This is a genomic window from Rhodococcus sp. NPDC056960, assembly GCF_042674125.1.
Lineage (GTDB): Bacteria > Actinomycetota > Actinomycetes > Mycobacteriales > Mycobacteriaceae > Rhodococcus_F.
Genome location: NZ_JBHURF010000007.1, coordinates 287762 through 345432, shown reverse-complemented (window position 1 = coordinate 345432; position 57671 = coordinate 287762). Strand labels below are relative to the sequence as shown.

Below are 57671 nucleotides of genomic sequence, written 5' to 3'. Positions count from 1 at the left end.
CGTCGTCACCTTCGATCACCTGCGACGGCCCGCCGCCCTCGACAGCGCCGAGTTCGACCGGCGGCTTGGTGTACGAGTGGGTGTGGTCACCGTGGTCGATGGTCCACGATCCGCCGTCCACCACATGCACGGTGCCGCCGGCACCGTCGACGGCGAACGCGTAGCGGTCCTTCACCGTCGTGATGCGCGCCGGGGTGTCGAACTGGAACGAATGGAGCGTCTCCGCGGTCGCGAGGTCGAGCACGTCCACGCGGCCAGAGTCGGCGTCGGACACGACGAGTCGGGGTTCGGGACCCTCGACCTCGGTCGACCCCGCCTCGGCGGCGAGATCGCTACCCGGTTGGCTCCGGCCGCCGGGGGAGGCGGCCTCCTCGTCCGGGGACGCGCAGGCGCCGAGGGTCAGTGCGGCGACCGCGGCTATCGCTGCGCGGGTGAGGGTCGCGTGCGTCATTCGTGTTCTCCATCTATCGAACGGGTACGGGAGTGGGCAGAACGGCTGGTCGGAGGCATCGCGCCGCCGACCGGGCCGCGGCCGCGGCGAAGAACTGGAGCACGGCGAGTCCGGCGATCGTCGCGCCCGCGGCGGTGTCGGCGTTCCACGACACGATCAGCCCCACGAAGGTGGCGGACCAGCCGAGGAGCACGGCGACGGCCATCGTGGCGCCGATCGACTTGCCGAACAGTGCGGCGGTGGCGGACGGCGCGACGAGGAGTCCGAACACGAGCAGGGTGCCGACGATGCGGAACGACGCGACCACCGCGAGGACCACCAGTGCGAGCAGGACGAGATGCGCCCATCGAGGCCGCAGTCCCAGGGTGTGGGCCTTCCGTTCGTCGAACACGAGGGCGACGAACGGGCGGTACGCGAGCACCGACAGGATCCCGGCGACGGCGGCCGCGAGCGCGAGCCAGATCAGGTCGCCCCGGGTCGCCGACAGGACGTCACCGAACAGGAAGGCAGTGAGATCGACCGCGAACGACCTTGCGCGCGAGACGATCACGACACCGAGTGCGAGCATGCCGACGAACAGCAGGCCGATTCCGGTGTCCTCGGACAGCCGCGAGTGCTTCGATACCCAGGCGACGCCGAGGATCATGACGACCGCACTCGCGGCCGCGCCGACGAGGAGATTTGCGCCCGCGAGATACGCGACGGCCACCCCGGGGAGCATGCCGTGTGAGATGGCCTCGCTCATGAAGGCCATGCCGCGCAAGACGACCCAGGTGCCCACGAGTCCGCAGAGCACGGACACCAGCATGCCCGCGAACAGCGCGCGCCGGACGAAGGACACCATCAGGGGATCGAGTAACCACTGCACCCTGCTAATCTAACGATAATGATTGTCGTAAGCGAAATCGCGGTCCGGTATGGCTCGACCCCGGCGTTGAACGATGTGAGTGTGCGCCTCACACGAGGCACCGTCACGGCCGTCGTGGGTCACAACGGTTCGGGGAAGTCGACGCTCCTGCAGTGCCTGGCCGGCATCGTGCGTCCGACGTCGGGACGAATCGACGGCACGAACCGGTTGTCCACGGCGTATGTCCCGCAACGTAATGCGGTGAGCGATCAGCTACCGCTGACCGTGCGGGAGGTGGCGGCCATGGGAGCGTGGCACCGACGCGGAGTGTGGCGGCGGCTGACTCCCGGCGATCGCGACGCCGTGGACGGGGCGTTGACCCGACTCGGTCTCGCCGACCTCGGCGGCCGGCGGATCGGCGCTCTGTCGGGTGGGCAGCGCCAGCGCGCCCTGCTCGCGCAGGCGCTCGTGCAACGCGGCGACCTGCTGCTGCTCGACGAGCCGACCACCGGTCTCGACGCGGAGGCCCGCGCCGTGATCGGCGACGTCGTCGACGAAGAGGCGGCGCGGGGTGCGACCGTCGTCGTGGCCACGCACGACACCGCCGACGCCGCCCGCGCCGACCAGATGCTGACCCTGTCGTCGGGGGTGGTGCTCAGCCCACTTCGACGATGATGGCAGGCGTCACGCCTGCTCGGCTGCCCTCTCGAGTTCGGCGACGTCGAGTTTGCGCATCTTCAGCATCGCCTGCATGGCACGCTGCGCCTTGTCGTTGTCCGGGTCGCGCATGAGTTCGTACAGCCGCTCCGGAACCACCTGCCAGGACACCCCGAAACGGTCCTTGACCCAACCGCATTGGCTTTCCTCGCCGCCGTCGGTGAAGGCGTCCCAGTACCGGTCCACTTCTTCTTGGTCAGCACACAGGATCTCGAAGGAGATGGCCTCGTCGAACGTGAACTGCGGGCCGCCGTTGAGCGCGATGAACGGTTGTCCGTTGATCTCGAAGGACACGGTCAGCACCTGCCCCTCCGGGCCGGGAGTGTTCGGACCGTAGTGGGTGACCTCCGTGATCCGCGAGTCCGGGAACAGGGACGTGTAGAACTTCGCGGCCTCTTCCCCTTGGGTGTCGAACCAGAGACAGGGGGTGATGGGTTTCATGGCGCATTCCTCTCGCAGGTCCTCGTCGATTCATCGTCGCCGATATAGACCGCTTGCACGCCCGAAACTCATCGCACCGCTGTCGGGAGTTCAGTGCACCGTCCGGGTGGACGAGATGGCGATCGCTCCGAACAGTCCGACCAGGGCGAATGCATAGAATCCCCACGGGACCGCGTAGCCCGCGCCCAGCAGGACGCCGCCGAGGATGGGGCCGCAGATCGCGCCGACCCGGCCCACCCCGGCCGACCAGCCGAGGGCGGTCGCACGGATCTGCGGCGGGTGGTTGGCGCTGGTGAACGCGTAGACGAGAACCTGTGCGCTGAACACGAAGCAACCGGCGAGGAACACCAGGGCATAAATGCCGAACGACACCTTGACGCTGAGCAGGGCGAGGAACACCGCAGCGCCCGCGAACCAGATGATGGCCGCCGTGCGTGGACCGATCTTGTTGGCGACGCCGCCCGCGATCAGCAGTCCGACCACCGCGCCGGCGTTGAGGATCAGCAGGAACGTCAGCGACGCGCCGAGGTCGTAGCCCGCCTCCCGCATGATCGTCGGCAGCCACGTGTTGAGGCCGTAGACGAGCAGAAGTCCCATGAACGAGGTGACCCAGATGGCGATGCTGTTGCGCAGGAACGGGCGTGAGAAGAGGGCGCGCACCGGGTTGGCCGCGGTCGCGACCTTTGCGTCTTCGGTGGGCGCGGGTTCCAGTTCCAGGCCGTACTGCTTCGCGACGGCCTCGGCCTCGGCGCGCTTGCCGTGTGCCAGCAGGTACGAGGGGGACTCGGGGAGGTAGCGCAGCATCAGCGGAATCAGCACCACGGCGGGCAGGGCTCCGACGACGAACATCGAGCGCCAGCCGAACGGTTCGATGAGGACGATCGCCAGCGCCGCAGTCGCAACGGCACCTACGTGATATCCGGTCATCAGCAGTGTCGACGCGGAGCCGCCGCCCTGCTTCTTCGAGAATTCGTTGACCAGGGCGAGTGCGGTCGGCAGCGCGCCGCCGAGACCGACACCGGCGAGGAAGCGGAACAGCCCGAAGAGGAACGGGTTGGGCGCGACCGCGCAGAGGAGCGTGAGGATCGAGAACGCGGCCACCGCGTACAGCAGGGCGCGCCGGCGTCCGATGACGTCGGTGAGCGTGCCGATGACCAGCGCGCCGATGGTCATGCCGACCAGGCCGAACGTCGAGATGAACGTGATCGCACCCGTCGACAGATTCCAGTCGCTGTACTCGCGGAGCGAGGGGATGACGGCGCCGAGGACGACCAGGTCGAAACCGTCGAGCAGCACTGCCACCCAGCAGAGGGGCGCGACCCAGAGGGCGGTGGAGGCGCGGGCGGCGCTTCGTTGGGAAGTGGTCATGATGTCCTCGACTGGAGCGGTGTTCGCGATACGAACCCTGGTTCTATAGGCGCACTCATTGTGTGGCGCGTCATAGTTGCCTGTCAAACATGGCTGCTCCACAGGTCGGCGGTTCGCCGACCCTGGGCGTGCGCCCAAAGTCGTCTCGGGTTGGTCAAGAACTGGTAAACCCCGTGTGGATAATCGACCGGGTACCGAGTCGATGAGCCAGGACGGACTGTGAGAACCAACCCTCAGGTGGCTACGAGCCGTCCGCGCCACGCTGCCGCACCGCCGTCCACGGCGAGCGGCTACCGGTACGACCTCGACGGGCTGCGTGGAATCGCGATCGCGCTGGTGGTCGCCTATCACGTGTGGTTCGGGCGGGTGTCCGGTGGCGTCGACATCTTCCTGGTGCTCTCCGGGTTCTTCTTCACCGGCATGCTCGTGCGCCGCGTGGGTGCGGACTCGGGTCCGTCGGTTCCGGCCGTCCTTCGGCGCACCGCCCGCCGGCTGCTGCCCGCACTGGTGGTGGTGTCGGCCGTGACCGCGGTCGTAACCGTGATCCAGCGGCCGTTCACGCAGTGGTCGGGGATCGCGGACCAACTCCTCGCGTCGCTGCTGTACGTGCAGAACTGGCAACTGGCCCGGACGGCAGCCGACTACGCCGCCGCCGACGCGTCGGTCAGCCCGCTGCAGCACCTGTGGTCGATGTCCGTGCAGGGGCAGTTCTATGTGCTCGCCCTGGTGGTCGTGGCGGGTGTGGCCGGGATGTGCCGCCGCCGAATCGGTCTCGTGCGACCCCTGCTCGGCGGCATGCTCGCGGCGGGGTTCCTGGCGTCGTTCGGCTACGCCGCGGCGCTGTCCCAGGACCGGCAGTCGTGGGCGTATTTCGACACGTTCGCGCGACTGTGGGAACTGCTCGCCGGTGCACTGCTCGCGCTGGTCGTGCACCAGGTCGCGCTGCCCCGCGGGTGGCGGGTGGTCCTCGCGGTGTCGGGCTTCGCGGTGGTCCTGGGGTGCGGGTTCCTGATCGACGGCGCCGCCCTGTTTCCCGGGCCGGCGGCCCTGATCCCGGTCGGCGCGGCGGTGGCGCTGATCCTCGCCGGCGCCGGCCCGTCCGACCAGCCGGGGATCGTGACGATGCTGGCGTCCCGGCCGTTCGTCGAACTCGGTGGACTGGCCTATTCGCTGTACCTGTGGCACTGGCCGATCCTCATCTTCTACCTCACGTGGCGGGAACGACCCGCGGTCGGAGCGCTCGGCGGGCTCGCGGTCATCCTGGTGTCGCTGGTGCTGGCGTGGCTCACCCAGCGGCTGATCGAAGCGCGGTTCCAGGGCGGGGCCCGTCCGGGACGCGTGCTCACCGCGATGGTCGCGCTGCTCGGCGTCGCCGTCGTCGGCTCCGCATCCGGGTGGCACGCGTACCTCGTCCGCAACCCGGAGACGACCGCCCGGGTCGGCGACCTCGACCCCTGGCTGTACCCGGGCGCGGCGTCGCTGACGGACGGTGCGTTCGCACCGCGTACCGACATGCGGCCCACCCTGCTCGAGGCGTCGGGAGATCTGCCGCAGCCGACCCCCGACGGGTGCATCTCCGACCTGAGCACCCGCGACGTCGTCACCTGCGTGTACGGCGACCCGTCCGCCGACCGGACGATCGCCGTCGTGGGCAGTTCCCATGCCGAGCACTGGGTGCCCGCGCTCGACCGCATCGGGCAGCAGCGCGGCATCCGCGTCGAGACGTACCTCAAGATGGGGTGCCCGCTCACCGTCGCGGACGTCCCGCTGCTCGCCGGCGAGCCGTATCCCGACTGCGGCGACTGGTCCCGCGACGTCCTGGATCGGCTGCGTGATTACCGCCCGGACTGGGTGTTCTCGACGTCGTCGCGACCCAACGAGGAGGGCGCCGGGGACGTCACTCCCGACGACTACGTGGGCCTGTGGGAGCGGCTCGCCGATTTCGGGCTGCCGTTCCTCGGCATCCGCGACACCCCGTGGCTGCACCACGACGGCGTCCCGTATTCGGCCGTCGACTGCCTCGCCGACGGCGGCGACGCCGACAGTTGCGGACTGCCGCGCGACGACGTCCTCGCCCCGGACAATCCCACCGTCGAGGCGGCCCGCGACCTGCCGTCGGTGTACCCGCTCGACCTCACGGACGCCGTGTGCGATGTGGCGATCTGCCGTGCGGTGCAAGGGAACATCCTCGTCTACCACGATTCGCATCATCTCTCGGCGACGTACGTGCGCAGCCTCGCCCCGGAACTCGACCGGCAGATCGGCATGGCCACCCGCTGGTGGTGACCGGGATACTGGCGGCATGCCCGAAGACGACCGCAGCATGCTGGGACGCGCCTTCCTGGTGCTGGGATCGTTCACGTCGGAGCGGCCACGACTGTCGCAGTCGGAGCTGAGCCGCCGCACCGGACTGCCGCTGCCCACCGTCCATCGGCTGTGCCGTCAACTGGTCGGCAACGGCGCGCTCGAACGCGTCGACGACGGGCATTACGAGATCGGGGTGCGGCTGTGGGAGTTGGGTGCGCTCGCGCCCCGCGCCCACGGACTGCGGCAGGTGGCGTTGCCGTACCTCGAGGACCTCTACGAGGCGACGCGCGAGAACGTCCAACTCGTGGTTCGGGAGGATCTGGAGGCGCTCTACCTCGAGCGGTTGTCGGCGCGCGGTGCCGTGACCGTCGTTGGCCGGGCCGGTGGCCGGCTGCCGCTGCATGCGTCGAGCGGCGGACTCGTGCTGTTGGCGTTCGGCGGCAAGGCACTGCTCGACGACGTCCTCGCGGCGGGTCTCGAGCGCTTCACCCCGTCCACCATCACCACCGAGCATCGCCTGCGCAGCACCCTCGACGACATCCGCCGGACCGGCTGGGTCACATGCCGTGAACACCTCAACATCGGAACCCTCGCAGTGGCCGCGCCGGTGTCGCGGTCGACGGGTGAGGTGGTGGCGGCGGTGTCCGTCGTCGTCCCGGCCGAGAAGGATCCCGCGCCCCTGATCCCGGCGGTGCGGGCGGCGGCGCGGGGCATCTCCCGAGGCGTCGCGTAGCTCGTCTTTCACTCAGTGAAAGTAGGGGTGTTGCGGGCCGCTCCTTCGCAGCACAGTGACTGGTATCACGAACTACGCGAGGAGTCTGCTCATGAACACACAGGTCGGGATCGTCGGCGGGGGTCCCGCAGGACTGATGCTCTCCCATCTCCTGCACCTGAAGGGCATCGATTCCGTGGTGCTCGAAAGCCGCACCCGCGAGGAGGTGGAGGGCACCATCCGCGCCGGCGTGCTGGAGCAGAACACCGTCGACCTCATGGTCGACACCGGACTCGGCGACCGCGTCAAGCGTGAGGGGCTCACCCATCACGGCATCGAACTGCGCTTCGGCGGCCGCGGCCACCGCATCGACTTCGACGAACTGACGAACGGCCGCGCCGTCACCGTCTACCCGCAGCACGAAGTCCTCAAGGACCTCATCGCCCGGCGCCTCGAGGACGGCGGCGACATCCGCTTCGGCGTCTCCGACGTGCAGGTCCTCGGCCACACGTCCGACACCCCGAAGATCACGTACGTCGACGCCGACGGAAACGAGCAGACACTCACCTGCGCGCTCGTCGCCGGCTGCGACGGGTCGCGCACGTCCACCCGCGGACTGATTCCCGAGACCACCGTGCGCACCGACCACTTCCGCCAGTACCCGTTCGCCTGGTTCGGGATCCTCGCCGAGGCTCCGCCGTCGTCCGAGGAACTGATCTACGCCAACCACCCCCGCGGTTTCGCCCTCATCAGCACCCGCACCCCGGACGTCCAGCGGCACTACCTGCAGGTCGACCCCGACGACTCCGTCGACAACTGGTCCGACGACCGCATCTGGTCGGAACTGCACGCCCGCGTCGACGGCGAAGGGGCGGAGATCAAGGACGGCAAGATCTTCCAGAAGTCGATCCTCCAGTTCCGCAGTTTCGTGTGCGAACCCATGCAGCACGGCAACCTCTTCCTCGCCGGCGACGCCGCCCACACCGTGCCGCCCACCGGCGCGAAGGGCATGAACCTGGCGATCGCCGACGTGTACTTCCTGTCCGAGGCGATGGGCGAATTCTTCGCCACCCGCAGCCGCGCCGGGCTCGAGGGCTACACCGACAGCGTCCTCCCGCGCGTGTGGCGGACCCAGCACTTCTCCTGGTGGATGTCCTCGATGCTGCACCGCCTCCCCGACGACACCGGATTCGGCCACAAGCGGCAGGTCGCCGAACTCGACATGGTCACCCGCTCCGTCGCCGGCCGCACCCTCATCGCCGAGAACTATGTCGGGACCCCTTTGCGCTGACGCGCCCGTGAGTACTTATTAACGTCCGGCGGTTAATAAGTACTCACGGGGGGCGGAGCCCCATGCCCCTGGGCGATCAGGGTGCGCACGGTCCGGAGCTCTTTCGGACGGCCGACGGCGACGGCCCCGACCGGGACGTCCCCGCGCACCGCGATCGCCGTGAAATCGCGATCCGCGATCGAACCGCGGACCACGTAGTCGTCGTCGAAACGGGTCGCGCCGGCGAACTGCACGTTGTGGCCGTATTGGATGGACCATCCCCACGGGACGTCCGTGAACGGCTGGGGTGTCCCGAGGATCGACCGTGCGGCGGCAATTCCCTGCGCCTGAGCGGCGTTCCAGTGTTCGGACCGATATCTGTCGCCGCCGGTAGCGGGGATGTTGGCCGCGTCTCCGGCCGCATAGACGCCGTCCGCGGAGGTGCGAAACTGCTCGTCGACGGTGATGCCGTCGTGGACGCGCAGTCCCGCCGCGGCAGCGAGCGTCACCTCGGGGACGGTGCCCACCGAGACGAGGACGGTGCCGGCGCTCCAGGAGCGACCGTCGTCCGCGGTGGCGCGCGCGGAGCCGTCGCGCACGTCGAGCGACGACAGTGCGACATCCGTGCAGACGTCGACGCCGTTCTCGCGGTGCAGCGCGGCGACCATCGACGAGACTGCCGGGGGCACAATTCGACCGAGAAGCGACGGGTCTCGTTCGAGAACGGTCACGTCGGCTCCGAGCGACCGCGCGGTGGCAGCGACCTCGCATCCGATCAGACCTCCACCGATCACGAGCAGGGAACCGGTGCGTCGAATCGACTCGCGAAGGGACTCGGCATCGCGCATCGACCGCAGAGTGAACACCTGCGCGCCGGAGACGCCGTCGAGTCGGCGGGCCCGCCCACCCGTCGCGAGCAGCAGAGCACTGTAGTGCAGCGTCTCCCCGGACGAGAGCGTCAGGCGCCGTGCTCGGGTGTCGAGCCCGACGGCCGTTGCACCGGTGATCAATTCGATGTCGTTGTTCGCCCAGAACGAGTCGGGCTTCAGCGCGTTCTTCTCCGCGGTCGTGGCACCCGACAAGAGATCCTTCGACACCGCCGGGCGCCGATACGGTGGTGACGGCTCGTCTCCGATCACGACGACGCGCCCTCGGAAACCGTCCGCACGGAGCGTCTGCGCGGCGCTCGCCCCTGCGATCCCGGACCCGACGATGACCACCGTCGACAGTTCCGTCGAGTGATGCAGCACTGCGCTCACGCCCGGCTGACCTCGACCATGTCGAAGTCGGCCTTCGCGGCCCCGCAGTCGGGGCACGACCAGTCGTCGGGAATGTCGTCCCACCGGGTGCCCGGTTCGATGCCGTCCTCCGGCCAGCCCTCGGCCTCGTCGTACTCGAATCCGCATTGGACACAACGGTAAAGCTTGAAATCGGTACCCATGTCACGCCACCTTCGTCTCGAAATCGATCTTTTCGCGGACCCCGCAGTCGGGGCACGGCCAGTCTTCGGGCACGTCGGCCCACGGGGTGCCGGCGGGGAATCCCTCACGCGGTGCGCCGGACGCCTCGTCGTAGACGTAGTCGCAGACCGGACACTGGTAGGCGGCCATCACCGAACTCCGCCGTCGTACTTGGCGAGCACCTTGTCGCGCTTGCCGGGGTGGATGTTCACGCGGGTGATGTCGCCGTCGTAGTGGGCGAGCACGCGGTGATCCATCACCTTGCGCCAGAGCGGCGGGAAGTACGCGAGCGTGATCATGCTGGCGTAGCCGCTGGGCAGGTTGGGGGCGCCGTCCATGCTGCGGAGCGTCTGGTAACGCCGCGTCGGATTCGCGTGATGGTCGCTGTGGCGCTGCAGGTGGTACAGGAAGATGTTGGTCACGATGTGGTCGGAGTTCCAGCTGTGTGCGGGAGCGCAGCGTTCGTAGCGACCGCCGGCGGTCTTCTGACGCATCAGACCGTAGTGCTCGAGGTAGTTGACCGTCTCCAGGAGTGAGAAACCGTAAACGGCCTGGATGATCAGGAACGGAATGACCACCGGCCCGAACACTGCGACGAGTGCGCCGAACAGCACCACCGACATGAGCCAGGCATTGAGCACGTCGTTGTGAATGCTCCACGTGCTCTTGCCGAGTCGCTGCATCCGAGTCCTCTCGAGCTCCCACGAGGACTTCAGGCTTCCCCACACGCTGCGGGGGAGGAACGCCCAGAAGGTTTCTCCGAAACGTGAACTCGCCGGGTCCTCGGGTGTCGCGACCCGGACGTGGTGGCCTCGGTTGTGCTCGATGTAGAAGTGGCCGTAGAAGGTCTGCGCGAGAGTGATCTTGGCGAGCCAGCGTTCGAGGTCGGTCTTCTTGTGACCCATCTCGTGTGCGGTGTTGATGCCGATACCACCCATGACAGCGACGCTGAACGCCACGCCGACTTTCGACACCACTCCGAGGCCGCCGTCGATGCCGAGCCAGGAGAGATCGTCCGCCGACCAGAGGTAGCACGCGAAGACCAGGCTTGCCAGCTGGAAGGGGATGAACACATAGGTGCAGTACCGGTAGTACTTATCGTTCTCGAGCTGTTCCATCACCTCTTCGGGCGGGTTCTGACCGTCGGGTCCGAAGAATCTGTCGAGAGTAGGGAGCACGATGAACAGCAGCAGCGCGCCGATCCACCACCACACCGGGGCCACCGCCGACCAGCCGATTTGGTTGAAGACCCACACCAGTCCCGCGGCGAGGAACAGTGCGGTCGGGGGTATCAATCCCATCAGCCACAGGTAGCGCTTGCGGTCGCGCCAGGCTTCCGGTGGTGCTTCCTCTGTCGTCCTGCCGATATCCGACGTCGTCACGGTCCGAACCTCCTCGTCCAATAGCTGTCGCGGTATGAACCAGCTCACCCTCATTTTGGACAGTACACGTTCTATGATCCAAGGTCTATACAAAATTGCAGATTTGTAAATCAGCGCTTGCACGTCGAGTGCTTCGCTGCCGATACGAAGGTCTGGCGGTCGTCTACTCCGGCGTGCGCGAACGCGCCGCGAACGTTGCGGTCGTAATGACGGCGAAGGCCACGACGTCGAGAACGCTCGGGCGCTCCGCACCCGTGAGTACTTATTAACCGCCCGTGGTTAACAAGTACTCACAGGTGGAGCACTAGAACCTGTTACATTCGGGGCAGGGGTACTACTTCTGGAACACGGAGCGAACTCATGAGCTATCGCGTCGTCGAATGGTCCACCGGTACGGTCGGGCGTCATGCCATCGCAGGCATCGACGCCCGCGACGACCTCGAACTCGTCGGAGTGTGGGTGTCGAGCCCGGAGAAGGTCGGGAAGGATGCCGGTGAACTGGCCGGCCTCGGCCGGGACCTCGGGGTGACAGCGACCGACGACAAGGCGGCACTCCTCGCCCTGAAGCCAGACTGCATCGTGCACACCGCGATGACGGACGACCGCATCTTCGACGCGATCGAGGACCTGATCTCATTCCTCGAGGCCGGCATCAACGTCGTGTCGTCGGGTCCGGTTCTGTTGCAGTACCCGATCGGTGTGGTCCCGGACGAGCTCGTCGACCGCATTCGCTCTGCCGGTGAGCAGGGCGGGGCGAGCCTTCATGTGAACGGCATCGACCCCGGATTCGCGAACGACGTTCTGCCGCTGGCCATGACGAGTCTGTCGCAGCGGATCGACGAGGTGCGCTGCTTCGAGATCGCCGACTACTCCACCTATTACCAACCGGTGGTGATGAGTGAGATCTTCGGTTTCGGCAAACCCGTCGAGGAGACGCCGATGCTGTTCCAGCCGGGTGTGCTGTCGCTGGCGTGGGGGAGCGTCGTCCGTCAGATCGCTGCGGGGCTCGGCGTCACGCTCGACGAACCGCTGGTCGAGAAGTTCGAACGCGTCCCCGCCGAGGCGGATCTGGACATTCTGTCGTGCCACATCGCGAAGGGGACGGTCGCGGCGGTGCGGTTCGAGGTGATCGGCACCGTCGACGGGGTGCCGCGGGTGGTACTCGAGCACGTCACACGCACCCACCCCGAGCAGCAACCGGACTGGCCGAAACCCACCCGCGGCGACGGGTGCTACCGGATCGACATCACGGGCGAGCCGATGATGACCGTCGAGTTCAACCACCACGGCGAGCACGGCGACCACAACGTGTCGGGGATGATCGTCACCGCGATGCGCCTGGTGAATTCGGTGCGCGCCGTGGTCGAGGCGAAACCAGGGCTGGTGACCGCGCTCGACCTGCCCCTCGTCGCCGGCCGCGGGTTACTCCGGTCGTGAGTACTTGTTAACCGCCCGTGGTTAACAAGTACTCACAGGCCGAAGGCACTGAGCGCACTGCGGAGACCATCCGGGCGCTCCGCGAGGGGAGCGGGTTCGACGAGTGCGAACGCGCAGCCGACCTTCCGCGCGGCGCCGTCGGCTTCCTCGCTGTCGCCGATCATCAGGGTCCGCTCGGGTTCGGAACCGAGTGCGGCGAGGGCGTGCTCGAAGATCTTCGGATTCGGTTTGACCGCACCCACCTCGAACGACAGCACGAATTCGTCGACGAGATGCTCGACCCCCAGATTCGTGAACGCCGGCCGGATGTCGAACGCGATGTTGCTCAGCACCGCGACCTTGATTCCACGGTCTTTGAGTGACGCAAGCACTTCCGCGGTGTCGGGGTAGGCGCTCCAGCATCCCGGGTCGATCAGCCGCTCGTACAGCCCGACCGCCTGGTCCTCGTGCGCGACCCCGGACTTCCGCAGCACGTCGAGGTACGCCTGCCGGTGGAACCGAGGGTCGAGGTCGCGGTTGGTCCACGCGTGGTGCTCGGCGGCATCCATCTCGACGGTCTGACCGACCGGCGCCGTCATGCGCCGCATCAGCTCGGCCTGCTGGTGGAGGTCGAACGGTTCACCGTCGTGGCCGGTGAGGTCGGACATCCAGCTGTCGTCTTCCTCCAGCCGGAACAGTGTGCCGGAGAAGTCGAAGATCACTGCGTCGAAGTCGGTGAGATCGGAAGCCACGTTTCCAGGCTAACGCGCGTTGCGCGCGACTTCAGGGTGAAGCCGGACGGGGTCAGTCGACTTCGAGTTCACCCATCAGGGACCACTCGGTGGCGTCGATCGTGGTGTTGATGATCCGCGGCGTCTGGGCGAGGGCGGGTTTCAAGGTGGCCAGCGCGTTCTGGAAATGGTCGCTCTGCACGTGGGCGACGGCTGCGTCGTCGTCGCGGAACGCTTCGACGAGGACGTACATGTTCGGGTCTTCGACCGCGCGCGACCAGTAGAACCACAGGTTGCCCGGTTCGTTCCGGGTCGCGTCGGTGAACGGCCGCACCAGGTCGAGCCAGCCGTCCGCGTGGTCCGGTTTCACGGTGAAGTTGACGACGATGAAGATCACGGCTGCCTCACTTCGGGGGTTCGCGGATTCCGTGACGAATCCTACGCGCGCGGTGATCCAGGGCGCGTGAGGAGCAGCGCGCCCTGGATCACCGTTTCGGCCTCCCCGAGCGAGGGTCAGTGCGCTTCGGCGAGTTCCGCGCCGATTCCGGTTTCGGCGCGCACCAGCATCTCGGCGAACTTCTCGTCCCGATCGGCCGAGCGGCCCTGACGGCGTTCGGCGGCGAGCGAACCGATCACGGCGGCGGCCAACCCGAGCGGCATGGTGATGATCACCGGCAACTGGATGGTCAACGGCGCCGGTCCGCTACCCAGCCAGAGTGCTTCGGTGAACATCAGGCTGACGACGGTGGATACGAGTCCCACCGAAATGCCCCACACCGCGCCGGTGCTGTTGAAGCGTCGCCAGTTCAGGCAGAGCAGCAGGCTGGGCAGGTGCGCGCTGCCGGCGACCATGAACGCCATCCCCATGAAATACGTGATGTTGGTGGTGTCGCCGATCGCCATCGTCAGTCCGATCGCGACGATGCTGAACGCGACCGCCGCGTACCGGGCGACCTTGGCCTCGCGGGCGTCCGCGGTCTCGGTGCCGGCGTCGGTGGTCTTCCTGCGGAAGAGGGTGGGCCACACGTCGTGGGCGAATGTCCCGGCCGCGGAGATCACGACGCCCGCGACGACGGCGACGATGCTCGCGAACGCGACGGCTGCCACCATCGCCAGCGCGATGGATCCGCCGATGGTGCCGACGCCGCCACCGAGTTCCGTGACCAGGGTGGGAGCCGCGAGGTTGCCGCCTGCGCCGACCTGATCCGCCCCGTCGGGGCCGAGGAGCGCCGCGGTGCCGAAGCCCATCACGATGACGATCAGGTAGAAGACGCTGCACAGAGCGACGGTCCAGCCGAGCGACTTCCGCGCCGTTGCGGCCTCGGGGACGGTGAAGAAGCGGATGAGGATGTGCGCCATGCCGGCGGTGCCGAGCGCGAACGCCAGGGAGTACGAGATCAGGTTGATCGCACCGGTCTGCCCGAAGATCAGGCCCGGCGACAGGATGGCGTCACCGGCCTTCGCGTTCGAGGTTGCCGCCCCGAGCATGCCCGGGACGCTGAATCCGAACTTCGCCAGGATGCCGAGGCACACCACCACCGCCAGGATCGACAGGATGGACGACTTGATCACCTGGACCCACGTGGTGGCCAGCATTCCGCCGACGAAGACGTAGATCCCCATGAGCGATCCGGCGACCACGACGGACAGCCCGAACGGGATCCCGGAAACCGACTCGAGGAGAACGCCCGCCGCGACGAGTTGGGCGAGCAGCACGAACGTGCCGGTGACAATGGTGCTGAGCGCAACCACAACCCGGACCCGTCGCGCGCCGGTCCGGAACACCAGAACATCGGCGAGAGTGAACTTTCCGACGTTGCGCATCTTCTCCGCGAGGAGGAACAGGACGGGGAGGAAGGAGATCACCGACGTGCACAGGATGACGGCGCCGTCGACTCCCTTGTAGAAGATCAAGCCCGTAGTGCCCAGGAAGCTGCCCGCGGAGATGAACTCACCGGCGATCGCGAAACCGTTCTGCCACCCGGTGATCGAGCGGCCCGCCGCGAAGAATCCGGTGGCGCTGCGGCTTCGGCGCGACGCCGCGAACGTCACCCACAAGGTGAGGGAGATGACAGCGGCACAGATGCCGATGGCGAGGAAATCGGTGTCGCCGGTCATGACGCATGCTCCTGATCACGGTGTGCGATGGCGCGGACGGCGGCATCGGCGGCGGGTTCGATGTAGGTGCGGGAGAGTCGGAAGTACGCGAACACGAGCACCCAGGTGCCGGCGAACTGGGAGAACACCACCCACAGCGACAGCGGAATGCCGAACGCGGTGTTGTCGCCGAGGAATTCGGGGAAATAGGCGAATCCGACGAGGAACGCCGAGAAGAGTGCGATCGCGACCAGGCCGAGACCGGTGGTGACGGCCCGGCGGCGACGCCGCAGTTCGACGAACTCCGGCAGCGCGAGGATCGGGGACCAGACCGCCGCGCCGGGCACGGTGGTGGGCGATTCGGTGCTCACGCGTTCACCGCCGCGCGCCGTGCCGTGTCGAGGGCGAACTGGTTCTCGTCCCAGCCCTCGGCCAGTGGTCCGAAGTAGTGGAAGCGCACCTGCTTGACGCGATACAGCCAGCGACCGTCGACCTTGACGGCTTCGTCCGTGTAGCGGCCCGCGGCGATGGAGGCGGCGCCGTCGGACACGCACGGCTGCCACAGAAACGAGCGGACCGTCGCACGATCGCCGTCGAGATCGATTTCCAGGTTGGTGATGAAGTGCCAGAACGCGGTGAGACCACCGGCGGCGAGTCCGGCGAAGAACTCTCGCATCTCGCCCTTACCCTTCGGGTTCGACAGTCCGTCGAATTCGCCGTCGTCGGTGAAGAGGCCCATCAGGGCGTCCCAGTTGCCGTCGTCGAGATGGCGGCAGTACTGCGCGTCGAGGTATCGGATGGCCTCGAGGTCTTCCAGGCGGCGGATACGTTCTTCGAGGGTGCTCAAGGCGGCAAACCTCCACGGTGCGATGTGCGGAATGTGCGAGCGGCTTATTAACGGCCGTTCATGTGATGTGGACCATAACGGACATGCGACCCTCGGTCAACACGGAGCGTCGTCCTCCGTTCGGAGGCCGTTGAACTGCAGCTTCCAGGGCATTTCTTGCCCGCATCGCATGCTGCACCTACTCTCCGAGGGATGAACACTCGGTCAAGCTCTGCGGTGATTCCCCACGTTCGGCAGCGAATCCTGGACGCAGCGCTCGACGAGTTCTACACCGCCGGCTTCCACGCCGCGACCATGCGCACCATCGCGAAACGCGCAGGCTGCAGCGCCGCCAACGTGTACAACCACTTCGAGAACAAGGACGAATTGCTGGTCGAGATCCTCCGGGCCGCCAGCGACGAGCAGTTCACCGCCACCCGGAACGCTCTGCGTAAGGCGGGATCCGCACCTGTGGAGCAGTGGACGGCCGCGGTGGTCGCGCATTCGCTGTACACCGCGCGCAACCAGCGTGCGTGTCTCGTGGCGAACACCGAACTGCGCTACCTCGACGAGGTCGATCGCAAACGGGTCGTGGGCTCGCGCGATGCCCAGGAACACCTGTTCGTGACCATTGCCGAAGCGGGGGTGGCGAGCGGCGACTTCGACGTCCCGCACGTCCACCAGGCAGTGACCGCTGTGCTGACCATGTGTGCAGGCATTGCGCTCTGGTACCGGCCGGACGGCCCGCTGTCCGCGCAGGCGGTGGCGGACTCGTACGGCGTCTACGCGCTCAACCTGGTCGGACACCGTCGCGCCTGACTCGGGTGGATTCGGCATTGACGGTCGATCCCGCTCGTGCTCTACTGGGTGAACAAGCGTTAATGTGATTCGAGTGCAGAACCGCGAGTTCTCCCGTATCGCGCGCCCCGTAGTTCGAGTGGATGAGGAGTGTCCATGACTCACCGGCCGTCGCAGCCGCGTACAGACTCACCGCGGTATCTCACCGAGGACCGATTGGCGATCCGTGACCTGGCTCGCGATTTCGCGATGAAGCAGGTGCTGCCGATCGCGAACGAACTCGATCCGGTGCAGGGCACCATTCCCGACACCCTGAAGAAGGCGATGGCCGACGTCGGGTTCTTCGGGATCATGATCCCGGAGGAGCACGGCGGCCTCGGTCTCGGAGTGTTCGAGTACTGCCTGGTCGCGGAGGAATTGTCGCGGGCGTGGATGAGCGTGTCCGGGCTGCTGGCCCGCGGCAACGGGATGGGCGGCGGATTCACCCCGGAGCAGGAGGCCGCGCTGCTGCCGAAGGTCGCGGCGGGGGAGTACCTGGGTGCGTACGCGTTGTCGGAGGCCGAGGCCGGGTCGGATGTGGCGAACATTTCCTGCCGCGCCACCCGGGACGGTGACGACTGGGTGATCAGCGGCACGAAGATGTGGTGCACGTACGCGGACGAGGCCGATTACCTGGTGTTGTTCGCGCGGACCGATCCGCAGAAGGATCCGGCGAAGCCGCACCGGGGGATCAGCGCGTTCCTGATCGACAAGCAGCGCGGCGGGTTCCCGGCGGGGATCAGCGGGACGAAGATCCGCAAGATCGGATATTTCGGGTGGAGCACGTGGGAGCTGTCGTTCGACGGATTCCGGGTGCCGGCCACGGCGATGCTCGGTGAGGAGGGCAAGGGTTTCTACCTTGCGGTGTCCGGTCTCGAGGTGGGGCGGGCGCACACGGCGGCCCGGGCTATCGGGTTGGCACGCGGTGCGTTGGAGGATTCGATCGCGTATCTGCACACCCGTCGTCAGTTCGGGCACGAGTTGGCGGATTTCCAGCATCTGCGGTTCAAGGTGGCGAAGATGGCCGCCGACATCGAGGCGGCGCGGCAGTTGATGTATTCGGTGGCCACCGATATCGATACCGGTCGGCGGTGTTCGCTGGAGGCGTCGATGTGCAAGTTGGTGGCGACCGAGATGGCGGAGCGGGTGACCAGTGAGGCGGTGCAGATCCACGGCGGCGCCGGGTACACCACCGATTTCCAGGTGGAGCGGCATTGGCGGGACGCGCGGTTGACGAAGATCTTCGAGGGCACCAGCGAGATCCAGATGCGCATCATCTCCGACGAACTGCTGGGGAGGGCCGCCGAATGAGCGCACCTACCATCGGCGTCGCGGTCGGCGATCGCTCCGTGAGCGACACAAGGCGCATCTCCGAACTCGCACTGTCCCTGCCGGATACGTCGCTGACCGGAATCGTCACGGCCGGGGTGCTCGCACCGACGCCGGCGGCTGGAGCCACCCGCACCGGGCTGCAATGGAATTCGGCGTCGTCGGTGACCGGCGACGACCTCGTCCGCGTCGAGTCCGTCGTCACGCGCGTCGAGCAGTCGGGGAACGGGAACGTCGTCGATCGCCACGTGCGGTTGGTCGACGACGGTGGATCGGTTCGCGAGCAGGGAATCGAGACATGGCTTCTGCCCGAATCATCCGACGTCCGACACGATCCCGCGGTCGACTTCTGCACTCCCGCCTGGGGCGAGCTTCTCCGTGAGTCCCTGTCCGCCGACCCTGCCTTCGCGTCCTCGTTGTCGACGTGGGACGGCACGGTGGGCCTACGCTGCACCGACGCGTCGGGCCGGGCCCGCGAGGTGCACCTGCGGATCTATCGCGGCCGGATCATCGACGTCGCGCGCCGCGTTCCGGGTGGGGCCACGTTCACGCTCATCGTCCCGGCCGTGACGTGGGTCGACCTGATGGTCGCCGAACACAACGACTTCATGCGCCGCGCGATCAGCGGCGAATTCTCCTCCAGCGGCAACGGGTACGAGTACCTGCGACTCACCAAGCCGCTCGACATCATCATCGCCCATGCCCGCACCTCCGCACGTGAGTGGCAAAGCGTGGCGGGGCACACTTTGCCACTCACGTGTGGAAGGGAGGCTCGGTCATGATCGAGGCCCGGTACCTGGAGATCGACGGGGCGCTCGGCTTCGTCGAGATCGTCACTCCCGAGAACTACTCGGACACCGAGACGCCCACCGTTCTGTGCCTGCACACCGCGGGGCAGAGCGGAGTCCAGTGGCGGCACGTCGCGTCCGACCTGGCCCGGCGGGGCTACCGGGTGATCGTCCCCGACCTTCCGGGGCACGGGCGTTCCGAGCCCGCGGTCGACGGCCCCGTCACCAGTATCGTGACGTTCGGCGACTGGCTCGGGAAGGTCCTCGACGCGCTCGACGTCGTACGGCCGTTCGTCATGGGATGTTCGATCGGCGGCAAGCTGACCCTCGAATTGGCCACCAGGCCGTCCCGACCGCTGGCCGGGGCGATCGCGATGGAAGCCGAGGCCGGACCCGGTCGCGTCAACGTCGGCGGACTGCGCCGCGAACTCGAAGACGTCGCCGGACCCAGCCGTTCCGACCGCACGTACCTGGGCACCCTGGCCTCCATCGGGCGGTCCGTGCCCGAGGTGAAGGCCCGCCTGATCGCCACGATGCACAAGCGGGAGGACCCGGAGATCTCGTCCTCGGACCTCATCGCCTGGGGGACCCACGACGTGCGTGAGCGTCTCGCCGAGATCACCTGCCCCATCCGGATCGTCGCGGGGGCGCAGGACCCGTGGATCCAGGCCGGACTGGTCGCGCAGGCCGCGTCGCGGATCGACGCCGCCCGTCCGGGACTTGCGACGTTCACCCTGTTGGACGATATCGGCCACTACCCCATGGAGGAGATCGACGATTTCGTCTCGGTGGCGGACGGCTGGCTGACCGAACTGCGCGCGGCGGCGGTGCTCTCGTGACGGCCCACGACACGGCCACGCGCCGTGACACTCTCGCCGCGCTGCTCGACGAACTGGTGACGGCCGACGCGGATGCCGCCGCCACCGTCGACGTGGTCGACGGCGAACCGATCGTCGGCAGCCGCACCGATCTCCGCGACCGCGTCGAGGCACTGAAGTCGGAACTCGAAAGGGTCGGTGTCCGCCGCGGGCAGTGCGTGGCGGTGTTGCTGCCGAACTGGTCGGACGCCATCGTCTGGCAGCTGGCCTCCTCGGCCGTCGGCGCACACGTCATCGGTGTCAACACCCGCTACAACACGCACGAGATCGCGCACATCCTCACGTCGGCGCGACCGGCGGTCGTGGCCGTGGCCGACCGGTTCCACGGTCTCGACCTGTTCGGACGGCTCGGCGAGGCACAGCGCTCCATCGATCTTCCGGCCCCGGCGGTCGCCGTGGTGCGCGGTCCGGGAACGGCCGGCGAGGCGATCGACCCGGCGCGGTTCGACCTCGGCAGCGGCGCCTGGACGGCGGGCAGCGCGGACACCGGCGGTGTCCTTGTGCCGGAGACGCCCGACATGGCGACCACGACCGCTGCGGGCGAACAGGCGGCCCCCGACGACCTGCTAGCGGTCGCCTTCACCACATCCGGTTCCACGGGAGTCCCGAAACTGGCGGCTCACCGCGAATCGGCGGTGGTCCGGCACGCGCGGGCCGACGCCGCCGTCCTCGACGTCGAACCCGGCGACGTCACGCTCTGCGTGCTGCCGGTGTCGGGGGTGTTCGGCTTCAGCACCGCCCTGGCGACTCTCGCCGGCGGCGGCACTCTGCTGATGGAACCTGTCTTCGACGCCGCGACGACGCTGCGGCGCATGCAGGCGCTGAAGGTGACGCACGTGGTGGGCGGCGACGACCTCTTCGCTCGCCTCCACGACACGTGGCAGGGCGGTGAACGTGCCGACCTGACGTCGTTGAAGCGGCTCGGAATCGCCGACTTCCTCGGCCGTTCGCATGAGGTGGCCGCGTGGGCCCGGGATGAATTCGACGCCGTCACCGCCGGTGTCTTCGGGTCGTCCGAGGTGTTCGCCCTGATGCTGCTGTGGGACGTCGCCGACCCGGAATCGGTGCGCTGGAACGGGGGCGGGCGACCGGTGGAACCGGCCATCGAGATCCGGATCGCCGACCCACTGGACGATTCCGTTCTCCCGGACGGTGAGCAGGGTGAGCTGCAGGTCCGCGGACCGAACGTCGTCGACGCGTACCTCGGCAACCCCGAGGCGGCCGCGCGCGCGTTCACGTCGGACGGGTGGTTCCGCAGCGGCGACCTGGCGGTCGCGACCGGCGACGGCGGCTATACGTATGTATGCCGGATGGGCGACGTGCTCCGGTTGCGCGGATTCCTGGTGGATCCCGCCGAGATCGAGCACCGGCTGGCCGAGCACGACGCCGTCCACCTCACGAAGGTCGTCGGCATCACCGGCCGCGGCGGGTACACCGAGGCGGTGGCCTTCGTCGTCCCGACGGAGGGAACCGACGCCGACGCCGCCGAACTCAAGGCCTGGTGCGCAGAGTCGTTGGCGGCGTTCAAGGTTCCCGCCGCCGTGCACATGATCGAGGAGATGCCGACCACCGTGGGCGGCAACGGAGCCAAGATCCGAGCGGTCGAACTGCGCGAATGGGCGCAGCAGTGGACCGATCACGAAAGGGATTTCCGCAGTGCCTGAAAACTCGAACGCCCAGGCGACCGATGTCGTCGTCTGTGAGCCCCTGCGCACCCCCGTCGGCCGATACGGCGGCCAGTTCACGGACGTTCCCGCAGCAGACCTCGGCGCCCGCGTCGTGTCCGAACTGCTGGCCCGCACCAGGGTGGATCCGGGCAGCATCGACGACGTGATCTTCGGTCAGTGCTACCCGAACGGCGAGGCGCCTGCGATCGGCCGTGTGGTGGCCCTCGACGCGGGCCTGCCGGTGACGGTTCCCGGCCAGCAACTCGACCGTCGCTGCGGATCGGGGCTGCAGGCCGTGCTCGACGCGGCGATGCGCGTGCAGACAGGAGTCGCGGAACGGGTGATCGCCGGTGGCGTGGAATCGATGAGCCGCGCCGAGTACTACACCGAGTCGATGCGGTGGGGAGCCAAGGGCGCCCCGGCGGCGATGCATGATCGGCTCGCCCGTGGCCGGGTCACCGCCGGCGGACGCCACTATCCGGTGCCCGGCGGCATGCTCGAGACGGCGGAGAACCTGCGCCGCAAGTACGGCATCAGTCGTCAGGAACAGGACGAACTCGCGGTCAGCTCCCATCGGCGGGCGGTGGCCGCGATCGACTCGGGGAAGTTCGCCGAGGAGATCGTTCCGGTGGAAGTGCCGGTCCGTAAGGGCGATCCGCAGGTCGTGGACCGGGACGAGCATCCCCGCGCCGACACGACGGTCGAGTCGCTGGCACGCCTGCGGCCCATCATGGGCCGCACCGACCCCGACGCCACCGTCACCGCCGGCAACGCCAGCGGACAGAACGACGGTGCGGCGGCCTGCCTCGTCACCACCCGGGCGGAGGCGGAGCGCCTCGGTCTCCGTCCGCTCGCCCGGCTGGTGACCTGGGCGGTCGCGGGTGTGGAGCCGTCCGAGATGGGCATCGGGCCGGTCCCGTCCACCGAGCGGGCACTGAAACGTGCCGGGCTGACGCTCTCGGACATCGACCTCATCGAACTGAACGAGGCCTTCGCGGCGCAGGCGCTCGCCGTCACCCGCGAATGGAACTTCGGCGCACAGGATTTCGAACGCACCAATGTCAACGGTTCGGGGATCTCGCTCGGGCACCCGGTCGGGGCGACAGGCGTCCGGATCCTCACGACCCTGCTGCGGGAGATGGAGCGTCGTGACGCGCGGTACGGGCTCGAGACGATGTGCATCGGCGGCGGCCAGGGGCTGACAGCGATCTTCGAGAGGATCTGACCGCTCAGCTGTCGAGAGTCCGAATCCAGTCGGTGAGCGCCCGCACAACGTGTGCGGGCGCTTCCGGCATCAGTGCGTGGCTGGCGTTCGGGACGACGGACACGGTGACCAGTTCGCCGAACCGGTCCCGCAATTCGTTCGCCGTCTCGCGAGGACGGAACGGGTCGAGAGCGGACTGCAGGTCGAGGATCGGCTGACGCGCCACCGCCCACCACTCGTCCTTCGGGGTGGCGGCGGACGCGGCGAGCTGACGCTTCGACACCTCCGGGTACCAGCCGGTGAGCCACTCCGTCGGATCGTTGCCGGGAGCGAAGAAACCGGTCTGCAGGTAGCCGATCCGCTCCGCGTCGGGCAGCGAGGAATCCGAGCACTTCACCGCCAGCTCGGTGAGGGTGGCCGGATAGTCGCGGGCCCCGGCCGCGGCCACCACGACACCGCGTACCAGGTCGGGCCGATCGGCGGCCAGCATCCGCGCGACGTAGTGCCCGAAGGCGTGACCGACCACCACCGCCGCGCCGTTGTCCAGCGCCTCGATCACCGCTCCGACGTCGGCGGCCAGGTCGTGCAACGTGATGTTCTCGAGCGATCCTGCGCTGCGGCCGATTCCCCGAGGCTGCGGCCGGGCGACCCGGAACCCGTTCTGCGCCAGCCCGTCCGCGACCTCGTCGTAGTCGTACGACTCCCGGCCGAGTGACGGCAGCAGGATCACCGTCGGCCCGCTTCCCTCGACGACGACCTCGATCACCGCGGTCGCGGTGTGCACGAACTCGGTCGTCCGCGCCTGCGAGTTGCTCGGCATGATGCTTCCTCCACAAACGTCTGAAACCCTGGGCGACGCGATGTCTCGCGTCGCCCAGGGCAAATGGTCGGTGTCTCAGTCCACGGCGGGATCGAGCGCGAAGTCGTAGGTAACGACCTTACGCCCGGCGTCGTCGAGCTGCGGATCGAGGAGGAGTTCGGGTTTCGTCGCGGTGGCGACGTCGTCGTCGATCCAGTCGCCACCCGCGAAGTACAGCTGGGTGATGATCGGCTGCTTGCCCGGCGAGGTCACCCGCAGATGCAGGTGCGCCGGACGCCACGGATGCCAGCCCGCGGCCTCGATGAACTGACCGGTCGGGCCATCGGTCGGAATTTGGTACGGCGCAGGCTGGATGGTCGTGATGTCGTAGCGGCCGTCGGCGTCGGTGACGACGGCGCCGCGGAGGTTCCACTCGGGCAGGTGCGGTGCGAACTGTGAGTAGTAGCCCTCGTCGTCGGCGTGCCAGAGTTCGATCAGCGCGCCACCGAGGCCGCCGCCGTCCAGGTCCGTCACCTGCCCGCGGAGGACGAGCGGGGTGTGGACGCGGTCCTCGTCCCGCATGGGGAGGGTGCACTGCGCGGGAAGTTCCGGCGCCCCGGGGACGTAGTACGGTCCCTCGATGCTTCCCTTGGTGCCCCGGAAGTTCCGGGAGTTCACCTCTTCTACCTCGTGCTCGACGAAGACGTCGAGGAGCAGCGGCCACTCGCCGCCCTCGCCCACGTCGATGAGCCACTGCTTGAGGACGCGATACTCCGGATAGGTGACGGCATGCTTCTGGATCAGCGCGCTCAACCCGGCGAGGGCCTCGGTGGCGATGGCGGACAGGCGCTCCGGGGACGTGTCGGCCGTGAATCTGTCGCCCTTGAACTTGTCCGTCGCGGCGTTACCGGAGCCGACCGCGGTGGGACTTTCGATGGTGGTCATGGTTTCTCCTGGTATGTGAAACTAGCTGCGGCCGAAGTAGGAGACGTCGTCGTTGCCGATGAGGTCGGGCACCGTCCAGCCGTCGAGGTCGTACTCGGACAGGCACTGCTCGGCGAGCCCCTTCATGGAGGCGACGTCACCACGATTCTCGGCGAACATCAACAGTTCGGCCTTGACGTTCTCGTGGTTGCCTGCATAGTTGCGCTCGTACAGCTCGTGGCGACCACCGAACTCGCTGCCCACCGAATCCCACAGCGCCTTCATGATCTTCACCCGCTCGACCGCGGGCATGCCCTCGGAGCCGCGCACGTACTTGTCGAGGTACGGGCGCACGTCGGGGCTCTTGAAGTCGGCCGACGACGACGGGAGGTAGATCAGGCCGGACGCGACGTCCTGCTCGATGATCTCCTTGATCCGCGGGTACCCCTGCTGCATGAACATCCGGTAGGTGAGACCGTATTCGAGCTTGGGGATGACCGTGTCGCCCACCCACGGCTCGGGGTCGCGGACCATCGATTCCGTGAGCGACCAGAACAGGTTTCGCCAGCCGATGACCTCACCGACTCGGGTCTGGACGCCGCGGAAACCGCCTGCGCCGGTGGCGTCGAGGGCCTTCATCAGCAGGCCGGCAATGAAGTCGAGTTTCACGGCCAGTCGGGTGCACCCCTGCAGGGTGAACCGGGGCAGGAACCCGGACTGCGGGAAGAACGCGTTGATCTTGTCCACGTCGCCGTACATGAAGACGTTCTCCCACGGCACCAGCACCTTGTCGAAGACGAAGATGGTGTCGTTCTCGTCCATCCGCGAGGACAGGGGGTAGTCGAACGGGCTGCCCATGACCGCGGCCTGCTGGGTGTAGGACGTGCGGCAGATCAGCTTCACACCCGGCGCGTCCATCGGGACGGTGCAGATGAGGGCGAACTGCTTCTTCTTGATCGGCAGACCGTAGTGGGCGACGAAGTTGTAGTTGGTGATCGCGGAACCGGTCGCGACGACCTTGGCGCCACTGACGATCAGGCCGGCGTCGGTTTCCTTCTCCACCTTCATGAACACGTCGCCGACCTCGTCGGGCGGCAGTTGCCGGTCGACGGGCGGGTTGATGATGGCGTGGTTCCAGTACAGGACCTTCTCCTGCGATTCCTTGTACCAGCGCTCCGCGTTGGCCTGGAACGGCGAATACAGCTCCTTGTTGGCGTGCAGCGTGCCCAGGAAGGACGCCTTGTAGTCGGGGGAGCGGCCCATCCAGCCGTACGTCATGCGCGCCCAGGTGGCGATGGCGTCGCGGTCCTTCCGCAGGTCGTCCGAGTTCTTCGACGCCCGGAAGAACGGCATGGTCACGCCGCCGTTGCCGGTGTCGGTGGGCGTCGTCAGGGCGTCGACGTGCTCGCCGGTGTGCATCGCGTCGTAGAGGCGGGCCGTCATCCGCACCGGATTGCGGAACGCCGGGTGTGTCGTCACGTCCTTCACGCGTTCCCCGTGCAGCCAGATCTCGCGGTCGTCTCGCAGCGACTCGATGTACTCGTCGCCGGTCATCGGTCGCGATGCGAAGTTCGCGGTGCGGTTGGCCTCACAGTCTGCGGCGGTGTTGACCTTCGTGCGGTCGACGACGGTCTCTGGGGCGGCTTCGGTGGTGGTCATGATGTTCCCTTCGATGAGAATTACGAGGCAGCCTGGGCGAGCTGCAGGTGGAGCGGAGTGAACGACGCGGCGGCGTCGAACCATCCGCTGTGGGGGTCGTCGAGGCAGCCATTCCACGCCGTGCTGCCCGAGGCGGCACCGAGATCGTGGAAGGTGCTGCGGTAGAACAGCAGTGGGTCCTTCTTCGGGTCCACGGACGCATCGACGATCTCGCCGATGAAGATGATGTGGTCGCCGCCGTCGTAGGACGCCCACGGCGAGCACGTCAGCGTGGCCACGTTGCCGGACAGCGCGGGGGCTATTCCTGCGGAGTCCCACGCGGGTTCCGTCCGCTGCGGTTTGCCGGCGAAGTGCATCGCGGTGTCGAGCTGATCGGCGGCCAGAATGTTCACCGCGAACGGTGCACCGTCCAGATAGCTGCACGCCTTGGACTTACGGGTCAACGTCACCTGGCACAGCCGAGGCTCGATCGAGATGGCCGTGAAGGCGGTGACCGTCGCCCCGTGCGGCTCGCCGTCGGCATTGGCGCACGTGATGACGGTGACGCCACTGGCGAACTGGCCGAAAATGTTACGCAGAGTGCGCTGGTCCATTTCTCCTGACCGCCTTTCTGCACGATTCGTGCGATAACTCCCTGTGATGGGGACCTGCACAACGTATGACGGCCGTCACAGTCCGTCGATCCGCATTGCGAAGTCGAGATCCGGAACGCGAAACGGGTTTCCCGGACGGCGGTCGCGAGTGCTTGCAGTGACGTGAGTCACAGGCGATGCTAGGGTCGGTAGTTGCCCATGCGCGGTCGTGGCGCGAGGTGAGAGGTCTGGGACGACGCATGCGAGGACAGCTGGAAGGTCCCGGGTTCACCGACTGGGACGAGGTTCACGAGGTGGTCGCGGACGCGTACTTCCCCCACGAGTTGCGTCCGCTGTCTCGGGACACCGCGGCGCGGTCGTCGCTGGAGTCGTCCCAGGTGGGGGCGTCCAGGCTCGCCCGGATCGGTTTCGGGGCGCCCGTGTCGATCGAATCCGACCACCCCGGTGCGTACGGCATCAACATCCCCCTGGCCGGCCGCATCGTGTCCGTCACCGGCGGCACGGAAGTGACGTCGACACCGGGGCTGGCGACCATCTGCCCGCCCGACACCCGGACCGTGATCACGAACTGGAGTAGCTCGTGCGAGATCATCGGGTTCAAGGTGGACCGGGACTACCTGCAGCGGGAAATGGACCGTGTCCTCGCCAGGCCGGGGCAGGTGCTGCCGCGGCAACTCGACCTGCGGTCGGGCTCCGGGGCCGAGTGGCTCCGGTTCGTGCGTTCCATTGCCGACCAGGCATTGCACGACAGCATTCTCCTGCGCAGTGACCAGGTGTCGCAGCAACTGTGCGGCGCCCTGACCACCGCGCTCGTGCTCACCGCGATGCCGGAGGACGATCCGGGCACGCCGGGTGCCCGCCCGCGCATCGTCAAGCGGGTCATCGACGCCATCCACGAAGACCCGGCTCGGCCGTGGACTGCCGGCGAGATGGCCGAACTCGTCGGCGTCAGCGCCCGCCGCATGCAGCAGGGCTTCCGCGAATACGTGGGCATGACGCCGACGGAGTACCTCGTCGACGTACGTCTCGAACGCGTCCACGCCGACCTGATCGGAAGCGATTCCTGTGCAACCGTTTCCGAGGTGGCAACCCGCTGGGGCATCATGCACACCGGCAGATTCGCCGCCGCCTACCGTCGCAAGTACGGCGTGACCCCCTCCGAATCACTGCGCGACCGCGGGCTCTGATCAGTCGGGCGGAGGGTCTCGGTCAATTGCGCGCACAACAGACCTCGTGCGATAGCGGAGTTACTTGTTGGTCTCAGTCGTCCGCTGCCCAAGTTCGACTTATCAGAGTGTCTTGCAACGGATCTGTTGTCTTGCAACGGATCCGTCTGGTGGACTTGTTCGTCCTCAGGTGCGAGTCTGTGGTGGCCGCGCCTCGGCGGCTCTGGGCTACTCATGAATCTCGCGGTGCCGAGACGGTCGGGCCATCGGGTTTGCCTCCAAAACGTGTCGGACCCCCGCGGTAGAATTCGCGCATGAGTTCGACTGGGGGGGGTCGGTGAAAAACCGGGTGGTGCAGCATCTGTCGATGCTCGCTGCCGCGGTCGACGGACTCCTCGATGCCGGGTTGACGGAAATGTCGGACGGTGAGGTCGTCGACATGATGCGCGGGGTGGAACAGTCGCTTCGCCGAGCGGATGCGCTGTCGCACCGGCTGATCGTGGAGAGTGTGGAACGCTCGGTCCCGGCGAGTCTGGGTTACAACTCACCGAAGAAGATGCTGATCGACGTGCTCCGGATCTCGGCGGCGGACGCGTCCGCCCGTGTCGCCGCGGCCCGCGAGCTGGGGGTGTGGCACACCCTGTCCGGCGACCCGATGCCGCCGGCACTGCCGGAAACCGCTGCCGCACAGCATGACGGCGCCATCGGTGTCGGCCACGTGCGCGCGATCACGAAGGTGATGCGCAAGATTCCCCACGCCGTCGGCAACGAGGCGCTCGCCGACGCGGAGGCGGTGCTGGCCCGTCTCGCCCGGGAGGGCACCCCGGAGGACGTCGAGCAGGCCGGGCACCGGCTGCTGGCATATCTGAACCCGGACGGGAACCTCGGTGACGACCGCGACCGGAAACGCCGGCGGGGTATCTCGATCGGGCGGCAAGACACCGAACTGATGTCGAAAATCTCCGGTGAACTCGACCCCGTCGCGCGGGCGCTGCTCGATCCGATTCTCGCCAAATGGGCCCGGCCGGGAATGAACAATCCGGACGATCCCGAGTCGCCGTCCGGTGACGCCGAGGACCCGTCGATCGATCGCGAGATGTTGGCGGCGGCCGCCGCCCGCGACACCCGCACCGCGGCGCAACGTCATCACGACGCGTTCAGCGCGATGTTCCGCGTGTTGCTCGAGTCGGGGATGCTGGGCCGGCACCGGGGACTGCCGACCACGGTGATCGTCACGATGACGCTCGAACAATTGGAACGAGCGATCGGCGGTCTCGCGACGACGGCGACCGGCGGATTACTCCCGATCGAGGACGCCCTGGCGATGGCCGAGGACGCGCATCCGGTGCTCGCGCTGTTCGACCATGCGGGTCGTCCGCTGCATCTGGGGCGGCGGCGCCGTCTGGCCGGCGCCGATCAGCGCCTCGCCCTGATCGCGGCAGATGCGGGCTGTACTCGGCCCGGGTGCGCAGCACCGGCGAGTCTGTGTGCGGTGCACCATGTCACCGACTGGCACAAGGGTGGGCGCACCGACATCGACAGTCTGGCCCTCGTGTGCGACGCCTGCCATGCCCAGGTCAACGACGGCCCGGCCGGGTGGTCGACGAGGTCCGCGCCAGAACATTCCACATACCCGGGCCGGACCGAATGGATTCCGCCACCACACATCGACCCGACCCGAAGACCGCGCATCAACCACCGACATCACCCCGGTGAGTTGATCGAGCATGCACGGCGGCAGTAGTGTGCTCAGCCCCCGTCACCCACAGTCCACCAGCAGGTGCCGGGGACCGCGCAGGACGGGGTTGGGCCGGTAGGGCGGTGGGTCCTCGACGAGTCGTGGATTGGGGAGGCGGCGGATGAGTTCGGTCAGCGCCATCTGCCCTTCGAGCCGGGCGAGGGGGGCGCCGAAGCAACTGTGGATGCCGCTGCCCAAACCGACGTGCTGGTTGTCCTTGCGGTCGGGGACGAACCGGTCGGCATCGTCGAAGCGTTCGGGATCACGATTGGCCGACGCCAAGGCTAGGACGAGCGGTGAACCCTTCGGGACGGTGACGCCGTCGATGTCGATGTCGACGATGGGTGTTCGCTGGCCCAGCAGATGCACGGGCGGTTCGAACCGGAGCAGTTCCTCGACGGCGTGCGGCATCAGTTCGGGCTCGGTGCGAAGTCGTTCGAGCGCTTCCGGATTGCGGAGCAACGTCAGCATGCCGTTGGTGATGAGATTGACGGTCGTCTCGTGCCCGGCGATGAACAGCAGGATGGAGTTCGTGACCAACTCGACGGTGTCCAACTGGCCGTCGGGACTCGAATCGTTCGCCAGCCCCGACAGCATGTCGTCCCCGGGATTGCGGCGTCGCTCCTCGATGAGACCGGCCATGAACATGGCCATCTCCATCTGCGCCTTCTGCGCCGCCTCCGCGCGCGGATTGCCACCGGCGTTGTGGCGCGGGTCGATGGACGCCACCAATTCGTCGGCCCACGCATGGAAGCGCGGTTCCTCCTCGTGCGGCACTCCGAGAAGTCGGCAGATGACGGAGACGGGGAACGGGTAGGCGAAGTCGTCGACGATGTCGATGCGCTCCTTGCCGTCGAGGCCGTCGACGAGATCCGTCACGAGAGTCGCGAGTTCGCCGCGCATGGAGTCGATTCGGTCGGGGCTGTGCGGTGGACCGAATTGCCGGGTCGTCAGCCGGCGCAGCCGATCGTGCTCGGGCGGATCGAGTTTGAGGAAGGAATCCGGTGCGTTGCCCGCCCGATCCGCACCGGGAAGCCCCTCACCCCGGTTGTGCAGGTCGGAACTGATCCGCGGATCGTGCAGCAGCGCCATGACGTCGTAGTACCGGCCGACGAGGTACGAGCCGTCGTCCTGAGGCGCTACCCGGGTCTCCCGAAGTTCCTCGTACAGCGGATACGGATTCGGCCTGCTCGCCTGGTCGGTGATCCGCTGGAACAGCTGCGCACGCGACATGGACACTCTCCCTGTTACTTCGGTAGCGAGACGAACTCGACGCGGCGTTCGGTGGGCAGGTGACCGGTCACCGCGACGGTGGGTCCGTGGCTGAGCACCGCCGGATCCGGCAACTCGGACGCGCGGACCTCGAACGGCTCGGTCCGGTCCATGACGTCGAATTCGGGTGGGAACGCCGCCGCCGACTCGATCAGTCCGCGGTAGAAGTCGAGCCACTTGCCCTGGTTGAACGCCACGGCCGCGGTGACGCGACCCCGGAACCCGTACGCCGCGACGAACCGCCGGTCCGCGACGGAACCCTGCGTGATCACCACCTGATCGGAGTAGGTGGGGATGCCGACGGATTTGATGTTGACGCCGAACTGGCTGGACCAGAACGCCGGAATCTCGAGGTGTGGCCGCCGCCGGAGACCCTCGTGCATCATGTTGTGCGCCGCCACCTCGGCCTGACCGATGGCGTTGCCCCAGTGTTCCAGTGCCAGAAGCTGGTAGTCGTAGAGCGGATGCGGCTGTCGCGCAACGTCACCGGCGACGAAGACGTTGTCGGTGACGATGCCGTTGATGTCGAACGCACGGCAGCCGGCGTCGCACGTCACCCCACGGGGCCCCGCGGCCAGACCGGATCCGAACAGCCAGTCGGTGTTGCGGATGCTGCCCTGCGCGACGATGGCGACGTCGACGTCGAGTGTGGTGCCGTCCGACAGGTGCGCGCGGGACAGCCGCCCGCTGCTGTCACCGTCGAGTCCGGTCACCGTGACCCCGGTGCGCAGGTCGACGCCGTGGTCGCGCTGCATGTCGGCCGCGACCGCCGCCACCACCCCGCCGAGCGCACCGACCAGCGGTGCCGGACCACGCTCGGTGACCGTCACGGACAGCCCGCGTTCCCGGCACACCGACGCGATCTCCGACCCGGTGAATCCGGCGCCGATCACCAGGACGTGGCGCGGTCCGGCGGACAGTCGCTCGTTGAGCGCCCGGGAGTCGTCGCACGTCCGGATGGTGAAGACCCCGTCGAGCGCCGCCTCCGACGAGTTCGCCCACGGCCTGGCCCGGACGCCGGTGGCGATCAGCACCTTGTCGAATTCGACGACGGCGCCGTCGCTCAGCACCACCTGGTTGTTCTCCAGGTCAAGGGTGGTGGCCCGGACGCCGAGTCGCCACTTCGCGTCCAGATCCGGACGGTACGGCAGCGCAGCGTGGTCGGGCGGCATGATCCCGAGGAGCACGGCCTTCGACAGGGGCGGCCGGTCGTACGGCTCGTAGGGTTCGTCGCCGATCAGGGTCAGCGACCCGTCGAAGCCCAGCCCACGCAATGCCTCCGCGGCGCGCAGTCCCGCGAGCGACGCTCCGACGATGACGATCCGCACGTCACTGCCCATCGCGTCGGTCGGGGATGTCGGTGGTGATGGCATGCACCGGGCAGGCGGCAGCGGCCTGCGAGACACGGTCGCGTTCGTCGTCCGTGGGGCCGGCGTCGTAGAGAAGGGCTTCCTCCCCGTGCAGGGTGAAGACGTCGGGTGCGAGGAACACGCACTGCGCGTACCCCTGGCACCGATTGAGGTCGACGACGAGTTTCACGTCAATCATCCCGATTCTGAACAGTTCTGGTCACGGGTCCACAGGGACTGCGCGGCGCACGGCCGTCCGATCGCGTCGGGTGGGAGAGTTCCGCCCGGAGGCCAGTATTCCGGAATGGTCGGTCTGTTCGGATTCGATCCGCTGATCTGGAGTCGTTCAGAAATGTGATTCCGCTGGCTACCTACTCCCGAGTAGAACTTCGCGGTAGTAACGGGAGTTACAAACAACTCGCCGCGCTTCGTATCCTGCTGCCGAGAAACAACTTTCGGACACGGACGCGATTCGGCGACACGGACGCCGGGATCGTGATGTGATGTGGCTACAAGTGACCGGCAACGCCCAGTGGCGACACCTCAGAGGCGGAATATTGACGATCGAAGCTCACCGCGACACCCGCGCGACACGGCATCTGTCCGCATTGGACTCTGCGATTCAATTCCTGACCACCGCGCGCGGAAGCTCGTACAGCGCGGACCAGGCCTTCGACGAACTACTCGACTCCTCCATGCGACATCAGGTCGATGTCGGGGATCTGGCGGAAGCACTCTCCGACCTCGCAGACGGTGTCCACCCCGAAGCCGACGACCACCGGCGGGCACGAGACGTGGCCGCACGCGAGTGGGGGGCCCTCCTGCCCTAGCCGGCGCAGTCGATACACGTCAGCGCGGCGGGAAGCGCATCGAGCCGGGCGTCCGAGATCGGCCGCCCGCACCGGACGCACAGGCCGTACGTCCCGCTGTCGAGTCGCTGTTGCGCCGCCGTCAGGTCCTCGACCTCGCGACGGGCACCGGCGAGCAGCGCCGACACCTGGGCCCGTTCGAACGCGATCGTCGAGCCCTCCGGGTCGTGTTCGTCGTCGTCCGTCGTGAATTCCGAACCCTCCACGATCGCGGAGAAACGGCCGGTCAGCGATGCTATGCGACGCTCGGCGTCGGCTCGCTCCTCGGCGATGCGGATGCGAGGCTCCGGTGCGGTCATGTCGGCTCAGCCCATCGTCTTCGCGCCGTCGAGGGCCTCCCGGATGATGTCGGCGTGACCGGCGTGCTGGGCGGTCTCCCCGATGATGTGGAGCAGCACCCGGCGCGCCGACCAGCGTGATCCCGGTTCGAACCACGGCGCGGGCGGCAACGGATGCGAGATGTCGAGGTCGGGCAACGAGGCCACGATCTCGTCGGTGCGGTGCGCGATCTGTGCGTAGCGGTCGAGGACGCCGGCCAGCGTCTCGTCGCCGCGCAGGGTGAATTCCTTCTCGCGGTTGTCGGTTCCGGTGCCGTCCACGGGACCGCCCCGCACCGCATCGGTGCCGCGCACGATGAAATCGGCCCATACCCGCTCGGTGTCCGACACGTGTTTGACGAGTCCTCCGAGGCACAGTTCGCTAGCAGTCGTGCGCTGCGCGGCCTGTTCGTCGGTGAGGTCGCGGACGGTGTAACGGAGGAAGTGGCGATGTTTCGCCAGCGATTCCAGCAAGTCGGCGCGCTCGCCGGTAGTCGACGTTTTCGCGGTTGAGGTCACGGTGATCACCTGCTTCGGCCGGTCCGATGGTGCCGCATCCGACCGTAGCGGTCAGTCGCCGTGTGCAGTGACGAATCCGGTCGCGCGGCCGTGGGTGTCGAGTTCCCACCCCATCCGCTTGCGGGACCGCAGCGTCACCGACGAGTCGATGATCTCCAGGCTGGGGGCGCGGCTCTCCAGCCATTCCTGCGCCCGCAGCAGGTCGGGCAGGGAGGGCACCCACATGCTGACGAGGAAGTTCGCGGGTCCGGTGAGCGACATGCACAACCTCAGTTCGGGGCGGGTGTTGACGATTTCCACCACCTCCCGGTGCGCGCGCACGGGCAGTCGGCACCACCAGGTGACGGTGATCGGCCACCGCGTCGCGTCCTGGGCGACGTCGCACCGCAGCACCACCGCGCGGGCGCGCAACAGTCCCGCGAGTTGTCGGCGAACCGACGACGCGGGCCGGTCGATGACCGAGGCGATCTCCTGCGCCGACGCCCGGCCGTTCCGCGTGAGTTCGCGGACGAGCGCCCGTGCGACTTCGTCCGTCAGACTCTCCGGCCGAGCCGACCCGGACTGCGGCGGGGTGCTCTCGAGCGCGGCGACCGCCGCGGACTGGGCAGTGTCCAGGGAATCCAGGCGCCAGCGACTGCCCTCCGCATGGAGTGCCGTGCAGGTGTGGGTCCGGGTCGAGCGGATGCTCGGGTGGCCGGGCAACTCTTCGAGAACGAGGTCGGACAATTCGTGCAGAGACCCCGTCTGGACCGTGAGAATGAGGTCCCGGCCCCGGGCGGCGTGCTCGATCGACGCCACGCGCGGGTCTCGGGTGAGCGCCTCGACCAGCGGTTTGGTGCCGATGAGGTCGCAGGTCACCTCGATCATGGCCGTGAACGCGCTCGCACCGGTCATCGGTGCGGCGTACGCGGTGATCCATGCCAGTCCGCGTTCGGTGATCGACTCCCACCGCCTCGCGAGGGTCGCGGACGTCGTCCGGAGGATCGGGGCCAGGTCGGCCCACGTCGCCCGCGGGCGGATCTGCAAGGCATGAATGAGCGAAAGCTCGGATTCTGTCAGCATTTCAGTCATCAATGGCCTCTCGGGTCGGTTGGCGTGATCGTTTTCGACGATCTTGGTCGTCCGTCACTTCGCGCATCACAGCATATGACCACCGCCGCATTCGGCCCCGAATGTGACCACCGACATAAGGGAGAGCAATGGATCTCGTGGACGACGCCCGCGCGCTACAAGGCGACCTCGTGCAATTGCGCCGTGTACTGCACCGCGAACCGGAGGTCGGACTGAACCTGCCGCGCACGCAGGAGACGGTCCTCGCGGCGTTGGCCGGGTTGCCGCTCGAGATCTCGACGGGAACCCGCACGACGTCCGTGACCGCGGTGCTCCGCGGTGGCCGGCGCCCGGTCGACGCCGCACCGACGGTGCTGCTGCGTGCGGACATGGACGGACTCCCGGTGACCGAACAGACCGGCCTCGACTTCGCCGCGCAGAACGGCGCCATGCACGGCTGCGGACACGACCTGCACACCGCAGCGCTGGTCGGCGCCGCGCAACTGCTCAGCCGCCACCGCGACCACCTGGCGGGTGACGTCGTCCTGATGTTCCAGCCCGGGGAGGAAGGGTGGGACGGTGCCAAGGTGATGGTCGACGAGGGCGTCCTCGACGCGTCGGGCCGCCGTGCGGACATCGCCTACGGCATGCACGTGTTCTCCTGCCAGAAGCCTCGGGGTCGTTTCTTCTCCAAGGCGGGCACGCTGCTCGCGGCGTCGTACAAGCTGACGGTGACGGTCCGCGGGGCGGGCGGACACGGGTCGTCCCCGTCGACGGCGCGTGATCCGATCACCGCGATGGCGGAGATGATCACGTCGTTGCAGACCATGGTGACCCGGACCTTCGACGTCTTCGATCCGGTCGTCGTCACGGTCGCGAACGTGCAGGCCGGTTCGCGGCACAACATCATCCCCGACGACGCGCGCTTCGAGGCGACTGTCCGGTGCTATTCGCCCGCCACGTACGAGAAGGTGCCTGCCGCGCTGCGACGGGTGCTCGAAGGGGTGGCGTCCGCGCAGCGTGTCGACGTCGAGGTCGCCGTGGATCCCGAGTTCCCGATGACCGTCAACGACGGCAACGAGGTCGCGTTCGGTGCCGAGGTCGTCAGCGACCTCATGGGTGAGGACCGATACGAGACGGTCACGCATCCGATGGCCGGGTCCGAGGACTTCTCCTACGTGCTGCAGGAGGTGCCCGGCGCCTTCATCGGGCTGGGTGCGTGCATGCCGGGTGCCGACCCCGCGGCCGCCCCCATGAATCATTCGCCCCGAGCGCAATTCGACGACGGGGTGCTCGCCGACGCCACCGCCATCTACGCCGGACTGGCCGTGCGCAGGCTCGACAAGGCCCGCGCCGACGACGCTCCCCTCGACATGGCCGCCGCGGCGGCAGGAAGTGACGCACGATGACCGAGATCGCCACCGACAACGGGTCCGTGAACGCCGCACCGCACACCGACCGGCCGAGATCCGAGCGCTGGGAGAAGACCCGCGCGATCGTCGGAGTGGGCACCGGCAACGGTATCGAGTACTTCGACTGGACCGTCTACGCGACGTTCGCGGCGTTCTTCGCCCCGCAGTTCTTCCACACCGGATCCCCGGTCTCCGACCTGCTCGCGTCGTTCGGTGTCTTCGCCGTCGGCTTCGTCGCCAGGCCGTTCGGCGGTCTGCTGTTCGGCTGGCTGTCGGACCGGCGGGGACGCAAACTGTCGATGACGCTCGCCGTGGGACTGGCCGCGGTCGGCAGCCTGGTCATCGGTCTGACCCCGACCCATCAGACGATTGGCGTCGCCGCGGCGGTCGTCCTCGTCCTGGCGCGGCTCGCGCAAGGTGTCGCGCACGGCGGCGAGTTGCCGTCCGCGCAGACCTACATCGTGGAATTCGCGCCGACGGCGCGGCGCGGACTCTGGTCCAGTCTCATCTACATCTCCAACACCACCGGTGTCGTCGTCGGCACGCTTCTCGGTGCACTCCTCACGACGACGCTGAATTCGGAGCAGATGGCCGACTGGGGCTGGCGGGTGCCGTTCCTGCTGGGCGGTGTGCTCGGCCTGTTCGTGCTGTGGATGCGGTCCCGGATGAGCGAGACCGAGGTCTACGAGGAGTCGGGCGACGAGACCGCGAAGCAGTCGATGTGGCAGCTGTTCGTGGCGCACCGGCGGCAGGTGTTCCAGATCCTGTTCTTCACGGTCGGCGGCACTGTCGTCTACTACGTGTGGGCGGTGTCGGCGCCGGCGTACGCGATCGCCGTCCGCGGCATCGATCCGTCCGGCGCACTCTGGGCGGGGGTCGGAGCGAACCTCGTACTGATTGCGTCGCTGCCCTTCTGGGGCGCCGTGTCCGACCGGATCGGACGCAAACCGGTGCTGTACATCGGGAACTTCGGCATCGCGGCCCTGCTGTTTCCGCTCAATGCCATGATCGGGCACAGTGCGGTCACCCTGTTCGTCGCGATGGCGATCGCGCTCTTCGTGATGGGTGCGATCCTGTCGGTCATGCCCGCGATGATGGCCGAACTCTTCCCCACCGGGTTGCGCGCCGCCGGTGTCGGAGTGCCGTATTCGATCGGTGTCGCGGCATTCGGCGGGACCGCGGCGTACGTCCAGACGTTCTTCGCCGACCGCGGCTCGCCGGACCTGTTCGAGTGGTACGCGCTCGCGCTCGTCGTCGTCTCGATCGCCGCACTGGTCACCATTCCGGAGACACGCGGACGGGATCTCGCCTCCCAGCAGTAAGGGCACGTGAGTGGCAAAGCGTGCTCCGGTGCGCTTTGCCACTCACGGGGTTCTATCTTGAAGCGGTGAAGACACACTCGGTGCGAATGACGCGAGCCGTGGCCGGTATCGCGATCGCCTCCCTGACGGTGGCCGGCACGTGCCTCACCGCCCCGACCGCGTTCGCCGACGACGCCGACCGCTCGGCGGGCAGCGTCGTCGAGGTCGAACCGCTGCCCACGGACCTCTGGATTCCCGGCACCGCCGACGCGCAGCGAATCACCTACTGGTCGATCGGGTCCGACGGCAACCCCGCCCTCAGCAGCGGCGCCGTGTACGTGCCGCCGGGGGAGCCGCCCGCCGGGGGATGGCCGGTGGTCGCGTGGGCGCACGGCACGTCCGGCCTCGCGGACGACTGCGCACCCTCGCTCGTCGGGCCGGCCCTCCCCGAGCGCGACTACCCGTACCTCGGTCGCTGGCTCGAGCAGGGCTACGCGATCGTCTCCACCGACTACGTCGGTCTCGGGACACCCGGTGTGATGCCGTACCTCGACGGAAAGGTCGAGGCGCACAGCGTCGTCGATTCGGTGAAGGCCGCCCGGACCGCCGACGGGTCGCTGTCGAACAAGTGGGTGGTGGTCGGGCAGTCGCAGGGCGGCGGCGCCGCGATCACCACCGCCCGGTACGCCACCGAGTACGGCGGCGACTCGCTGGACTACCGCGGGGCCGTGGGAACGGGTGTTCCCGCGAACATCGAGCTGACGCTGCTGCCGCTCGGCCCTCGTGTGCCACCTACGGCGATCCCCGCCGGACTCACCTCGTACCTGTTCTACATCCTCGCGGGACTGCGGTCGGCGCACCCCGAGATCGAGCTCGACTCGTACCTCACACCGCTGGGCGAGCACTACGTGAACGCGGCGGAACAGCTGTGCGTCAACGAACTTCACGACGCCGCGGAAGGTGTGGTGGTCGGTGACCTGTTCAGCAGGCCGCTGAACCAGATCCCCAACCTCCACGGCCTGCTGGTGGACTACATGGGCGTCCCGACGAGCGGCTACGACCGTCCCCTGTTCATCGGGCAGGGCCTCACCGACGTCGACGTGCCCGCGCCGTCGGCGTTCTCCCTGGTCGCGGCACTGATCGCGAACGGCGAACCGGTCACGTTCAAGACGTATCCCACCGACCACAGCGGCACCCTCATCGAGTCGCAGGCCGACACGATCCCGTTCGTGCGGGGGCTGTTCGCCTGAGCGCAACGGGCACTGTCCAGAATCCGGACAGTTGCCCGCCGCGAGTCCCGGGCACTATGGCGTGGGTCACACTGTGTGGGTACGTTCGGGTGTGGGTGGTGCGCCGGTGCACGACCGAACCGAGCGCGGCGAGGAGTCGAGGTTGGAGTTTGGCGGCATGACCGGGCACGCGGCGATGCGTCCGGAGATCGCGTTGTCCTGGAAGCGTTCGGCGCTCAGCGGGCTGGAACCGAGTTCGACGCCGGACGATGATCCCTGCCCCGACCTGGACAAGTCCAGCCGGCTCCTGCAGGCGGCGCGCCCGATCCTCGACGAGATGGAACAGCAACTCCAGGGCACCGGTTTCTGTGTGCTGCTCGCCGACCGCGACTGTCGCATCGTCGCCCGCCTCTTCGACGGCCGCAAACTCGAGCGCCTGATCGACGCCGCCGGTGCGGTGCTCGGCTCACGGTTCGGTGAGGACTGCGTCGGGACCACCGCGCTGGGAACGCCGCTGGAGGTCCGGCGCGGCGTCGTGATCCACGGTGAGGAGCACTACCTCGAACGGTTCAAGGACCTCAGCTGCTACGGCCACCCCATCGTCCATCCGGTGACGCGCCGCGTGGAGGGCATCCTCGACATGACGGGCGTCGCGTCGCGGGCCAACCCGCTGTTCGCCCCGTTCCTCGCCCGCGCCGCAAGCGACATCGAACGACGCCTCCTCGAAGGGTCGAGGGTGTCGCAGCAGCGGCTCGTGGACGCGTTCCAGCGGGTGTCGCCGCAGAACCAGATGGCGGTCACCGCGATCGGTGAGGACATTCTCCTCAGCAACCGGGTCGCACTCGACCTCCTCCAGGTGTCCGACCACGCGACGCTGCGGGGCCTCGCCGCGGACCTCCGCCCGGATCAGTCGAAGACGGTGCGAATCGAATTGTCCTCGGGCGAACCGGCGTTGGTTCGTGCCGACTACGTGGCGGGCACCGACGGCGGGGCCGTGTTCGTCGTGCGCCCGGACCGCCGCACCAGCACCCCGATCCGGCGGGGCAAGGCGCCGTCGAGTTCCGTCGTCGAACGCAGCAGGTCGGAGTTGGCGCGGCTGCGCGAGACCCGGGACGCGGTGGTGATCAGCGGCGAACCGGGAACCGGCAGGACCACCGCGGTCCGTGATCTGGCGAGCGACCGGTCGCTCGTCTGCATGGACGCGGCCGCGATCGCACTCGACGGCCCCGAGGCGTGGGTCGATCGTCTGCTGGCGCTGGCGGCGGGACCTGCCGCCGTCCTGGCGATCGAAGAAGTACAACTGCTGCCGGAATCGATGTTGCCCCTGGTCGTGAAGCTTCTCGCGGCGGAGTCGGGGCCGCGGATCGTGATGACGAGTTCGCCCGTCGCCGACCTGTCGCCGGGGGCGGCGGGTCTGGTCGGTCGCTGCGCCGGGCAGGTCGTGCTGCCACCGCTGCGCCGGCGCACCCGCGAGTTCGCGGATCTCGCGCAGGCGGTCCTCGATTCGATCGAACCGGGCCTCAGGCTGACGGCGAGCGCCCTCGACGCTCTGATCGCCCGCGACTGGCCGGGCAACCTCGCGGAACTGTCGGTCGTGCTGGCGGCGGCCGCGGGCAGGCGCACCAGCGCGCACATCGCCGTCGCCGATCTGCCCGACCTCTACCGGACCCCGACGCGGGTCTCCCGGCTGGCGGGTCGTGAACGCGCCGAACGCCAGGCCATCGTCGACGCACTGCAGGAATGCGGCGGCAACAAGGTGCACGCCGCGGCCGCGCTGGGCATCAGCCGAAGCACGCTGTACGTCCGGATGCGTGCCCTCGAAATCAGCGTCTAGCAGCAGTTTTCTTTCTCGAACTTCAACCGTCCGGAGGTGTCCGAAGTCAGGACAGTTAGTGATATGGCAACCAGTGCACTATGAGCCACGTCACATTCACAACTTCGGAGGTTTTGATGACAGCGACGATCGAACCCAGCCAGGCGGAACTCTTGCCGTCGGTACGGAACTTCCTGTCCGGCACCAAGCGTTTCCTCGTCGGCGGGCAGTGGGTGGAATCGGCGAGCGGCGAGACGTTCGAGACGATCGACCCCGCCACCGGGCAGGTGCTGACCACCGTCGCACGCGGTGGCGCCGAGGACGTCGACCGCGCAGTCCGGGCCGCACGCACCGCATTCGACGAGGGCCCGTGGTCCACGATGAAGCCCAACGAACGCGAACGCCTGATCTGGCGCGTCGGCGACATCCTTTCCGAGCGGGCCGACGAATTCGGTCAGCTCGAGGCACTGGACAACGGCAAGTCGGCGGGCATCGCCGCGGCCGTCGACGTCGCGTGGTCGGCCGACATCTTCCGCTACTTCGCCGGCTGGGCCACCAAGATCGAGGGCAGCACGGTCAACGTGAGCATGCCGTTCGTCCCCGGCGGCCAGTTCCACGCGTACACGCTGCGGGAACCCGTCGGCGTCTGCGGGCTCATCGTCCCCTGGAACTTCCCGCTGCTCATGGCCGCGTTCAAGCTGGCCCCCGCGCTCGCTGCCGGCAACACCGTGATCCTCAAGCCCGCGGAGCAGACGCCGCTCACCGCGCTCCTGCTCGGCGAGGTGTTCGAGGAGGCCGGTTTCCCGCCCGGCGTCGTCAACATCGTCACCGGCTACGGCGATGCGGGCGCCGCGCTGTCCGCTCACGACGACGTCGACAAGATCGCGTTCACCGGATCCACCGAGGTCGGCAAGAAGATCGTCGACGCCGCACGCGGAAACCTCAAGAAGGTCTCGCTCGAACTCGGCGGCAAGAGCGCCAACGTCGTGTTCGCGGACGCCGACTTCGATGCCGCCGTCACCGGTTCCCTCAACGCCTGGCTGTTCAACCACGGCCAGTGCTGCGTCGCCGGGACTCGGATGTTCGTCGAGGACAGCATCTTCGACGACTTCACCGCCGCGGTCGCCGAGGCCGCCAGCCAGGTCAAGATCGGCCCCGGACTCGACCCCACCACCCAGCTCGGACCGCTGGTGTCCCAGGAGCAGTTCGACAAGGTCACCGGGTACCTGGCGGCCGGACTCGCCGATGGCGCCCGCGCCCTCACCGGCGGAAAGCGCTGGGGCGACACCGGCTTCTACGTCGAGCCCACGGTGTTCGTGGACGTCAAGCCCGAGTTCAGCATCGTCGAGGAGGAGATCTTCGGCCCCGTCGTCGCAGCGCTCCCGTTCAACGCGGAGGAAGGGGTCGCGAAGGCCGCGAACAGCAGCATCTACGGTCTCGCCGCCGGAATCTGGACCACGGACCTGTCCAAGGCGCACCTCACCGCCCGCCAGCTCAAGGCCGGTTCGGTGTGGATCAACCAGTACAACGGGTTCGACACCGCCATGCCGTTCGGCGGATACAAGCAGTCCGGGTGGGGACGCGAGCTCGGGGCCACCGCCATCGACCTCTACACCCAGACCAAAGCCGTCAACATCGCACTCTGACCGTCACTCGACATCGTCACTCGAAGAGGAGAAGACATGAAGACCAAAGCAGCGGTTCTGCTCGAAGCCGGCAAGCCGTTCGAGATCATGGAACTCGAACTGGACGGCCCGGGGCCCGGCGAAGTGCTCATCAAGTACGTCGCGGCAGGCCTGTGTCACTCGGACCTGCACCTCACCGACGGCGATCTGCCGCCGCGTTACCCCATCGTCGGCGGGCACGAGGGTTCGGGCATCATCGAGGAAGTCGGCCCCGGTGTCACCAAGGTGAAGCCCGGCGACCACGTGGTCTGCAGCTTCATCCCGAACTGCGGGACGTGTCGCTACTGTGCCACCGGTCGCCAGAACCTGTGCGACATGGGCGCCACCATCCTCGAGGGTTCGATGCCCGACGGCTCCTTCCGGTTCCACTCGGGCAAGGACGATTTCGGTGCCATGTGCATGCTCGGCACGTTCTCGGAGCGGGCCACCATCTCGCAGCACTCGGTGGTGAAGGTCGACGACTGGCTGCCGCTCGAGACCGCCGTCCTCGTCGGCTGCGGTGTGCCGTCCGGGTGGGGCACCGCGGTGTACGCAGGCGGAGTCCGTGCCGGTGACACCGTTGTCATCTACGGCATCGGCGGTCTCGGCATCAACGCCGTGCAGGGTGCCGTCAGTGCCGGCGCCAAGTACGTCGTGGTCGTGGACCCGGTGGCGATGAAGCGGGAGGCCGCACTGAAGTTCGGTGCCACCCACGCGTTCGCCGACGCCGCCGAGGCCGCCGCGAAGGTCAACGAACTGACCTGGGGTCAGGGCGCCGATCAGGCCCTCATCCTGGTCGGGACCGTCGACGAAGAGGTGGTACAGAACGCGACCGCCGTCATCGGCAAGGGCGGCACCGTCGTCATCACCGGACTCGCCGATCCCGCCAAGCTGACCGTGCACGTGTCGGGTACCGACCTCACCCTGAATCAGAAGACGATCAAGGGCACGCTGTTCGGCTCGGCCAACCCGCAGTACGACATCGTCCGCCTGCTGCGCCTGTACGACGCGGGTCAGCTCAAGCTCGACGAGCTGATCACCACCAAGTACACGCTCGAGCAGGTGAACGAGGGTTATCAGGATCTGCGGGACGGCAAGAACCTGCGTGGTGTGATCGTCCACGCGTAGGCGGCTTCGCCGCCCGTGCGCCTTTTTGGTTGTGCTAGCTACCAGAAAGGCGCACGGGTGCGGAGCGCCACTCGTCGGCGAGCAGGTCGTACGTCTTCAGCCAGGACGCGGTGTCCTCGGCGTGGGACGCGACGATCAGTTCGTCGGCCTGTGCGTGCTCGGCGAACTCGTCGAGGTACGCCTTGACCTCACCGGGTGTGCCGACGGCCGAGTACCGCACCATCTGCGCGACCTGCTGACCCGCCGGCGACGTCATGATGAGGTCGACCTCTTCGGGGGAGAACTTCTGCCCGCGGCCGACCATCTGCACCACCCGCCGCCGGAGGGACGCCTCGAACTGCCGGTGCGCGTCCTCGGTGGTGTCCGCGGCGATGGCGTTGACGCCGGCGATCACGTACGGCTCGGACAGGTCCTCGGACGGTTCGAACCGCTCCCGGTACAGCGTGACGGCATCGACGAGCGAGTCGGGGGAGAAGTGGGACGCGTTGGCGTAGGGGAGGCCGAGTTTCGCGGCGAGCTGCGCGCCGAACAGCGAGGACCCGAGGATGTACAGGGGAACGTTGGTGCCCTTGCCGGGGATCGCGTCGACGCCGGGAACCCGTGACACGCCTCGGAGGTAGGCCTGGAGTTCCAGCACGTCCTGCGGGAACCGGTCCGCGGACGCAGCGTCACGACGCAGCGCGTACATCGTCTTCTGGTCGCTGCCGGGGGCGCGTCCGAGACCGAGGTCGATGCGACCGGGGTGCAGCGTCGCGAGGGTGCCGAACTGTTCGGCGATGGTCAGCGGCGCGTGGTTGGGCAGCATGATGCCGCCGGCGCCGAGCCGGATGCTGTCGGTGTGCGCGGCGACGTGCGCGATGAGCACGCTCGTCGCGGAGGAGCCGATCGACGGCATGTTGTGGTGTTCCGCGTACCAGATGCGGCGGTATCCGCGAGTCTCCGCGAGTTGCGCCAGTTTCACGCTCGCGTCGAAACTGTCCCGCGCCGTGTCGCCCTCGCGGATGTAGGCCAGATCCAGAATCGACAGAACAGCACTCACGGGCTTCTTCACCTTTCGTCACCGAGGTGCGAGAGGTTAGCCTCGCGCACTACCTCCGGGTACAACCGCGGAGGTAGTGCGCGTATTCCTGGCCGGCGTCAGGCGTCGACGAGGGGCCGCAACGTGCGGCCGGTGAGTTCGACGATGCCGGGTTCGTGCCCGTTGGCGACGAGATTGAGGACGACGCCGTCGATTCCCACGTCGAGAACCCGGGTCTTCAGCTGCTCGGCCACCTCGTCGGGGGCGCCACAGAACTGCCGGTCGGTGGCGGCCGCGCGTTCCTCGTCGGACGCCTTCGACAGGTCGACGCCCCGCGCGAGCAGGAACTCGTGCTGGAGCTGCCGGGCGCGGTCACCGTCCTCGTCGATGATGACGAAGGCCAGATAGCTGGTTTCCAGCGTGGACCGGTCGCGGCCGATCTCCGAACACCGCGCGTCGAGGGCCTCGAGCTTGCGCGGCAACTCGCTCGTGTTGCAGATGATGTTCAGGTGATCGGCGAACCGGGCGGCCAGACCGAACGTCTTCTTCTCGCCGCCGCCACCGAGCATAATCGGCAGGTCGTCGCGGATTCGCGGCTCGTTGATCGCGCTCTCGACGTGGTACCACTTGCCGTCGAACGTCGGACGTTCCCCGTGCAGCATCGGCGCGATGATCTGCAGTGCCTCGTCGAGGCGCTCGAATCGGTCGGTGAACGTGCCGAACTCGTAACCGAACTGCTTGTGCTCGAGTTCGAACCAGCCGGCTCCGATTCCCAGGACGGCCCGGCCGCCGCTGGCGACGTCGAGGGTTGTCACCGTCTTCGCGAGCATGGGCGGGTTGCGGTAGGTGTTGCCGGTGACGAGGGCGGACAGCTGGATCTTCTCGGTGGCCGTGGCGAGGGCGCCGAGGGCGGTGTACGCCTCGAGCATCGGCTCGTCGGGCGCGCCGAGACCCGGCAATTGATAGAAGTGGTCCATCACGAACGCGGTGTCGAATCCCGCGGATTCGGCTTCCTTCGCCTGCGCGACGACGGTGGGAAAGAGTTCCGCGACGGGAGTGGAGTAACTGAAATTCGGCATCTGGTATCCAAGGCGAATAGTCACCCGGTCGACGCTACTCGGATGGCGGCCGGGGCACCTCCCCAATTTCGAGGGTAGGCAGGTGCACACCCTGGGGTGCCTGGTGTGGGCGGTGCGGGTCGCGCAGGCTGATGGTGGCCGAGGGGGAACGATGAATTTCGATTTCGATTCGCAGCATTCCGGTGGCACGACTTGCGCTTGCCCGGACAGGCCCAGACTTGCCCGGCCGGAGGTCGCCATCGTGGAACGCCCGCTCGGGCGTCCGACGCGATCGACCGTGGGCGCCTTCCCGCTGACCGCAGCACAGCGATCCATCTGGTTCGCGCAACAGCTCACGCCGGAGATCCCGTACGTCATCGCCCACTACGTCGATCTGCACGGTCCGGTCGAGCTTGCCGTTCTGTGTGACGCCACCCGTCGCGCGAATCTCGAATTCGGCTGGGGAGCGGTGCGCCTGGTGGACATCGACGGGCAGCCGCATCAGGTCGTCGACTCGGTTGTCGACGATCGGGTACTCACCATCGACCTTCGCGGCGAGGACGATCCGGTCGACGCTGCCCATCGCTGGATGCGGAACGACCGGAGCGCTCGCACCGACATGTACGACGCACCGCTCCTCGTCTCGCACATTCTTCAGCTGGGCGACGATCACTACTACTGGTACTCCCGCGCTCACCACATCGTGTCGGACGGGTACGCCGCGATGATGCTGATGAGCCGCACCGCCGAACTGTACGTCGCCGCCGTCGAGGGCAGGGAACCGCCGGACTGCCGGATCGCGGGCCCGGTACATCTCGTGCAGGAAGACTCGACGTACCGGGCCTCCACCCGGTTCGCCCGGGACCGCGACTACTGGCGCGAACAGGGTAGCGGCCCGGCGTCGGTCCTCAGCCTGAGCGGCCGTGCGGCGCGACCGGAAACCGACGCCCGGAAAGCGACCGGGCACGGGCATCCGAGCGAGGGCCCGCGGAATCCCACCGCTGTGACGGTCGCAGCCTTCGCCGCCTACCTCGCCAGGATGACCGGCGTCGACGACGTGGTCCTGTCGCTGCCGGTGTCGGCGAGGACGACGGCCCGCCTCAGGCGTTCGGGCGGTTCGGTCTCCAACGTGATCCCGTTGCAGCTGAGGGGAATCGGCTCTGCCACCGTCCGGAATGCGGTCGGAACCGCCGAGGTGGCGTTGACAGCTGCATTGCGGCATCAACGCTACCGCCGCGAGGACATCGGCCGGGACCTCGCCACCGGTGGTGTCGAACTCCTGCATTTCGGTCCGGTGGTCAACGTCATGATGTTCACGAAGGAGATCGCGCTCGGCGCCGTGAACGGGACGGTTCGGGTACTCACCACCGGTCCCGTCGCCGACCTCGCCGTCAACATCTATCCGGGGGCCCAGGGCAGTGCCGCCCGGATCGACTTCGAGGGAAATCCGGCACTGTACGGGCACGCCGAACTGACCGGACATCACACGCGGTTCCTCGCCTTCCTCGACAGGTTCACCGCCTCGTTCGAGTCGGAAGTGCTGGTTGCGGACCTCGACGTCTTCCTCGCCGGCGAACGCGAAGAATTCGCCCCCGCGCAGGGACTTCCGGATGCCGGCCCGATCACGCTGGATCGCCTCCTCTCGGCGACCGTCGCAGACCACCCGGAGGCGATCGCGATCCGCGACCGCGGGCGGCAATTGTCCTACGGCGATCTGAACCGGCTCGCCGGCCGGCTCGCCCGGCTCCTTACCGACCGGGGCATCGGGCGCGAGGACATCGTCGCGGTCTCCATTCCGCGGTCGATCGAGTCGGTGCTGGCGTTGTGGGCCGTCGCGAAGGCCGGCGCGGCCTACGCTCCGATCGATCCCTCACACCCGAGCGCTCGCATCGCGTACACCCTGGGCGATTGCGGCGCGACGGTCGGGCTGACCGTCCGCTCGGAGCGCGCCCGACTGCCCGGCACCGTCGCATGGCTGACGACTGATATCGATGACCTCGAAAAACTTTGTGAAGAAACGTCTTCCGCGGCTCGACCGGATGCGGAACGGTCCCGTCCGCTGCACGTGGACCATCCCGCGTATCTGATCTACACGTCCGGGTCGACGGGGGCGCCGAAGGGCGTCGTTGTCACCCATCGCGGCCTCGCCAACCTCGCGCAGGAAATTCGGGACAAGTACGCGGTGTCCCCGCGTTCTCGTATTCTGCACTTCGCCTCGCCGAGTTTCGACACGGCGCTGGTCGAAGTGCTCGCGGCGTGTGTCGGCGGCGCGACGCTCGTCGTGACCCCGCCCGGCGTGTTCGGCGGCGAGGAACTGTCACGACTGTTGCGCGACGAACGCGTCACCCACCTCCTGACGACGCCGTCCGCGCTGGCCGCCATCGACTCCACCGCGGCGGACGAACTGGAGTTGGTGCTGGTCGGAGGGGAGGTGTGTCCGCAGGAGCTGGCTCGGCGGTGGGCCGGTGGCCGGACCGTGCGGAACGCGTACGGTCCGACGGAGTCGACGTGCAGCGTCACTCTCACGGATCCCGTGTCACCGGATCAGAGGATGACGATCGGCTCGCTCATGCGCGGCGTGGACGCGGTGGTTCTGGATCACCGCCTGCGTCCGCTTCCGCCGGGCGCTGTCGGTGAGCTCTACCTCGCCACTCCGGCACTCGCCCGGGGCTACCATCGCCGCCACGGGCTGACCGCTTCCCGGTTTGTCGCCGACCCGTTCGGCCGCGGTGGATCCCGGATATTCCGCACCGGGGACGTGGTGCGGTGGACGGCGGAAGGAACGCTCGAGTTCCTGGACAGGTCCGACGACCAGGTCAAGATCCGCGGATTCCGTGTCGAACTGGGCGAGATCGACGCCACACTGACCGCGCATCCGGGCGTCGCCTTCGCCGCGACGGTGGTGCAACGAAATTTGGCCGGCGATCCGAACCTGGTGTCCTACATCATGGCCGAGGGCGACGCGTCGATCGATCGCGAAGGTTTGAAAGCGCGGCTGGCACGGTTCCTGCCGGACTACATGGTTCCGAAATCGATCATGCTCATGAACTCGATCCCGCTGACACCGACGGGGAAACTCGACCGGGCGGCCCTCCCGATGCCGGAGTTCGGCTCGGATACGGTGCCTCATCGTGACCCCGAAACCCCGGCCGAGCGCCGTGTCGCGCGGGTGTTCACCCGGGTCCTCGGCGTGGATTCGGTCGGCGCCGACGATTCCTTCTTCGATCTCAGCGGCGATTCACTGTCCGCCATCCGGGTGGTCGCGACGATCAACGCCGAGCTGGGCACCACGCTGGGCGTGCGCGAACTCTTCGATGCACCGACGGTTGCGGCGCTCGCACTGACGGTCGCGCAGGCCTGCGCGCACCCACCGAACACCCGCCCGCCGCACGGACCGAAGTTGGGTGCAACGCCGCTGCCCACCCTCGTGCCGCTGTCTCCGTCGCAAAGTTTCATCGACCGCAGCCTCGTGGAACCCGCTCTCCACAACATCCCCTTCACGGTACGAGTGCGCGGCGGGTTCGACGTCGATGCCCTGCGCTCGGCGATGGCGGACGTCCTCGAACGGCATCGTGCACTGAGGACGGTGTTCCCCGACTCGCTGCCGGGGCCGTACCAGCACGTGCTCGACGTGGCCGATGCACTGCCCGACCTGACTCCGGTGGTGACCGGTGCGGCCGACATGGCGGCGCAGACGTCGCAGCTGCTGTCCGCGGGATTCGACGTCCGGCGCGAGCCTCCTCTGCGCGCCCGGCTGTTCCGGCTCGGCGACCGCGACCACCTTCTCGCCTGCGTCATCCACCACATCGCCGCAGACGGCTGGTCGCTCGCACCCTTGGCACGAGACCTCGCCGACTCCTACCGTGCCCGGTCGACGGGCAGTGAGCCCGCGTGGGAGCCCCCGATCGTGCACTACGCCGACTACACGGTGTGGCGCCGGGCACTGCTCGGGGACGAGGACGACCCGGACAGCGTCGCGTCCAAGCAGGTCGCACACTGGACGAAGGAACTGTCGGGACTTCGGGGGGAGCTCGCGCTGCCCATCGATCGTCCCAGGCCGAAGCGGTGGACTTATCGAGCGGGACGGCTTCCGTTCACCCTCGACGTGCATGCGCATCGAGGCCTGCTGGCCACTGCGCATGAGCACCACGCCAGCCTGTTCACGGCGCTCAGGTCGGCAGTTGCGGTGCTGCTCGCCCGCCTCAGCGGGATCCCGACGTCGCAATCGGGACTCCGATCGCGGGTCGGCGAGACCCGGCGCTCGACGACGTGGTCGGCATGTTCGTCAACACGCTGGTACTGCGAACGCGGGTCGATCCGACGATGACGCTGTGCGACATCGTCGATCGATCGCGCGGCGTGGAGCTTCGTGCTCTGGCGAACGCCGACGTGCAGTTCGAGCGACTCGTCCAGGTGCTCGACCCGCCGAGGTCGCCGTCCCTGCACCCGCTGTTCCAGGTTGCGCTGTCGCTGAACAACTTCGCTCCCGCATCCCTGAACGTGTCCGGGCTCGACTTCGAGGTCACACCCCGTCCACTCGACATCGCCAAGTGCGATCTGCACTTCCACTTCGCCGAACGACACGATGCCGACGGGCGGCCCGACGGTATCGATGCCGAACTGGTGTATTCCGCCGACCTCTACGACGCATCCACCGCCCGGGGTTTCATCGACGGTCTGCACACCATCGTCGACCCGATCGGTAGATGACAGGGGAATCGACGTGGTAGAGATACCTGATGAGCGGCATGCGGAGATCTGTTCTGGTGTCACTGCTCGGCGTCGCCGCGCTTCTCGCGCCGGCCGCCTGCTCCGATCGATCCGGCACGGCGGTGAGCGAGCAGTCGGCACCGGCGACCGTCTCCGCCGCCGACACGACCGGCACCGACGCGACCACGTCCGCGAGCCGGCCCTACACGGAGACCGAGGAGCAGGTCACCGGTTCCACCGGCCGCGTCCGCTACGACGTGACCATCCCGCAGATCGAGGGCGGGGATCCGGCGGTCACGGCCGAGTTCAACGAATCGATGCACGCCGCGCTGCAGGACCAGATCGACGGCTCGGGCACCGACTCCTTCACGCTGAGCAGTGAGGACCACAGCGTGGCGCACATCGGCGAGCACGTGATCAGCGGCCTGCTGGTGACGTCGTGGAACGCCGATCCGCCCGGCGCGCATCCCACCCCGATCGTCGCGACGGTGGTGGTGAACGCGGACACGGCTGCGCCGATCACGCTCGGAGACCTGTTCCCCGACCTTCCGGCCGGCCTGCAGAAGCTGTCCGACGAATCCGCGCGCCTGCTCCCCGAGACGATCGCCGGACCGGACTTCGAGCGCAGCGGCATCGAGCCGACCGAGGCGAACTTCGCCAACTGGCTGGCCACCCCGAATGGCATGGAGATCCACTTCAACGACTATCAGGTGGGGCCGCACGCGATCGGACTCGTCACGATCACCGTGCCGTGGGACGCGCTGGCCGACGTCATCGACCCCGATCTCGCCCCCGTCGTGTCGAGCTAGCAGCTGCCCGACCGCTCACCGGGAACGAGCCTGTGGCCACCCCGGTTTCGCGACTTACCGTCCCAGACAGGCCTTGCTGCCGGAATGTGTCTGTCGAATGGGAGAGGAGCGCGCCCGTGAGTGCACGCACCGAGAATGATGCTCGTGCGAATCGGATCGGCGACGTGGACGCGGTCGTCGTCGGCGCGGGTTTCGCGGGTCTGTACGCGGTGTACAAACTGCGAAGCCTGGGACTGACGGTCCAGGGTGTGGAGGCAGCCGCCGGTGTGGGCGGCACGTGGTACTGGAACCGCTATCCCGGCGCCCGGTGCGACGTGGAAAGCGTCGACTACTCGTACTCGTTCTCGCGGGAACTCGAGCAGGAGTGGGACTGGAGCGAGAAGTACGCGACGCAGCCGGAGATCCTCGAGTACATCAATCATGTCGCGGACCGGTTCCACCTCCGCGACCGCTTCCTGTTCGACACGCGGGTGACGTCGGCGGAACTGGACGAGGAATCGCTCCGGTGGGAGGTGCGCACCGACCGCGGCGACGTTCTGTCGGCCCGGTTCTGCGTCTTCGCGACCGGCGCGCTGTCCACGGCCAACATGCCGGGCATCCCGGGGCGCGAATCCTTCACGGGCGATACGCATCACACCGGTCACTGGCCGCACGAGGGCGTCGACTTCACCGGCCGGAAGGTCGGGATCATCGGCACCGGGTCGTCGGGCATCCAGTCGATTCCGCTGATCGCCGAGCAGGCGGAGCACCTGTACGTGTTCCAGCGCAGCGCCAACTACAGCGTCCCCGCCGGAAACGAGACGTGGGACGACGAGATGCGGCGCGCGATCAAGGCCGGATACGACGAACGCCGGCGCCTCTCCAGGGAGAGCGGGGGCGGTTCGCCGTACAACGCGCACCCGAAGTCCGCACTGGAGGTCTCCGAAGACGAACGTCGGGAGGCGTACGAGACGCGGTGGAAGCTCGGGGGAGTGCTGTTCGCGAAAACCTTTCCGGACCAGACGAAGACCGACGCCGCGAACGCCACCGCGCGGGAGTTCGCGGAGGAGAAGATCCGCCGTCTCGTCGACGACCCGGCCGTCGCGGACAAGCTGATCCCGAACGATCACCCGATCGGGACCAAGCGGATCGTCACCGACACCCACTATTTCGAAACGTACAACCGGCCGAACGTCACCCTGGTCGACCTCAAGGCGGCGCCGATCGAGTCGATCACCGCGTCGGGCATCACCACCACCGACGCCGACTACGCCCTCGACACCCTGGTGTTCGCCACCGGTTTCGACGCCATGACGGGCGCCCTGGACCGCATGCGGATCGTCGGCCGGGGCGGGGTGTCGCTGGCCGAGTACTGGAGTGAGGGTCCGAAAACCTATCTGGGTCTCGGGGTTCCGGGGTTCCCGAACCTGTTCGTCGTCACCGGACCGGGCAGCCCGTCGGTGCTCGCGAACATGGTGCTCGGCGCCGAGCAGCACGTCGACTGGATCGCGGACTGCATCGCGCATCTGTGGGAGAAGGACTACGACGCGGTGGAGGCGTCGGAGCCCGCCACCGAGCAGTGGGTGGAGCACTGCCGTGAACTCGCCGCACAGACGCTGTTCCCGCTGGCGAACTCGTGGTACATGGGCGCCAACATCCCGGGCAAGCCGCGGGTGTTCATGCCGTACATCGGGGGCTTCGGCGCGTACGGGCGAATCTGCGCGGACGTCGCCGAGGAGGGATTCCGCGGGTTCGAGTTCAGCCGGTCACGGACGCGGCTGGCCGACCCGGTGGGATAGTTTCCCGGACATTGGTCGGCCGCGCAGGTAATAACCTGCGCGGCTGATCAATTCGTGGGAGAAGAGCGCTCAGTCGAGGAGTTCGTACGTCGCCCAGGCCTGGGCGAGCACGGCACCGTCGAGCGTGCACGTGATGGTCACGTCGGCCATGCGGACGCCGTCCTGGATATACGTCTGCTGCAGCGCGGACGACAGATCGGCACCGGACGGCACCGACCGCCGGATACGCGTGCGGAACCTGCGGAGGATGCCCGGGAAGTGCTCGGCGCCGTGCCGCTCGAGGAGGTCCACCGACCGATCCTCGGCGGTGACCGTCCCGGTGAAGCTGTTGGTCCAGAACTCGTAGACCAGCTGCTCGTCGCGGTTGCGGAATTGCACGAGCAGATCGTGCTCGCCCACCCGCCGGACCTGCGGCGACAGATCCGGGCTGGTGCGGGGCCGGAGCAGGAGGAGGTCCTGCTCGACCGCCGTCCCGGGCTCGGGGGCGACGGCCACCCCGTTCGGGACGGCGTCGGCGCACAGCCGGCGGATCTCTGCTGCGTACGGCTGCGAAGAGATGAGTGCGGCCATCGGTCCTCCCAAGTCACGGGTCTGTGATTCGAACGGTAGTCCCCGCGGTGGGCGAATGGGGTGCGCGGTCCCTGTGATCGGGACGCCGGCCTCCCGCCATTTTCCGCTCGTTCCGAAAGCCTCTCGCTGAGTGGGAGAGTCGGGTACCGCAACGGGCCCGACGCGTCGACTATGAGCTACACCACACCCCGAGGGTGTTCTTGACGTACAGCGAGGCGGAGGTAGACATGGCGCGCAACAGTGCCGTTGACGGCGACGAAGTCCGGATGATCGAAGTGGGATCGGCACCAACGCGTTTCGCGCGCGGGTGGCACTGCCTGGGTCTGGCGAAGACCTTCAGGGACGGCACCCCGCACCAGATCGACGCGTTCGGCACGTCGCTGGTGGTGTTCGAGACGTCCGACGGGACGCTCAGTGTGCTCGACGCCTACTGCCGTCACATGGGCGGCAACCTGGCACACGGCACCGTCAAGGGCGACTCGATCGCGTGCCCCTTCCACGACTGGCGCTGGGGCGGTAACGGCAAGTGCACGGGAATCCCGTACGCGCGACGCGTCCCGCCGCTGGCGCGGACCCGGGCCTGGACGACCATCGAGCGCAACGGGCAGCTCTACGTCTGGAACGACCCGCAGGGCAACCCGCCGCCCGCCGACGTGACGATCCCCGAGATCGAGGGATTCGGTTCTTCGGAATGGACCGACTGGACGTGGAATTCGCTGCTCGTCGAGGGTTCGCACTGCCGCGAGATCGTCGACAACGTGGTCGACATGGCGCACTTCTACTACGTCCACTTCTCGTTCCCGCGCTACTTCAAGAACGTCTTCGAAGGGCACGTGGCCACCCAGTACATGCAGTCGACGCCGCGCCACGACATCTCGGTGGGCACCAGCTACGACGACCCCAACTCCACGCTGCGCTCGGACGCGTCGTACTTCGGCCCGTCCTACATGATCGACAAGCTGTGGAGCGAGGCGAACGGCATGATGATCGAGACGGTGCTGATCAACTGCCACTATCCGGTCAGCGCCGATTCGTTCGTCCTGCAGTGGGGCGCCATGGTCAAGAAGCCCGAGGGGCTGTCGGACGAGGTGGCCAACGGCATGGCAGCGCAGTTCGCCGAGGGCGTCGAGCTCGGATTCAAGCAGGACGTCGACATCTGGCTGAACAAGTCGCGCATCGACAACCCGCTGCTGTCGGAGGAGGACGGCCCCGTCTACCAGCTGCGTCGCTGGTACCAGCAGTTCTACGTCGACGTCGAGGACATCACCGACGACATGACCAAGCGCTTCGAATTCGAGATCGACACCACGAGGGCGGTGCAGAGCTGGGAGGCGGAGGTTGCCGACAACCTCGCCAACGGCGTCGTGCCCCTCGACACCAACGCCTGATCCTGCACCGAATAGCGAGTAGAAGGACACGACAGATGACCCACGAGGTTCTCGACAACATCATGGCGATCGCGGATCAGCTCCGCGATCAGGCGCCCGAGGCCGAGCGGATCGGCAAACTGCCCGACGACACGGCGAAGAAGCTCCGCGAGGCCGGGCCGATCAAGTTGCTGCAGCCCGCCGAGTACGGCGGCTACGAGGCGCACCCCCGTGAGTTCGCGGAAACGGTGATGACGGCGGCGTCGCTAGACCCGGCCACGGGATGGGTGTGCGGCATCGTCGGCGTGCATCCCTGGCAGTTGGCGTTCGCCGACCCGAAGGTGCAGGACGAGGTGTGGGGCGCCGACACCGACACCTGGATGGCCTCGCCGTACGCGCCGACGGGAATCGCGACCCCGGTCGACGGCGGCTACGTCTTCAACGGCCGCTGGCAGTTCTCCTCGGGCACCGATCACTGCGACTGGATCTTCCTCGGCGCGATGCTCGGCGACCAGGACGGCGCCATGGCGCTGCCGCCGAAGATGCTGCACATGATCCTGCCGCGCAGCGACTACGAGATCGTCGAGGACTCGTGGAACGTCGTCGGGCTGAAGGGGACCGGTTCGAAGGACATCATCGTCCGGAACGCGTTCGTCCCCGACTACCGGGTGATGGACGCCGACGAGGTGATGAACGGGACCGCGGTGCAGAAGTTCGGCCGCACCGAGACGCTGTACAACATGCCGTGGTCGACGATGTTCCCGCTCGGCATCTCCTCGGCCGTCGTGGGAATCGCGGAGGGCGCCCTGGCCGCTCACCTCGACTACCAGCGCGACCGCGTCGGCGCGCAGGGCACCGCGATCAAGGACGACCCCTACGTCCTGTTCGCCGTGGGCGAGGCGGCGGCCGACATCAACGCCGCCCGCCAGGAACTGCTCGCCAACGTCGACAAGATCTGGGATCTCGTCGAGTCGGGTAAGGAAGTCACGTTCGAGGACCGCGCGGCCGGACGCCGCACCCAGGTGCGGGCCGCATGGCGCGCGGTCACCGCCGTCGACCAGATCTTCGCGCGGTCGGGCGGCAACGCGCTGCGCATGGACAAGCCCCTGCAGCGGTACTGGCGGGACGCGCACGCCGGCCTGGCCCACGCCATCCACGTGCCGAGCACCGTGTACCACGCCTCGGCGCTCAGCTCGCTCGGCCTCGACCCGGCCGACAACCTCAAGTCGATGATCTGACCGCCGTCGGAACTCGAAAACAGCAGAAGGACAACATATGACAGACATCAAGGGACTGGGCTACGTCAAGATCCAGACAAACGACCTGGAGCGCTGGCGGACGTTCGCGTTCGACGTTCTCGGATTCGCCGAGGGCAGCGGTCCCGACGAGGACGCCCTCTACCTCCGCATGGACGAGCGCGCGGCCCGCATCGTGGTCGTGCCGGGCGAGACGGACGAGGTGGTCACCATCGGGTGGGAGGTCCGCGATCACGCGGGCCTGGTGCGCGTCCAGGAGGCGGTCGAGGGGGCCGGTATCGCCGTCAAACCGCTGTCGGTGGAGGAGGCCGACGCGCGGCGCGTCGAGGAGGTGATCACGTTCCAGGATCCGACCGGCGCGACGATCGAGATCTTCCACGGCGCCGTCCTCGACCACAGCCCGGTGGTCACCCCGTTCGGCGCGAAGTTCGTGACCGGGGCGCAGGGCCTCGGCCACGTCGTGCTGCCGGTGATGGACTTCAGTGGGGCGTTCGATTTCTACACCGAGGTGCTCGGCTTCCTGCCCCGCGGCGCCTTCCGTATCCCCGCGCCGCCGGAGTTCGGCCCGATGCGGGTGCGCTTCATGGGCGTCAACGAGCGTCACCACAGCCTGGCGCTGTGCCCCGCACCGCACGGCGGAGCGCCGGGTCTGGTGCACATCATGGTGGAGGTCGACACGCTCGACGCCGTCGGCCAGGCGCTCGATCGCGTCGTCAAGGACGGATTCTCCGTTTCGTCGACGCTCGGCAGGCACACCAACGACAAGATGGTGTCGTTCTACGTCCGGGCCCCCGGTGGCTGGGACATCGAGTTCGGCACCGAGGGCATGAAGGTGGACGAGAAGTACTACTCCGCGGAGGAGATCACCGCGGACAGCTACTGGGGCCACGACTGGTCCGGGAGTGAACCGCTGGCGGCGATGTAGAGGAGGGTCTGGGCCCGGCGCGCGTATCTGTCGATCCGCGCGCCGGGCCTTCTGCCTGTTCGGGGGCGTGCGCGAAGCACTATTGCAAATAGGTATATGCCTATTTATAGTAAGTGTCGCCAGTCACACACCGCGGCGCCGCACCGAGCAGCGCCGCTACGGAGGTCCCCATGACGACGTCACTCAGCCCCACCCCCACCGCCGGACTCGATCGCGCCGCACTGCTCCTCGACGCCTTCGACGGACCGGGCAGGCTCACGCTCGCGCAGATCGTGCGCCGCACGGGGCTTCCGCGATCCTCCGCGCACCGGATGCTCGAGCGTCTCGTCCAGCTGCGGTGGCTCCGCCGGGAAGGCCGCGACTACGAACTCGGCATGCGGCTGTTCGAACTCGGGTCGCTCGCCGTGCACCAGGACCGCCTGCACCGGGCCGCGCTGCCGTTCCTGCACGAACTCCACCGCCTCACCGGGCACGCCGTGCACCTCGCGGTGCTCGAGGGAATCGACGTCGTCTACCTGGAGAAGATCGCCGGACGGTTCGGGGTCGGTCTGCCGTCCCGGGTCGGCGGCCGCCAGCCCGCGCACTGCACGAGTGTCGGCAAGGTGCTGCTCGCCCACTCGCCCGAGTCCGTGGTCGACCGCGTCGTCGAG

Annotated in this window: 52 protein-coding genes and 1 pseudogene (2 of these 53 running past the window's edge); 27 read left to right on the top strand and 26 right to left on the bottom strand. The window is 67.7% G+C overall.

Annotated elements, in window-relative coordinates; genetic code table 11:
* Positions 1-451: the 5' portion of an ABC transporter gene (locus ACFTWF_RS13920; protein WP_378461785.1), read on the bottom strand. It extends 815 nt beyond the left edge of the window; only the first 451 of its 1266 coding nucleotides appear in the window; it begins with the start codon at positions 449-451; its stop codon lies off the left edge, out of view.
* A gap of 13 nt (positions 452-464) precedes the next feature.
* A complete protein-coding gene (gene aztB, locus ACFTWF_RS13915; RefSeq protein ID WP_378461784.1) occupies positions 465-1319 on the bottom strand; it encodes a zinc ABC transporter permease AztB in 855 nt (284 codons plus the stop codon).
* Between the two features lie 18 nt (positions 1320-1337).
* Between aztB and aztA the strand changes: the two genes are divergently transcribed.
* Positions 1338-1973, top strand: coding sequence for a zinc ABC transporter ATP-binding protein AztA (gene aztA / locus ACFTWF_RS13910; protein WP_378461783.1), 636 nt, complete (start codon positions 1338-1340; stop codon positions 1971-1973).
* A 9-nt stretch (positions 1974-1982) separates the two neighbouring features.
* On the opposite strand, the gene ACFTWF_RS13905 is transcribed toward aztA, so the two are convergent.
* A complete protein-coding gene (locus ACFTWF_RS13905; RefSeq protein WP_378461782.1) occupies positions 1983-2456 on the bottom strand; it encodes a VOC family protein in 474 nt (157 codons plus the stop codon).
* A gap of 90 nt (positions 2457-2546) precedes the next feature.
* Complete coding sequence (locus tag ACFTWF_RS13900; protein WP_378461781.1) at positions 2547-3824, bottom strand: MFS transporter; 1278 nt, start codon at positions 3822-3824, stop codon at positions 2547-2549.
* Between the two features lie 219 nt (positions 3825-4043).
* On the opposite strand from ACFTWF_RS13900, the gene ACFTWF_RS13895 reads away from it, so the two are divergent.
* The 3 genes from ACFTWF_RS13895 (at position 4044) to ACFTWF_RS13885 (ending at position 8134) form a co-directional block, all read left to right on the top strand.
* Positions 4044-6110 carry an acyltransferase family protein gene (locus tag ACFTWF_RS13895; RefSeq protein ID WP_378461780.1) on the top strand — a complete coding sequence of 689 codons (2067 nt, stop codon included), beginning with the start codon at positions 4044-4046 and terminating at the stop codon, positions 6108-6110.
* 16 nt (positions 6111-6126) lie between these two features.
* The gene (locus ACFTWF_RS13890; protein WP_378461779.1) at positions 6127-6864 is read left to right on the top strand and encodes an IclR family transcriptional regulator; all 738 of its coding nucleotides are present in this window, start codon (positions 6127-6129) and stop codon (positions 6862-6864) included.
* 91 nt (positions 6865-6955) lie between these two features.
* Positions 6956-8134 (top strand): 4-hydroxybenzoate 3-monooxygenase, encoded by a 1179-nt coding sequence (locus ACFTWF_RS13885; RefSeq protein ID WP_378461778.1) that lies wholly within the window; start codon positions 6956-6958, stop codon positions 8132-8134.
* Between the two features lie 32 nt (positions 8135-8166).
* On the opposite strand, the gene ACFTWF_RS13880 is transcribed toward ACFTWF_RS13885, so the two are convergent.
* Genes ACFTWF_RS13880 through ACFTWF_RS13865 form a run of 4 tightly spaced genes read right to left on the bottom strand, consistent with a single transcriptional unit; the run spans position 8167 to position 10955 of the window.
* Positions 8167-9363 carry an NAD(P)/FAD-dependent oxidoreductase gene (locus ACFTWF_RS13880; protein ID WP_378461812.1) on the bottom strand — a complete coding sequence of 399 codons (1197 nt, stop codon included), beginning with the start codon at positions 9361-9363 and terminating at the stop codon, positions 8167-8169.
* A gap of 5 nt (positions 9364-9368) precedes the next feature.
* Entirely contained in the window at positions 9369-9554 is a 186-nt protein-coding gene (locus ACFTWF_RS13875) for a rubredoxin (protein ID WP_378461777.1), read from the bottom strand.
* Position 9555: 1 nt separating this feature from the next.
* Positions 9556-9723, bottom strand: a complete 168-nt coding sequence (locus ACFTWF_RS13870) for a rubredoxin (protein ID WP_012689461.1) — start codon at positions 9721-9723, stop codon at positions 9556-9558.
* Entirely contained in the window at positions 9723-10955 is a 1233-nt protein-coding gene (locus ACFTWF_RS13865) for a fatty acid desaturase (RefSeq protein WP_378461776.1), read from the bottom strand. Before ACFTWF_RS13865 ends, ACFTWF_RS13870 begins: the two co-directional genes overlap by 1 nt.
* Positions 10956-11315: 360 nt before the next feature.
* Between ACFTWF_RS13865 and ACFTWF_RS13860 the strand changes: the two genes are divergently transcribed.
* Positions 11316-12392: a diacylglycerol kinase gene (locus ACFTWF_RS13860; RefSeq protein WP_378461775.1), complete on the top strand. Its 1077-nt coding sequence runs from the start codon at positions 11316-11318 to the stop codon at positions 12390-12392.
* Between the two features lie 32 nt (positions 12393-12424).
* On the opposite strand, the gene ACFTWF_RS13855 is transcribed toward ACFTWF_RS13860, so the two are convergent.
* The 5 genes from ACFTWF_RS13855 to ACFTWF_RS13835 all read right to left on the bottom strand — a co-directional run bounded on the left by ACFTWF_RS13855 (position 12425) and on the right by ACFTWF_RS13835 (position 16046).
* Positions 12425-13123, bottom strand: coding sequence for an HAD family hydrolase (locus tag ACFTWF_RS13855; RefSeq protein WP_378461774.1), 699 nt, complete (start codon positions 13121-13123; stop codon positions 12425-12427).
* A 52-nt stretch (positions 13124-13175) separates the two neighbouring features.
* The gene (locus ACFTWF_RS13850; protein WP_378461773.1) at positions 13176-13499 is read right to left on the bottom strand and encodes a putative quinol monooxygenase; all 324 of its coding nucleotides are present in this window, start codon (positions 13497-13499) and stop codon (positions 13176-13178) included.
* Between the two features lie 116 nt (positions 13500-13615).
* Positions 13616-15220: a cation acetate symporter gene (locus ACFTWF_RS13845; RefSeq protein WP_378461772.1), complete on the bottom strand. Its 1605-nt coding sequence runs from the start codon at positions 15218-15220 to the stop codon at positions 13616-13618.
* Positions 15217-15570 (bottom strand): DUF485 domain-containing protein, encoded by a 354-nt coding sequence (locus ACFTWF_RS13840; protein ID WP_378461771.1) that lies wholly within the window; start codon positions 15568-15570, stop codon positions 15217-15219. The genes ACFTWF_RS13845 and ACFTWF_RS13840 overlap by 4 nt, the downstream gene beginning before the upstream one ends.
* Entirely contained in the window at positions 15567-16046 is a 480-nt protein-coding gene (locus ACFTWF_RS13835) for a nuclear transport factor 2 family protein (RefSeq protein ID WP_378461770.1), read from the bottom strand. The genes ACFTWF_RS13840 and ACFTWF_RS13835 overlap by 4 nt, the downstream gene beginning before the upstream one ends.
* A gap of 192 nt (positions 16047-16238) precedes the next feature.
* On the opposite strand from ACFTWF_RS13835, the gene ACFTWF_RS13830 reads away from it, so the two are divergent.
* The 6 genes from ACFTWF_RS13830 (at position 16239) to ACFTWF_RS13805 (ending at position 22749) form a co-directional block, all read left to right on the top strand.
* On the top strand, positions 16239-16844 hold the full coding sequence (locus ACFTWF_RS13830) for a TetR/AcrR family transcriptional regulator (protein ID WP_378461769.1): 606 nt from the start codon (positions 16239-16241) through the stop codon (positions 16842-16844).
* Between the two features lie 135 nt (positions 16845-16979).
* A complete protein-coding gene (locus tag ACFTWF_RS13825) occupies positions 16980-18173 on the top strand; it encodes an acyl-CoA dehydrogenase family protein (protein WP_378461768.1) in 1194 nt (397 codons plus the stop codon).
* Positions 18170-18973, top strand: coding sequence for a hypothetical protein (locus ACFTWF_RS13820; protein ID WP_378461767.1), 804 nt, complete (start codon positions 18170-18172; stop codon positions 18971-18973). Before ACFTWF_RS13825 ends, ACFTWF_RS13820 begins: the two co-directional genes overlap by 4 nt.
* Positions 18970-19818 (top strand): alpha/beta fold hydrolase, encoded by an 849-nt coding sequence (locus tag ACFTWF_RS13815; RefSeq protein ID WP_378461766.1) that lies wholly within the window; start codon positions 18970-18972, stop codon positions 19816-19818. The genes ACFTWF_RS13820 and ACFTWF_RS13815 overlap by 4 nt, the downstream gene beginning before the upstream one ends.
* Complete coding sequence (locus ACFTWF_RS13810; RefSeq protein ID WP_378461765.1) at positions 19815-21521, top strand: AMP-binding protein; 1707 nt, start codon at positions 19815-19817, stop codon at positions 21519-21521. Before ACFTWF_RS13815 ends, ACFTWF_RS13810 begins: the two co-directional genes overlap by 4 nt.
* Positions 21514-22749 carry an acetyl-CoA C-acetyltransferase gene (locus tag ACFTWF_RS13805; RefSeq protein ID WP_378461764.1) on the top strand — a complete coding sequence of 412 codons (1236 nt, stop codon included), beginning with the start codon at positions 21514-21516 and terminating at the stop codon, positions 22747-22749. Before ACFTWF_RS13810 ends, ACFTWF_RS13805 begins: the two co-directional genes overlap by 8 nt.
* A gap of 4 nt (positions 22750-22753) precedes the next feature.
* Here ACFTWF_RS13805 and ACFTWF_RS13800 read toward each other — a convergent pair whose 3' ends face one another.
* From ACFTWF_RS13800 to ACFTWF_RS13785, 4 genes are all read right to left on the bottom strand, one after another.
* Positions 22754-23548: an alpha/beta fold hydrolase gene (locus tag ACFTWF_RS13800; protein ID WP_378461763.1), complete on the bottom strand. Its 795-nt coding sequence runs from the start codon at positions 23546-23548 to the stop codon at positions 22754-22756.
* A 75-nt stretch (positions 23549-23623) separates the two neighbouring features.
* On the bottom strand, positions 23624-24472 hold the full coding sequence (catA, locus tag ACFTWF_RS13795; RefSeq protein WP_378461762.1) for a catechol 1,2-dioxygenase: 849 nt from the start codon (positions 24470-24472) through the stop codon (positions 23624-23626).
* A 21-nt stretch (positions 24473-24493) separates the two neighbouring features.
* Positions 24494-26110, bottom strand: coding sequence for a 4-hydroxyphenylacetate 3-hydroxylase family protein (locus ACFTWF_RS13790; RefSeq protein WP_378461761.1), 1617 nt, complete (start codon positions 26108-26110; stop codon positions 24494-24496).
* A 20-nt stretch (positions 26111-26130) separates the two neighbouring features.
* Positions 26131-26703 (bottom strand): flavin reductase family protein, encoded by a 573-nt coding sequence (locus tag ACFTWF_RS13785; RefSeq protein WP_378461760.1) that lies wholly within the window; start codon positions 26701-26703, stop codon positions 26131-26133.
* A 239-nt stretch (positions 26704-26942) separates the two neighbouring features.
* Here ACFTWF_RS13785 and ACFTWF_RS13780 point away from each other — a divergent pair, with 239 nt between their 5' ends.
* Positions 26943-27890 carry an AraC family transcriptional regulator gene (locus ACFTWF_RS13780; RefSeq protein ID WP_378461759.1) on the top strand — a complete coding sequence of 316 codons (948 nt, stop codon included), beginning with the start codon at positions 26943-26945 and terminating at the stop codon, positions 27888-27890.
* 328 nt (positions 27891-28218) lie between these two features.
* Entirely contained in the window at positions 28219-29613 is a 1395-nt protein-coding gene (locus ACFTWF_RS13775; RefSeq protein ID WP_378461758.1) for a DUF222 domain-containing protein, read from the top strand.
* Positions 29614-29628: 15 nt separating this feature from the next.
* On the opposite strand, the gene ACFTWF_RS13770 is transcribed toward ACFTWF_RS13775, so the two are convergent.
* From ACFTWF_RS13770 to ACFTWF_RS13760, 3 genes are read right to left on the bottom strand one after another with little or no spacing between them, the layout of a single operon-like run.
* A complete protein-coding gene (locus ACFTWF_RS13770) occupies positions 29629-30840 on the bottom strand; it encodes a cytochrome P450 (protein WP_378461757.1) in 1212 nt (403 codons plus the stop codon).
* A 14-nt stretch (positions 30841-30854) separates the two neighbouring features.
* Positions 30855-32219, bottom strand: coding sequence for an NAD(P)/FAD-dependent oxidoreductase (locus tag ACFTWF_RS13765; protein ID WP_378461756.1), 1365 nt, complete (start codon positions 32217-32219; stop codon positions 30855-30857).
* Positions 32209-32427, bottom strand: coding sequence for a ferredoxin (locus ACFTWF_RS13760; protein ID WP_378461755.1), 219 nt, complete (start codon positions 32425-32427; stop codon positions 32209-32211). Before ACFTWF_RS13760 ends, ACFTWF_RS13765 begins: the two co-directional genes overlap by 11 nt.
* Before the next feature lie 358 nt (positions 32428-32785).
* Here ACFTWF_RS13760 and ACFTWF_RS13755 point away from each other — a divergent pair, with 358 nt between their 5' ends.
* Positions 32786-33058, top strand: a complete 273-nt coding sequence (locus ACFTWF_RS13755) for an ANTAR domain-containing protein (protein WP_378461754.1) — start codon at positions 32786-32788, stop codon at positions 33056-33058.
* Here ACFTWF_RS13755 and ACFTWF_RS13750 read toward each other — a convergent pair.
* Genes ACFTWF_RS13750 through ACFTWF_RS13740 form a run of 3 tightly spaced genes read right to left on the bottom strand, consistent with a single transcriptional unit; the run spans position 33055 to position 35004 of the window.
* Positions 33055-33396, bottom strand: a complete 342-nt coding sequence (locus tag ACFTWF_RS13750; RefSeq protein ID WP_378461753.1) for a TraR/DksA family transcriptional regulator — start codon at positions 33394-33396, stop codon at positions 33055-33057. The genes ACFTWF_RS13755 and ACFTWF_RS13750 overlap by 4 nt on opposite strands.
* Before the next feature lie 6 nt (positions 33397-33402).
* The gene (locus tag ACFTWF_RS13745; RefSeq protein ID WP_378461752.1) at positions 33403-33942 is read right to left on the bottom strand and encodes a DinB family protein; all 540 of its coding nucleotides are present in this window, start codon (positions 33940-33942) and stop codon (positions 33403-33405) included.
* A 42-nt stretch (positions 33943-33984) separates the two neighbouring features.
* On the bottom strand, positions 33985-35004 hold the full coding sequence (locus ACFTWF_RS13740; protein WP_378461751.1) for an Lrp/AsnC family transcriptional regulator: 1020 nt from the start codon (positions 35002-35004) through the stop codon (positions 33985-33987).
* Between the two features lie 128 nt (positions 35005-35132).
* Between ACFTWF_RS13740 and ACFTWF_RS13735 the strand changes: the two genes are divergently transcribed.
* The 6 genes from ACFTWF_RS13735 to ACFTWF_RS13710 all read left to right on the top strand — a co-directional run bounded on the left by ACFTWF_RS13735 (position 35133) and on the right by ACFTWF_RS13710 (position 43530).
* Positions 35133-36392 carry a M20 family metallopeptidase gene (locus ACFTWF_RS13735; RefSeq protein ID WP_378461750.1) on the top strand — a complete coding sequence of 420 codons (1260 nt, stop codon included), beginning with the start codon at positions 35133-35135 and terminating at the stop codon, positions 36390-36392.
* Positions 36389-37717 (top strand): MFS transporter, encoded by a 1329-nt coding sequence (locus ACFTWF_RS13730; RefSeq protein WP_378461749.1) that lies wholly within the window; start codon positions 36389-36391, stop codon positions 37715-37717. Before ACFTWF_RS13735 ends, ACFTWF_RS13730 begins: the two co-directional genes overlap by 4 nt.
* An 86-nt stretch (positions 37718-37803) precedes the next feature.
* Entirely contained in the window at positions 37804-38946 is a 1143-nt protein-coding gene (locus ACFTWF_RS13725; protein ID WP_378461748.1) for a lipase family protein, read from the top strand.
* A 157-nt stretch (positions 38947-39103) separates the two neighbouring features.
* Entirely contained in the window at positions 39104-40759 is a 1656-nt protein-coding gene (locus tag ACFTWF_RS13720; RefSeq protein WP_378461747.1) for a sigma-54-dependent Fis family transcriptional regulator, read from the top strand.
* Positions 40760-40875: 116 nt separating this feature from the next.
* Entirely contained in the window at positions 40876-42384 is a 1509-nt protein-coding gene (locus ACFTWF_RS13715; protein ID WP_378461746.1) for an aldehyde dehydrogenase family protein, read from the top strand.
* A 36-nt stretch (positions 42385-42420) separates the two neighbouring features.
* The gene (locus ACFTWF_RS13710) at positions 42421-43530 is read left to right on the top strand and encodes an NDMA-dependent alcohol dehydrogenase (protein ID WP_012689426.1); all 1110 of its coding nucleotides are present in this window, start codon (positions 42421-42423) and stop codon (positions 43528-43530) included.
* Between the two features lie 34 nt (positions 43531-43564).
* Here ACFTWF_RS13710 and ACFTWF_RS13705 read toward each other — a convergent pair whose 3' ends face one another.
* Together ACFTWF_RS13705 and ACFTWF_RS13700 are read right to left on the bottom strand one after the other, a co-directional pair.
* Positions 43565-44569, bottom strand: a complete 1005-nt coding sequence (locus ACFTWF_RS13705; protein ID WP_378461745.1) for an LLM class flavin-dependent oxidoreductase — start codon at positions 44567-44569, stop codon at positions 43565-43567.
* Positions 44570-44667: 98 nt separating this feature from the next.
* On the bottom strand, positions 44668-45651 hold the full coding sequence (locus ACFTWF_RS13700) for an LLM class F420-dependent oxidoreductase (protein WP_378461744.1): 984 nt from the start codon (positions 45649-45651) through the stop codon (positions 44668-44670).
* A 127-nt stretch (positions 45652-45778) separates the two neighbouring features.
* On the opposite strand from ACFTWF_RS13700, the pseudogene ACFTWF_RS13695 reads away from it, so the two are divergent.
* The 3 genes and pseudogenes from ACFTWF_RS13695 (at position 45779) to ACFTWF_RS13685 (ending at position 52903) form a co-directional block, all read left to right on the top strand.
* Positions 45779-50316: pseudogene (locus tag ACFTWF_RS13695) on the top strand (amino acid adenylation domain-containing protein).
* 29 nt (positions 50317-50345) lie between these two features.
* A complete protein-coding gene (locus ACFTWF_RS13690; protein WP_378461743.1) occupies positions 50346-51125 on the top strand; it encodes an RsiV family protein in 780 nt (259 codons plus the stop codon).
* 155 nt (positions 51126-51280) lie between these two features.
* Positions 51281-52903: a flavin-containing monooxygenase gene (locus ACFTWF_RS13685; RefSeq protein ID WP_378461811.1), complete on the top strand. Its 1623-nt coding sequence runs from the start codon at positions 51281-51283 to the stop codon at positions 52901-52903.
* Between the two features lie 69 nt (positions 52904-52972).
* On the opposite strand, the gene ACFTWF_RS13680 is transcribed toward ACFTWF_RS13685, so the two are convergent.
* Positions 52973-53473 carry a hypothetical protein gene (locus ACFTWF_RS13680; RefSeq protein ID WP_378461742.1) on the bottom strand — a complete coding sequence of 167 codons (501 nt, stop codon included), beginning with the start codon at positions 53471-53473 and terminating at the stop codon, positions 52973-52975.
* A gap of 227 nt (positions 53474-53700) precedes the next feature.
* Here ACFTWF_RS13680 and ACFTWF_RS13675 point away from each other — a divergent pair, with 227 nt between their 5' ends.
* From ACFTWF_RS13675 to ACFTWF_RS13660, 4 genes are all read left to right on the top strand, one after another.
* Positions 53701-54861: a Rieske 2Fe-2S domain-containing protein gene (locus ACFTWF_RS13675; protein ID WP_378461741.1), complete on the top strand. Its 1161-nt coding sequence runs from the start codon at positions 53701-53703 to the stop codon at positions 54859-54861.
* A gap of 35 nt (positions 54862-54896) precedes the next feature.
* The gene (locus tag ACFTWF_RS13670; RefSeq protein ID WP_378461740.1) at positions 54897-56078 is read left to right on the top strand and encodes an acyl-CoA dehydrogenase family protein; all 1182 of its coding nucleotides are present in this window, start codon (positions 54897-54899) and stop codon (positions 56076-56078) included.
* Between the two features lie 37 nt (positions 56079-56115).
* On the top strand, positions 56116-57021 hold the full coding sequence (gene bphC / locus ACFTWF_RS13665; protein ID WP_378461739.1) for a biphenyl-2,3-diol 1,2-dioxygenase: 906 nt from the start codon (positions 56116-56118) through the stop codon (positions 57019-57021).
* Between the two features lie 170 nt (positions 57022-57191).
* Positions 57192-57671 carry the 5' portion of an IclR family transcriptional regulator gene (locus tag ACFTWF_RS13660; RefSeq protein WP_378461738.1) on the top strand. Its footprint extends 312 nt past the window's final position, so 480 of the gene's 792 nt are visible here — the first part of the coding sequence; it begins with the start codon at positions 57192-57194; its stop codon lies off the right edge, out of view.

Excerpts from the sequence above, each read along its gene's own strand:
- aztA (WP_378461783.1), top strand. The coding sequence starts at position 1,338 with ATGATTGTCGTAAGCGAAATCGCGGTCCGGTATGGCTCGACCCCGGCG.
- ACFTWF_RS13905 (WP_378461782.1), bottom strand. The coding sequence starts at position 2,456 with ATGAAACCCATCACCCCCTGTCTCTGGTTCGACACCCAAGGGGAAGAG.
- ACFTWF_RS13900 (WP_378461781.1), bottom strand. The coding sequence starts at position 3,824 with ATGACCACTTCCCAACGAAGCGCCGCCCGCGCCTCCACCGCCCTCTGG.
- ACFTWF_RS13890 (WP_378461779.1), top strand. The coding sequence starts at position 6,127 with ATGCCCGAAGACGACCGCAGCATGCTGGGACGCGCCTTCCTGGTGCTG.
- ACFTWF_RS13885 (WP_378461778.1), top strand. The coding sequence starts at position 6,956 with ATGAACACACAGGTCGGGATCGTCGGCGGGGGTCCCGCAGGACTGATG.
- ACFTWF_RS13875 (WP_378461777.1), bottom strand. The coding sequence starts at position 9,554 with ATGGGTACCGATTTCAAGCTTTACCGTTGTGTCCAATGCGGATTCGAG.
- ACFTWF_RS13870 (WP_012689461.1), bottom strand. The coding sequence starts at position 9,723 with ATGGCCGCCTACCAGTGTCCGGTCTGCGACTACGTCTACGACGAGGCG.
- ACFTWF_RS13860 (WP_378461775.1), top strand. The coding sequence starts at position 11,316 with ATGAGCTATCGCGTCGTCGAATGGTCCACCGGTACGGTCGGGCGTCAT.
- ACFTWF_RS13845 (WP_378461772.1), bottom strand. The coding sequence starts at position 15,220 with ATGACCGGCGACACCGATTTCCTCGCCATCGGCATCTGTGCCGCTGTC.
- ACFTWF_RS13830 (WP_378461769.1), top strand. The coding sequence starts at position 16,239 with ATGAACACTCGGTCAAGCTCTGCGGTGATTCCCCACGTTCGGCAGCGA.
- ACFTWF_RS13825 (WP_378461768.1), top strand. The coding sequence starts at position 16,980 with ATGACTCACCGGCCGTCGCAGCCGCGTACAGACTCACCGCGGTATCTC.
- ACFTWF_RS13820 (WP_378461767.1), top strand. The coding sequence starts at position 18,170 with ATGAGCGCACCTACCATCGGCGTCGCGGTCGGCGATCGCTCCGTGAGC.
- ACFTWF_RS13815 (WP_378461766.1), top strand. The coding sequence starts at position 18,970 with ATGATCGAGGCCCGGTACCTGGAGATCGACGGGGCGCTCGGCTTCGTC.
- ACFTWF_RS13800 (WP_378461763.1), bottom strand. The coding sequence starts at position 23,548 with ATGCCGAGCAACTCGCAGGCGCGGACGACCGAGTTCGTGCACACCGCG.
- catA (WP_378461762.1), bottom strand. The coding sequence starts at position 24,472 with ATGACCACCATCGAAAGTCCCACCGCGGTCGGCTCCGGTAACGCCGCG.
- ACFTWF_RS13790 (WP_378461761.1), bottom strand. The coding sequence starts at position 26,110 with ATGACCACCACCGAAGCCGCCCCAGAGACCGTCGTCGACCGCACGAAG.
- ACFTWF_RS13785 (WP_378461760.1), bottom strand. The coding sequence starts at position 26,703 with ATGGACCAGCGCACTCTGCGTAACATTTTCGGCCAGTTCGCCAGTGGC.
- ACFTWF_RS13780 (WP_378461759.1), top strand. The coding sequence starts at position 26,943 with ATGCGAGGACAGCTGGAAGGTCCCGGGTTCACCGACTGGGACGAGGTT.
- ACFTWF_RS13770 (WP_378461757.1), bottom strand. The coding sequence starts at position 30,840 with ATGTCGCGTGCGCAGCTGTTCCAGCGGATCACCGACCAGGCGAGCAGG.
- ACFTWF_RS13765 (WP_378461756.1), bottom strand. The coding sequence starts at position 32,219 with ATGGGCAGTGACGTGCGGATCGTCATCGTCGGAGCGTCGCTCGCGGGA.
- ACFTWF_RS13760 (WP_378461755.1), bottom strand. The coding sequence starts at position 32,427 with ATGATTGACGTGAAACTCGTCGTCGACCTCAATCGGTGCCAGGGGTAC.
- ACFTWF_RS13750 (WP_378461753.1), bottom strand. The coding sequence starts at position 33,396 with ATGACCGCACCGGAGCCTCGCATCCGCATCGCCGAGGAGCGAGCCGAC.
- ACFTWF_RS13740 (WP_378461751.1), bottom strand. The coding sequence starts at position 35,004 with ATGACTGAAATGCTGACAGAATCCGAGCTTTCGCTCATTCATGCCTTG.
- ACFTWF_RS13735 (WP_378461750.1), top strand. The coding sequence starts at position 35,133 with ATGGATCTCGTGGACGACGCCCGCGCGCTACAAGGCGACCTCGTGCAA.
- ACFTWF_RS13730 (WP_378461749.1), top strand. The coding sequence starts at position 36,389 with ATGACCGAGATCGCCACCGACAACGGGTCCGTGAACGCCGCACCGCAC.
- ACFTWF_RS13725 (WP_378461748.1), top strand. The coding sequence starts at position 37,804 with ATGACGCGAGCCGTGGCCGGTATCGCGATCGCCTCCCTGACGGTGGCC.
- ACFTWF_RS13720 (WP_378461747.1), top strand. The coding sequence starts at position 39,104 with ATGACCGGGCACGCGGCGATGCGTCCGGAGATCGCGTTGTCCTGGAAG.
- ACFTWF_RS13715 (WP_378461746.1), top strand. The coding sequence starts at position 40,876 with ATGACAGCGACGATCGAACCCAGCCAGGCGGAACTCTTGCCGTCGGTA.
- ACFTWF_RS13710 (WP_012689426.1), top strand. The coding sequence starts at position 42,421 with ATGAAGACCAAAGCAGCGGTTCTGCTCGAAGCCGGCAAGCCGTTCGAG.
- ACFTWF_RS13690 (WP_378461743.1), top strand. The coding sequence starts at position 50,346 with ATGAGCGGCATGCGGAGATCTGTTCTGGTGTCACTGCTCGGCGTCGCC.
- ACFTWF_RS13680 (WP_378461742.1), bottom strand. The coding sequence starts at position 53,473 with ATGGCCGCACTCATCTCTTCGCAGCCGTACGCAGCAGAGATCCGCCGG.
- ACFTWF_RS13675 (WP_378461741.1), top strand. The coding sequence starts at position 53,701 with ATGGCGCGCAACAGTGCCGTTGACGGCGACGAAGTCCGGATGATCGAA.
- ACFTWF_RS13670 (WP_378461740.1), top strand. The coding sequence starts at position 54,897 with ATGACCCACGAGGTTCTCGACAACATCATGGCGATCGCGGATCAGCTC.
- bphC (WP_378461739.1), top strand. The coding sequence starts at position 56,116 with ATGACAGACATCAAGGGACTGGGCTACGTCAAGATCCAGACAAACGAC.